This is a genomic window from Salinicola corii (assembly GCF_008298015.1).
Classification (GTDB): Bacteria; Pseudomonadota; Gammaproteobacteria; order Pseudomonadales; family Halomonadaceae; genus Salinicola; species Salinicola corii.
In genome coordinates, this window is record NZ_VTPX01000006.1 from 1 (window position 1) to 57,671 (window position 57,671).

General features: G+C 63.4%; 45 protein-coding genes and 1 rRNA gene (1 of these 46 running past the window's edge). 17 read left to right on the plus strand and 29 right to left on the minus strand.

The features are described 5' to 3' along the window. The first annotated feature begins 1 nt into the window (after nucleotide 1). The 3 genes from rrf (at nucleotide 2) to tusA (ending at nucleotide 1,547) form a co-directional block, all read left to right on the plus strand. Nucleotides 2–116, plus strand: a 5S ribosomal RNA gene (gene rrf / locus F0A16_RS11640). Nucleotides 117–201: 85 nt separating this feature from the next. Beyond that, complete coding sequence (gene rlmM, locus F0A16_RS11645; protein WP_149435780.1) at nucleotides 202–1,278, plus strand: 23S rRNA (cytidine(2498)-2'-O)-methyltransferase RlmM; 1,077 nt, start codon at nucleotides 202–204, stop codon at nucleotides 1,276–1,278. A gap of 26 nt (nucleotides 1,279–1,304) precedes the next feature. Next, nucleotides 1,305–1,547 (plus strand): sulfurtransferase TusA, encoded by a 243-nt coding sequence (gene tusA, locus F0A16_RS11650; RefSeq protein WP_149435781.1) that lies wholly within the window; start codon nucleotides 1,305–1,307, stop codon nucleotides 1,545–1,547. 46 nt (nucleotides 1,548–1,593) lie between these two features. On the opposite strand, the gene F0A16_RS11655 is transcribed toward tusA, so the two are convergent. Both F0A16_RS11655 and F0A16_RS11660 read right to left on the minus strand, forming a co-directional pair. After that, nucleotides 1,594–2,289, minus strand: coding sequence for a hypothetical protein (locus tag F0A16_RS11655; RefSeq protein WP_149435580.1), 696 nt, complete (start codon nucleotides 2,287–2,289; stop codon nucleotides 1,594–1,596). 105 nt (nucleotides 2,290–2,394) lie between these two features. Next, nucleotides 2,395–3,819 (minus strand): MATE family efflux transporter, encoded by a 1,425-nt coding sequence (locus F0A16_RS11660; RefSeq protein WP_239023805.1) that lies wholly within the window; start codon nucleotides 3,817–3,819, stop codon nucleotides 2,395–2,397. A 111-nt stretch (nucleotides 3,820–3,930) separates the two neighbouring features. Between F0A16_RS11660 and F0A16_RS11665 the strand changes: the two genes are divergently transcribed. After that, entirely contained in the window at nucleotides 3,931–4,521 is a 591-nt protein-coding gene (locus F0A16_RS11665; RefSeq protein ID WP_149435582.1) for an elongation factor P hydroxylase, read from the plus strand. Here the strand turns inward: F0A16_RS11665 and F0A16_RS11670 are convergent. Together F0A16_RS11670 and F0A16_RS11675 are read right to left on the minus strand one after the other, a co-directional pair. Then, nucleotides 4,478–4,960, minus strand: coding sequence for a hypothetical protein (locus F0A16_RS11670; RefSeq protein ID WP_149435583.1), 483 nt, complete (start codon nucleotides 4,958–4,960; stop codon nucleotides 4,478–4,480). The two genes, F0A16_RS11665 and F0A16_RS11670, sit on opposite strands and share 44 nt — an antisense overlap. Continuing rightward, entirely contained in the window at nucleotides 4,957–5,832 is an 876-nt protein-coding gene (locus F0A16_RS11675; RefSeq protein ID WP_149435584.1) for a TatD family hydrolase, read from the minus strand. The genes F0A16_RS11670 and F0A16_RS11675 overlap by 4 nt, the downstream gene beginning before the upstream one ends. A 203-nt stretch (nucleotides 5,833–6,035) precedes the next feature. Here F0A16_RS11675 and F0A16_RS11680 point away from each other — a divergent pair, with 203 nt between their 5' ends. Continuing rightward, the gene (locus tag F0A16_RS11680; RefSeq protein WP_149435585.1) at nucleotides 6,036–7,967 is read left to right on the plus strand and encodes an ATP-binding cassette domain-containing protein; all 1,932 of its coding nucleotides are present in this window, start codon (nucleotides 6,036–6,038) and stop codon (nucleotides 7,965–7,967) included. A 65-nt stretch (nucleotides 7,968–8,032) separates the two neighbouring features. On the opposite strand, the gene F0A16_RS11685 is transcribed toward F0A16_RS11680, so the two are convergent. Further along, nucleotides 8,033–8,488 (minus strand): universal stress protein, encoded by a 456-nt coding sequence (locus F0A16_RS11685; RefSeq protein ID WP_071230430.1) that lies wholly within the window; start codon nucleotides 8,486–8,488, stop codon nucleotides 8,033–8,035. A 355-nt stretch (nucleotides 8,489–8,843) separates the two neighbouring features. Between F0A16_RS11685 and F0A16_RS11690 the strand changes: the two genes are divergently transcribed. Beyond that, nucleotides 8,844–9,236, plus strand: a complete 393-nt coding sequence (locus F0A16_RS11690; protein WP_149435586.1) for a hypothetical protein — start codon at nucleotides 8,844–8,846, stop codon at nucleotides 9,234–9,236. A gap of 60 nt (nucleotides 9,237–9,296) precedes the next feature. On the opposite strand, the gene slyA is transcribed toward F0A16_RS11690, so the two are convergent. Beyond that, on the minus strand, nucleotides 9,297–9,749 hold the full coding sequence (slyA, locus tag F0A16_RS11695) for a transcriptional regulator SlyA (RefSeq protein WP_149435587.1): 453 nt from the start codon (nucleotides 9,747–9,749) through the stop codon (nucleotides 9,297–9,299). A 77-nt stretch (nucleotides 9,750–9,826) separates the two neighbouring features. Continuing rightward, nucleotides 9,827–10,963, minus strand: coding sequence for a DUF5924 family protein (locus tag F0A16_RS11700; protein WP_239023806.1), 1,137 nt, complete (start codon nucleotides 10,961–10,963; stop codon nucleotides 9,827–9,829). Nucleotides 10,964–11,272: 309 nt separating this feature from the next. Between F0A16_RS11700 and fadB the strand changes: the two genes are divergently transcribed. Together fadB and fadA are read left to right on the plus strand one after the other, a co-directional pair. Then, nucleotides 11,273–13,450 (plus strand): fatty acid oxidation complex subunit alpha FadB, encoded by a 2,178-nt coding sequence (fadB, locus tag F0A16_RS11705; RefSeq protein ID WP_149435588.1) that lies wholly within the window; start codon nucleotides 11,273–11,275, stop codon nucleotides 13,448–13,450. A 41-nt stretch (nucleotides 13,451–13,491) separates the two neighbouring features. Next, on the plus strand, nucleotides 13,492–14,667 hold the full coding sequence (gene fadA, locus F0A16_RS11710; RefSeq protein WP_149435589.1) for an acetyl-CoA C-acyltransferase FadA: 1,176 nt from the start codon (nucleotides 13,492–13,494) through the stop codon (nucleotides 14,665–14,667). A gap of 104 nt (nucleotides 14,668–14,771) precedes the next feature. Here fadA and F0A16_RS11715 read toward each other — a convergent pair whose 3' ends face one another. From F0A16_RS11715 to F0A16_RS11730, 4 genes are all read right to left on the minus strand, one after another. Beyond that, entirely contained in the window at nucleotides 14,772–15,656 is an 885-nt protein-coding gene (locus F0A16_RS11715) for a S66 peptidase family protein (protein WP_149435590.1), read from the minus strand. Between the two features lie 693 nt (nucleotides 15,657–16,349). Further along, nucleotides 16,350–17,798: a TolC family protein gene (locus F0A16_RS11720; protein ID WP_149435591.1), complete on the minus strand. Its 1,449-nt coding sequence runs from the start codon at nucleotides 17,796–17,798 to the stop codon at nucleotides 16,350–16,352. Continuing rightward, nucleotides 17,798–19,135 (minus strand): HlyD family type I secretion periplasmic adaptor subunit, encoded by a 1,338-nt coding sequence (locus F0A16_RS11725; protein ID WP_149435592.1) that lies wholly within the window; start codon nucleotides 19,133–19,135, stop codon nucleotides 17,798–17,800. The genes F0A16_RS11720 and F0A16_RS11725 overlap by 1 nt, the downstream gene beginning before the upstream one ends. Next, nucleotides 19,132–20,916, minus strand: coding sequence for a type I secretion system permease/ATPase (locus F0A16_RS11730; protein ID WP_149435593.1), 1,785 nt, complete (start codon nucleotides 20,914–20,916; stop codon nucleotides 19,132–19,134). The genes F0A16_RS11725 and F0A16_RS11730 overlap by 4 nt, the downstream gene beginning before the upstream one ends. Before the next feature lie 657 nt (nucleotides 20,917–21,573). Here F0A16_RS11730 and F0A16_RS11735 point away from each other — a divergent pair. Next, nucleotides 21,574–29,046 carry a carbohydrate-binding protein gene (locus F0A16_RS11735; RefSeq protein ID WP_149435594.1) on the plus strand — a complete coding sequence of 2,491 codons (7,473 nt, stop codon included), beginning with the start codon at nucleotides 21,574–21,576 and terminating at the stop codon, nucleotides 29,044–29,046. 67 nt (nucleotides 29,047–29,113) lie between these two features. Here the strand turns inward: F0A16_RS11735 and holA are convergent, their stop codons facing one another. From holA to leuS, 3 genes are all read right to left on the minus strand, one after another. After that, nucleotides 29,114–30,172 (minus strand): DNA polymerase III subunit delta, encoded by a 1,059-nt coding sequence (holA, locus tag F0A16_RS11740; RefSeq protein ID WP_149435595.1) that lies wholly within the window; start codon nucleotides 30,170–30,172, stop codon nucleotides 29,114–29,116. Further along, nucleotides 30,169–30,657 (minus strand): LPS-assembly lipoprotein LptE, encoded by a 489-nt coding sequence (locus tag F0A16_RS11745; protein ID WP_149435596.1) that lies wholly within the window; start codon nucleotides 30,655–30,657, stop codon nucleotides 30,169–30,171. The genes holA and F0A16_RS11745 overlap by 4 nt, the downstream gene beginning before the upstream one ends. 111 nt (nucleotides 30,658–30,768) lie before the next feature. Further along, nucleotides 30,769–33,342 (minus strand): leucine--tRNA ligase, encoded by a 2,574-nt coding sequence (gene leuS / locus F0A16_RS11750; protein WP_149435597.1) that lies wholly within the window; start codon nucleotides 33,340–33,342, stop codon nucleotides 30,769–30,771. Between the two features lie 239 nt (nucleotides 33,343–33,581). Between leuS and F0A16_RS11755 the strand changes: the two genes are divergently transcribed. Further along, nucleotides 33,582–34,133, plus strand: coding sequence for a zinc ribbon-containing protein (locus tag F0A16_RS11755; RefSeq protein ID WP_149435598.1), 552 nt, complete (start codon nucleotides 33,582–33,584; stop codon nucleotides 34,131–34,133). 117 nt (nucleotides 34,134–34,250) lie between these two features. Beyond that, nucleotides 34,251–35,615 (plus strand): alpha/beta hydrolase family protein, encoded by a 1,365-nt coding sequence (locus tag F0A16_RS11760; RefSeq protein WP_149435599.1) that lies wholly within the window; start codon nucleotides 34,251–34,253, stop codon nucleotides 35,613–35,615. 24 nt (nucleotides 35,616–35,639) lie between these two features. On the opposite strand, the gene F0A16_RS11765 is transcribed toward F0A16_RS11760, so the two are convergent. From F0A16_RS11765 to miaB, 7 genes are all read right to left on the minus strand, one after another. Then, nucleotides 35,640–37,010, minus strand: coding sequence for an MFS transporter (locus tag F0A16_RS11765; protein WP_149435600.1), 1,371 nt, complete (start codon nucleotides 37,008–37,010; stop codon nucleotides 35,640–35,642). Between the two features lie 115 nt (nucleotides 37,011–37,125). Further along, nucleotides 37,126–38,502 carry a 2-oxoadipate dioxygenase/decarboxylase HglS gene (hglS, locus tag F0A16_RS11770; RefSeq protein WP_149435601.1) on the minus strand — a complete coding sequence of 459 codons (1,377 nt, stop codon included), beginning with the start codon at nucleotides 38,500–38,502 and terminating at the stop codon, nucleotides 37,126–37,128. A gap of 261 nt (nucleotides 38,503–38,763) precedes the next feature. Further along, nucleotides 38,764–40,251, minus strand: a complete 1,488-nt coding sequence (gene lnt, locus F0A16_RS11775; protein ID WP_149435602.1) for an apolipoprotein N-acyltransferase — start codon at nucleotides 40,249–40,251, stop codon at nucleotides 38,764–38,766. A gap of 90 nt (nucleotides 40,252–40,341) precedes the next feature. Next, nucleotides 40,342–41,235, minus strand: coding sequence for an HlyC/CorC family transporter (locus F0A16_RS11780; RefSeq protein WP_149435603.1), 894 nt, complete (start codon nucleotides 41,233–41,235; stop codon nucleotides 40,342–40,344). A gap of 291 nt (nucleotides 41,236–41,526) precedes the next feature. Continuing rightward, a complete protein-coding gene (ybeY, locus tag F0A16_RS11785) occupies nucleotides 41,527–42,012 on the minus strand; it encodes an rRNA maturation RNase YbeY (protein WP_149435604.1) in 486 nt (161 codons plus the stop codon). Continuing rightward, nucleotides 42,009–43,013: a PhoH family protein gene (locus tag F0A16_RS11790; protein WP_149435783.1), complete on the minus strand. Its 1,005-nt coding sequence runs from the start codon at nucleotides 43,011–43,013 to the stop codon at nucleotides 42,009–42,011. Before F0A16_RS11790 ends, ybeY begins: the two co-directional genes overlap by 4 nt. Before the next feature lie 248 nt (nucleotides 43,014–43,261). Next, complete coding sequence (miaB, locus tag F0A16_RS11795) at nucleotides 43,262–44,611, minus strand: tRNA (N6-isopentenyl adenosine(37)-C2)-methylthiotransferase MiaB (protein ID WP_149435605.1); 1,350 nt, start codon at nucleotides 44,609–44,611, stop codon at nucleotides 43,262–43,264. Nucleotides 44,612–44,877: 266 nt separating this feature from the next. Between miaB and F0A16_RS11800 the strand changes: the two genes are divergently transcribed. From F0A16_RS11800 to F0A16_RS11810, 3 genes are all read left to right on the plus strand, one after another. Next, entirely contained in the window at nucleotides 44,878–45,207 is a 330-nt protein-coding gene (locus F0A16_RS11800; RefSeq protein ID WP_149435606.1) for a DUF1820 family protein, read from the plus strand. 242 nt (nucleotides 45,208–45,449) lie between these two features. Further along, on the plus strand, nucleotides 45,450–46,067 hold the full coding sequence (locus F0A16_RS11805; protein WP_149435607.1) for a TIGR04211 family SH3 domain-containing protein: 618 nt from the start codon (nucleotides 45,450–45,452) through the stop codon (nucleotides 46,065–46,067). Between the two features lie 19 nt (nucleotides 46,068–46,086). Next, the gene (locus tag F0A16_RS11810) at nucleotides 46,087–46,803 is read left to right on the plus strand and encodes a class I SAM-dependent methyltransferase (RefSeq protein ID WP_149435608.1); all 717 of its coding nucleotides are present in this window, start codon (nucleotides 46,087–46,089) and stop codon (nucleotides 46,801–46,803) included. A gap of 53 nt (nucleotides 46,804–46,856) precedes the next feature. On the opposite strand, the gene F0A16_RS11815 is transcribed toward F0A16_RS11810, so the two are convergent. The 8 genes from F0A16_RS11815 to ggt all read right to left on the minus strand — a co-directional run bounded on the left by F0A16_RS11815 (nucleotide 46,857) and on the right by ggt (nucleotide 55,695). Beyond that, on the minus strand, nucleotides 46,857–47,450 hold the full coding sequence (locus tag F0A16_RS11815; RefSeq protein ID WP_149435609.1) for a YajG family lipoprotein: 594 nt from the start codon (nucleotides 47,448–47,450) through the stop codon (nucleotides 46,857–46,859). A gap of 110 nt (nucleotides 47,451–47,560) precedes the next feature. Further along, entirely contained in the window at nucleotides 47,561–48,646 is a 1,086-nt protein-coding gene (locus tag F0A16_RS11820; protein WP_149435610.1) for a sulfate/molybdate ABC transporter ATP-binding protein, read from the minus strand. Then, on the minus strand, nucleotides 48,643–49,470 hold the full coding sequence (cysW, locus tag F0A16_RS11825; protein WP_149435611.1) for a sulfate ABC transporter permease subunit CysW: 828 nt from the start codon (nucleotides 49,468–49,470) through the stop codon (nucleotides 48,643–48,645). Before cysW ends, F0A16_RS11820 begins: the two co-directional genes overlap by 4 nt. Beyond that, nucleotides 49,470–50,324, minus strand: coding sequence for a sulfate/thiosulfate ABC transporter permease CysT (cysT, locus tag F0A16_RS11830; RefSeq protein ID WP_149435612.1), 855 nt, complete (start codon nucleotides 50,322–50,324; stop codon nucleotides 49,470–49,472). Before cysT ends, cysW begins: the two co-directional genes overlap by 1 nt. Next, a complete protein-coding gene (cysP, locus tag F0A16_RS11835) occupies nucleotides 50,321–51,349 on the minus strand; it encodes a thiosulfate ABC transporter substrate-binding protein CysP (RefSeq protein WP_149435613.1) in 1,029 nt (342 codons plus the stop codon). The genes cysT and cysP overlap by 4 nt, the downstream gene beginning before the upstream one ends. A gap of 147 nt (nucleotides 51,350–51,496) precedes the next feature. Next, nucleotides 51,497–52,666: an MFS transporter gene (locus F0A16_RS11840; protein ID WP_149435614.1), complete on the minus strand. Its 1,170-nt coding sequence runs from the start codon at nucleotides 52,664–52,666 to the stop codon at nucleotides 51,497–51,499. 21 nt (nucleotides 52,667–52,687) lie between these two features. Continuing rightward, nucleotides 52,688–53,878, minus strand: a complete 1,191-nt coding sequence (locus F0A16_RS11845) for an SH3 domain-containing protein (RefSeq protein ID WP_149435615.1) — start codon at nucleotides 53,876–53,878, stop codon at nucleotides 52,688–52,690. Between the two features lie 68 nt (nucleotides 53,879–53,946). Next, nucleotides 53,947–55,695: a gamma-glutamyltransferase gene (ggt, locus tag F0A16_RS11850; protein ID WP_149435616.1), complete on the minus strand. Its 1,749-nt coding sequence runs from the start codon at nucleotides 55,693–55,695 to the stop codon at nucleotides 53,947–53,949. A gap of 271 nt (nucleotides 55,696–55,966) precedes the next feature. Between ggt and rpe the strand changes: the two genes are divergently transcribed. The 3 genes in view from rpe to F0A16_RS11865 are tightly spaced (at most 43 nt apart) and all read left to right on the plus strand, a layout consistent with a single transcriptional unit that may run on beyond the window. Then, the gene (rpe, locus tag F0A16_RS11855; protein ID WP_149435617.1) at nucleotides 55,967–56,653 is read left to right on the plus strand and encodes a ribulose-phosphate 3-epimerase; all 687 of its coding nucleotides are present in this window, start codon (nucleotides 55,967–55,969) and stop codon (nucleotides 56,651–56,653) included. Nucleotides 56,654–56,659: 6 nt separating this feature from the next. Next, complete coding sequence (locus tag F0A16_RS11860; RefSeq protein WP_149435618.1) at nucleotides 56,660–56,998, plus strand: GIY-YIG nuclease family protein; 339 nt, start codon at nucleotides 56,660–56,662, stop codon at nucleotides 56,996–56,998. Between the two features lie 43 nt (nucleotides 56,999–57,041). Continuing rightward, nucleotides 57,042–57,671: the 5' portion of a ParA family protein gene (locus tag F0A16_RS11865; protein WP_149435619.1), read on the plus strand. 117 nt of this gene lie beyond the right edge of the window; only the first 630 of its 747 coding nucleotides appear in the window; the start codon lies at nucleotides 57,042–57,044; the stop codon falls past the right edge of the window.

The window sequence follows — 57,671 nt, forward strand, 5'->3', positions numbered from 1 at the left end:
GCCTGACGACCATAGCGAGTGGGAACCACCTGATCCATGCCGAACTCAGCAGTGAAACCGCTTAGCGCCGATGGTAGTGTGGGGTCTCCCCATGTGAGAGTAGGTCATCGTCAGGCTTCTATCCCAACCCCCAGCTTCGTGAGAAGCTGGGGGTTTTTCTTTGCCGGACTGATGTCGAGTAAGTGTTAGCGTAGCGAGGTGATTGTGAATCGAGTTCCCAACGAGTGGCTGCTGTATTGCCGGGCCGGTTTCGAGCCGGATCTGGCGGCGGAAATCACCTCGCGTGCTATCGACTCGGGGCAATCCGGCCAGGTCGTCATGGCCGAGGCCAACAGTGGATTCGTGCGTTGGCAGAGCCAGAACGATCAACCCGTCAATGCGATTCACCGTGAACTGCCACTGGCATCATTGGTCTTCGCGCGTCAATCATTGGTCGCTTTCGAGCCATTGACGCTGTCACGTGAGGACCGAATCTCACCCATCGCGAATCTGGTCAAGGAGAGTGGCTGGAATTTCGAGTCGATTTGGCACGAGACCCCGGATACCAATGACGGCAAGAGTCTTGGGCGCTTGGCCAAGTCTCTGAGCCGGCCTCTGGAAAGTGCGCTGAAGCGCGGTGGCGGGCTGCGGCGCAAGGCTGGGGGACGGAGGCTACATCTGTTCTGGCTAGCCGGCGATTCGATACAGGTTGGCATGAGCTTTCCGGGCAATCGCAGCGATCATCCGGGCGGGATTCTGCGACTCCGCCATCCTGCCGATGCTCCGAGCCGTTCGACTCTCAAACTCGAGGAAGCCTGGCATACCTTCGTGCCGAAAGAGACCTGGGAAACGCGTCTCCACGAAGGCATGCAAGCCGTGGACCTGGGCGCAGCGCCGGGTGGCTGGACCTACCAACTGGTGCGTCGTGGAATGTTCGTCTATGCCATCGACAACGGGCCCATGGCGCCAGGATTGATGGCGACGGGGCAGGTCGAGCACTTGCGTGAAGACGGTTTTGTCTGGGAACCGCCGTACCGGCTCGACTGGCTGGTGTGCGATATCGTCGACAAGCCGATGCGAGTGATCGATATGGTCGAACGCTGGCTGATCAAACGCTGGTGCCGCGAGGCGATTTTCAACCTGAAACTGCCGATGAAAAAAAGGTGGGAGGAAGTTCGGCGTTGCCTGATACGGCTCGAGGGTTCGTTGAAGACTGCAGGCGTGAGCGCTAGCATCGCCTGTCGCCACCTGTATCATGACCGTGAAGAGGTCACCGTCCACGTGAGACTGGATGAATGAACGACGATAGCTTGCGCGAGGCAACCATGAACGACGCTCGGCTTCATCAAGGGGAGAGACTGGATACACGGGGACTCTACTGTCCGGAGCCGATCATGCTGATGCACAACAAGGTGCGAGACATGGCAACCGGTGACATCCTGGAAGTGCTCGCCACCGATCCGGCGACGACCCGCGACATCCCCAAGTTCTGCAATTTCCTGGGACATCGGCTCATCGAACAGAGCCAGGATGGGGAAGAATACCGCTATCGCATCCTGTTGGGATGAGATAGCGGCGAAGCGGGCCGGTTGGCCACTCTTTTCAGCTGACGGGTCAGTTCCCCGGCATGACCATCAGTGCCAGCGCCTCCAGAGTATCCGGATCTTCGTTCCGGATGCGGTTGGCGATATTGCGCTGGAAAAAATAGAGCGTGTGGTGGCGACTTCGACCGGGATAGAGGCAGTCGTCCCCCAGCAGAACGGGAAGTGGCGTCGCCCGTGTGTCATCGACCAGCATCGCATCGACGGCCCCATTGCTGTAGAGGTGCCAACCGAAGATCTGCTTGAGTTGCCAGGGCTTGCCATCCTCGTCCATGCACAGTGCGTGCGTGCCCTGGGTTTCCGGCAGTTGCTGGGTCAACGAGACGTCTTGGGTTTCTTCATAATCGAAATAGGCTGCCGCGTGCGCCAGCTCGGCAATCTTGTGCTCGGGAGCGTCGTGGAATATCTCGTGCGTCTCGGGATCGCGATAGCCCACGAAGTGGCCATATTCGGGATCGTCCAGCTCGTGGCAAGGTGCCAACGACTCCATCCAGGGCACCAGGCCGACGACTTCGTCGTCTTCGCGCAGTCCCCATGCCAGCAGTGGCATGCCGTACAGCGTGTCGGGATCGGAGGCGAGGTAGTAGAGCATTTCCAGGCCGTCGAGTTCGGGCGATAGCCGGACCAACCGCTTCCTGGCTCTCAGCCGATGCCTCATGGTTTCCAGATCAATGATCTGCGCGGATCGAGGGGAAAGTGGGACACCCATGGCTACCCTCCTGGTCGGCAATGTCTCGGCGTGAGGCCTGATGCCAGTATTAGCACAGCCAGGAAGGGCATGTTAAGCCCCGCGGTAGACTCAATGACGATAATTTCAGCTTTTCGCCAACCGACGGCTACCGACCTGCCATAAACGCCAGGCGAGTAGCCCCGCTGCCGTCGTCAAGCCCGCATTGAGCCCGATCCAGTAACCATAGATGCCCAGTGCGTCGAATAGGTTCTCCAGGCCGCGCCCCAGCAAGTGGCCGCATCCCAGGCCGACGAACCAGTAGGAAAACAGGGTGATGCCCATGACGACCCTGGTGTCCTTGTAGCCACGCAGGGCGCCGGCCAGGTTGACCTGGAGCGAGTCCGAAATCTGAAACAGCATGGCCAGCAGAATCAGTGACATGGCCAGGGTGCGCACATCGACGTTGCTGGTGTAGAGCGACACCACCGGAGCCGCCAGTAGCCAGATCAGCGTGCTGTTGAGTAGCGCCAAGGCAAAGCCGACGCCGATACCGTTCCAGGCCACGAAGCGTGCCTCGGCAGCATTGCCCGCCCCGAGTCGGTTGCTGACCCTGACGGTCAGGGCCATGCTCAACGACAGCGGCAGCATGAACAGTATCGACGTGACATTGAGGGCGATCTGGTGCGCAGCCACGGTGATCTCGCCGAGGTAGGCGACCAGAAGCGTGATCACGGTAAACAGCGTGACCTCGAAGAAGATGGCCAGACCAATCGGGAGGCCGATATACAGAAGCTCCGCGATATCCTGCCAGCGCGGCGGGGTCGGGGAGGCCCACAGGACTACCGGGGCATAGGCACGACTGCGAGTGGTGTACCAGATCATACCCAGGCACATGGCCCACATCGATACGGCGGTCGCGATACCACATCCGAATGCACCCAGCGCGGGTAGCTGCTGCAGAAAAAGGGGTATCCCGTCGCCGAATAGCCCGACCAGTCCCTGGCCGCCATAGATCAATAGAAAATTGCCGGGGATATTGACCGCGAGACCGAGGAGGCTGATCCACAGCGCAGGGCGCGTATGATGCATGCCGTCAGAGAAGGCGCGTAGCGCTTGATATATCGCCACGGCGGGAATGCCGAAAGCAGCGGCGTTCAAATAAGCGGTTGCCAGGCTGGCGACATCGGCGGGAATCTGCATCAGGTGGAAAATGACGCTGGCACCCAGCGTCATGGCCAGCGCGCTGATAATTCCCAGGATCAGTGCCACCCAAAGCGCTTGATGAACCTTGCCGCGGACCTGATCGTGACACCCGGCGCCCATTCGATGTGCCACGATAGGAGTGAGGCCCATCAAGGTTCCGGTCATCAGCAGCATCAGCGGCACCCACAGACTGGCACCGACGGAAACCGCCGCCAGATCGATGGCGCTGGCCCGGCCCGACATGATGACGTCCGACGCGCTCATGCCGGCCTGGGCCAATTGCGCGCCGCAGATCGGCAGGCTCAGACGCAAAAGACTGCCGGTTTCTTGGCGGCAGCGCTGGAAACGGCTGACGGTCGACGACACGGGTGCTCCTTGACCGAACGGACAGGCCGGTGATTCTAGCAGGAGTCGCGGGGCAGCGCTCGGCGGAAGGTGTGAACTTACGTATACTCCGGCGCAGTTCCGGAGGCCCTGATGACACACGACATCGAAGACCTGATTGCCCTGTTCGACGGCATCTTTGCCGACAGTCACCGCACGCGACTGGTGCGCGGGGAAGACGAACCCATCTATCTGCCGTCCGACGCGCATCACGATCATCATCGGATCGTATTCGCTCATGGCTTTTTCGCCAGCGCGCTGCATGAAATCAGCCACTGGTGCATCGCCGGCGAGGCACGTCGACAACTCGAAGATTACGGCTATTGGTATGAGCCCGACGGACGGGATGCTGAACGGCAGGTCCACTTCGAGTGTGTCGAGGCTGCGCCACAAGCGCTGGAGGCGCTATTCAGCGAAGCGTGTCGCAAGCCGTTCGAGGTCAGCATCGACAATCTCGACGGCGTCGAGGTGGATCGAGGCGCGTTCAGTGCGAAGGTGGCGGCGCGGGCGGCGCAATATCGGCGCGAAGGGGTCCCCATGCGGGCGCAGGCGCTCATCGATGCGCTCGCCGTCTACTCCGGAGGAGGTGGAATTCAGGCAGCCGTCGCCGCGGGGCGGCAACGGCTGGTGGCGCGTGGCGCTACTCGTCCCGTTGAAGGAGACGCTGATGGAGGTAGAGCATGACCTGGACCTCGTGCTCCGGGCGCAGGGGCTCCAGTCCCATCTCTCCGAACAGCTCGCTGCGGGCGCGTGACCAGTCGCCGGCATCGAGTTCCGGGTAGAGATTCGCCGCCGGGGCAAGCTCGACGAACGGATCGACACCGAAGTCGTCGAACATTAGCGACAGGGCGGCTTCATCGTCCTGAACGCCCGCCGTGTAGAGCGTCTCGCTGAAATGGTCGTTCTCCAGCTCCCTGAGCACGTCCAACGGACTGATGCCGAGATGTCGCAGTTCGTCGAGATCGTAGCCACCGAGGGACAACAGCTCGTCGTCCAGCCATTCATCGTCCGGTTGAATCAGGGTGTGCTTGATCTGACCGTCGGGTAGTGCCCAGGCAATGGCCAGTGGCAGCGAATTGTCGTCTCCGGTCTCGACGGCGATGAATCCTGGATAGTCGGTCATTTGCCAGCGTCCTCGTTCAGCCGAAAGAAGCGCTTGGCCGTCAGCGTGGTTTGATGCGCCAACTCGGCTTCGCTCTCGCCGCGCCAGTGAGCCAGTTCTCTCACTATCCAAGGTAGCAGAGCCGGCTCGTGGCGGCGCCCTTTTATCTTCGCCGGCAGATTGCGCGGCAGCAGGTAGGGGCAGTCGGTTTCCACCATCAAACGCTCGGCGGGGATGTCGGCGACGAACTCGCGGAGATGATGACCACGGCGTTCGTCGCTGAGCCAGCCGGTCTGGCCAATGTGAAGGTCCAGGTCGAGATAGCCGTGGAGTGTCTCCCGATCTCCGGTGAAGCAGTGTACGACGGCGTCGCTGAGGCGATCCCGCCATTCGCCCAGGATCTCCCGCATGCGCCGCCCGGCATCTCGCTCGTGAAGGAACAGCGGCAAGCCAGACTCCGCCGCCAGCGCGAGTTGCGCTTCCAGGGCGCGCTCCTGGTCCGCGGGGGAGGAAAAGTTGCGGTGGAAATCGAGACCGCACTCTCCCACGGCGACGACCGATTTTTGTCGATGAAGTTCGCGCATTGCCTGCTCCAGCTCCGGGCACCACTCGGAGGCATGATGAGGATGCAGACCGGCCGTCGCATGAAGGCTGGGAAATTGAGTCGCCAGTCGAGCCGCCCTGGTGGCGCCTTCGAGATCCGCGCCAGTCACCACCAGCGTCGTGACATTGGCGTCGGCCGCCCGAGCCAGGGTCGCCTCGAGATCCCGCTCGAAGCTGTCGTGGGTCAGATTGGCGCCGATATCGACTAACGGTGACGGCGAAGTGATTCGTAGCGCTTCCGGCAGGGGGGATTCTTGGCCGGAAGCCTGATGCTGCGGCGTGTCGCTCACGCGGCACTCCTTTCAGTCGAGGGAAAGATTGTCGGCATGCATTGTAAAGGGCCCAAGGCCAAGGGCGAAGTGTAGGCCAATCCATTTCGGCGAGTGTGGACGAGCAAGGTACAATGCGGCTCGAAAATACGTTCGGCCAGACAAAATAGCCACCAAGCTACCAACTTCAGTCATTTCGAAGACTCACGATCGCGAGGTCCTACGTGGCTCTGCTACGCCTTGAACAACTGCAACTGGCCTACGGCCACCATACGCTTCTCGATGGCGCGGATCTGGAGATCGAGAAAGGAGAACGTCTGGCGCTGGTGGGACGAAACGGCACCGGCAAGTCGACCCTCCTGAAACTGATCTCGGGCGACAACCAGGCTGACGATGGCCATATCTGGCGTGCGCCGGGACTCAAGATCGGTGTTCTCGAGCAGACCCTGCCGGATGCCGACCAGGCGACGATCTTCGAAGTTGTCGCCCAGGGGTTGCCCGAGACCGGAGAGCTGCTAGCCGAATACCACCGCCTGGTGGCGATGACCGAACCGGACATGCGACGTCTGGAGACGCTGCAGACACGGCTGGAGGCGCAGGATGGCTGGTCCTTTCACCAGCGTATCGATACCGTGCTGACGCGTCTTGGCCTGCCTGCCGAGGCCATGATGAGCGGTTTGTCGGGGGGCTGGCGTCGACGGGTGGCGTTGGCGCGGGCGATGGTTTCGGGTCCTGACCTGCTGCTGCTCGACGAGCCGACCAACCATCTCGATATCGATACCATTACCTGGCTGGAGGAACAGCTGCTGGCATTCGAGGGAGCGGTGCTGTTCATCACCCACGACCGCGCTTTCCTGTCGAAGCTGGCGACCACCATCCTGGAGCTCGATCGCGGGCGGCTGGGACGTTATCCCGGTGACTACGCCACCTACCAAGCGCAGAAGGCGCACGAGCTGGAAGTCGAGGCCCGCGAGCGCGCCGAGTTCGACAAGAAACTGGCACAGGAAGAGACCTGGATTCGCCAAGGCATCAAGGCACGCCGCACCCGCAACGAGGGCCGTGTGCGAGCGCTCGAGAAGATGCGCAACGAGCGTTCCCAGCGTCGTGAGCGCCAAGGCAAGGCGTCGTTCCAGGTGGATAGCGGCGAACGTAGCGGCAAGCGGGTCGTCGAGCTGCAGAATGTCACGCAGTACTACGCCGATGCCTGCATTATCCGCGATCTCTCTCTGGAGATTCAGCGCGGCGATCGTATCGGGCTGATCGGGCGCAACGGCGCCGGCAAGACGACGCTGCTCAAGATCCTGCTGGGCGAACTCGAGCCGAGCGAGGGTAGCGTGAGAATGGGAACCAACCTTTCGGTTGCCTACTTCGACCAGTTGCGCGCCGGGCTCGAGCCGAACAAGAGCGTCTACGACAACGTCGCCCAGGGCAGCGACAAGGTGACGGTGGCGGGCAAGGACAAGCACGTCATCAGCTACCTGCAGGATTTCCTGTTCACGCCCGAGCGCGCAAGACAGCCGGTCAAGGCGCTGTCCGGCGGAGAGTCCAACCGGCTGCTGCTGGCCAAGCTCTTCACCCAGCCGGCCAACGTGCTGGTGCTCGACGAACCGACCAACGACCTGGATGTGGAGACGCTGGAACTGCTGGAGGAGTTGCTACTCGATTTCGAGGGTACGCTATTGCTCGTCTCCCATGACCGCGCCTTCATGGACAACGTGGTCACCGACGTACTGGCCTTCGAAGGCGACGGCGTTGTGCGCAGCTACGTGGGCGGGTATAGCGACTGGGTGCGGCAGGGCGGTCGTCTCCCGCCGGCGCCCTGGGAGCTGGCCGAAGCCCGCAAGGCCCAGCAGAAACTGGCCGAGCGGCAGACGGCCCCGAACAGTCAGTCGGCGGAGAAGGCAGACGGCGACAAGCGCCGCCAGAAGCTCTCCTACAAGCTGCAGCGCGAGCTGGATACACTGCCGGCCACGATCGAGACGCTGGAGACGCGGATCGCCGACTTCGAGGCCAGGATGGGGGCGCCGGATTTCTACCAGCAGGATAGCGAGACCGTGAGTACTGCCATCGAAGCGTTGTCGGACACCCAGGCGGAGCTGGATCGGGCCATGGAGCGGTGGATGGAGCTGGAGGCGATGGCTGAAGGAAGCGGCTGACGGCCTCGCAGCGCATCTACTCTCACTGCCCGCCGTGGGCGGGCAGTGAGTAAGGGGCGCCAGCATCACTCTTCGGTTTCACCGTCCTTGCCGACGCGGACTGCCAGTACGTCGCACTCGGCGCCATGCAGCACGCCAGTCGATGTCGAGCCCAGCAGCAGGGCGAAGCCGTGGCGGCCGTGGGACCCCACGACGATCAGGTCCACGTCGTGTTCCTTGGCGAAGCGCTGGATCTCCGTGTCCGGCATCCCGACCACGATATGCTGATCTTCCCGTGGGATGTCGTAAGGGTCCGAGATATCGGCCAGGCGCTGCGTCGCATGTTCGTCGAGCTGGTCCTGAATGCTCGTCAAGTCCATGGGGATGTCGCCACCATAGGCGAACCCCAAAGGCTCCAGCGTGTGGATGATCGAGAGCTTGGCCTGGTTGCGGCGCGCGATGGGAATCGCTCGCTCCAGGACCTTGTGCGAATCCTTGGTCAGGTCCACGGCAACCAGCACGTGATGGTATTCGTTGCTCATCGGGTAATCCCCCGTCCGGCGAATGAACATGGATAACTGTAAGCGCGGCCCATGAACGGCACAATGCTATTTTCGGCAACGGCCTGCGGTCAGGCGCCGCAGCCGATCATCAGGCATGTGTTCACGCGACGCAACGCGATGTCATCGCCAAAGTGCGATGTATCGTTTCATACTTTAGTTTAAAGCGGTCACCGAAAAGCCGAATGACGGGAATATAGGAGAGTTTATGGCGGTACTGGGTTTTTTGTTGATCGCGATATTACTGATGCTTTCGCCAATGGTATGGCTGAGGCCCAGTCGGGGCGAGACGCTGCGTGGGCAATTACGACGATATGTCAAAGCCAATGGCGGAGAATTGAACTTTACCAAGGCTCCGCTGGCACTACCGAACGTCGCCCTGACGGGGTATCGACTGCGCTACCCGGGTACGGCGTCGGGTAGTGACTTTACGGTGATACGCAATGACGTCGCCAGTGACGCGCTGGAGGCGGCAACGGGTCAGTGGCGGTGGCGTCAGGCACCGCTACCGCCATTGAGCGCCGAACGATTGCGGTCCCTCGAGCAGTGGCTGGATGCCCTGCCGAAGGATGCGCTGATCGTCGAATCCGGTAAGCACACGATGTGTGTCTGGTGGCAGGAGGCGATGAGCCTCGAGAATTTTCAGCAGAATTGGGCAAACTGGTTGGCCATGCGAGACATACTGGCCGGGAGTGGGAAGAGGGCCGGGGAGGGCATCGGACCGCTTTGAAGGGCACGTCCCCCGTCCCTGGTGTGCGGCGGCGCGAGGGTCAGCGTGGTGCCATCAGCATCAACTGGCTTTGGCCTGCTCGGACTGACGTTGCAACTCCAGGCCATTTTTCTCGATGCGGTCCAGCATGCTTTCGAAGGTGTCGATCTCATCCGAGGTGAAGCCACCCAGCATCTCGTCTCGTACCTCGTTGACGATCTTCTCGATCTCTTCCAGCAGCGGTGTTGCGTCGTTGGTCAGATGCAGCCTTTTGGTGCGTCGGTCCTCGGCGCATGGGCGGCGCTCGATCAGGTTCTGCTCCGCGAGCTGGTCCAAGGTCCGTACCAGCGAGGGGGCTTCCACGCCGATGGCTCGTGCCAGATCGCACTGGGCCTGGCCTCCACCCATGTTGCGCAGATTCCAGAGTGTCACCCAGCGTGTCTGAGTCAAGCCCAGCGGTGCCAGGCGTTCATCGATGACGGCGCGCCAGAGTCGCGGCAAACGTGCCAATTTAAAGCCGATATGCTGTGCCATAGCGGATTACCTGAATCGTGAACGTCCTAACATTCTCCAAAGCACCGCAGGATAATGCAAGCCACAATGATTGGCGATTAGTCGCCCTGCGTACCGTTATTGCCTAATACATGGCGGATATTCCACCCGGGGATACCTGGCGGGCGCTGAATCCTGCCATCGGCGATCGTTGCTTCGCCATTCGCAGCCACTGTGAATCGTACGCTGCCGATACGCTGTCCCGTCTGCGTGATGACGTCCACCTGCCAGCGTCCTTCCGGTTCGCTGGAGAAATTCTGCTTGTGAGTCCAGGCTCGGTAGCCCTGATCACGTCCGCCATGAATGACCAGCGCAATGCGCTCCACGACGTTACCGTCGTGACGCCAGACATGATAGATCTTCTCGCGCAGCCCACGAGGAGCCCGAATCGCCGTATAAACGTAAAGTCCTCGCGACTGAAGCGCCTGAGGCGTCAGTGCCATGCTTCCGCTGGGCTGTCGGGCCGCTGTATCGAAGCCGGGAGAGAGCGCGCTGCCGGATAGCCACAACGTTGCCGGTGGTATCCAGGTGCGCCCGGTCCAGGCGATGCCTCCCAGAATGATCAGCAACCCCGCCATGGCAAGCCAGCGAGTGATGCCGCCGGATCCGAGGAGCCCAAGGACACTGGGCAAGCTGAAGAACATCATTGCCAGGATCGACAGTATCAGGCTCTCGCCGGTGGTCAGACTTAGCATGATCGGGAGCGTGACCAGCATCACCACGAATACGCACAATGAGTGGAGCAGGAAGTAGAGCCATCGGTGCCGATTGGAGAGTCCAAAGTACAGCGGATCCAGGATGGCGAGAATCGAACAAGCGATCAGTAGCCCGGTGAACACCGCCTGACCGCTGGTCCAGATGGTCGTGGCGAGGAAAAACGGCAGGCAGAAAAAAAGTGTCTCCTGATGCACCATTTGCGCGATGAAGGTCGCCGCCGCGCGAGGCAGCGCGGCGTTGCGTCCTCGCCGCGACAGCCATTTGCTGGTAATGCTCTCGATGATCAACAGAGCCCAGGTCAGCACCAGGCCCAACGCCAGCACGCCGCCCAGCCACTGTTGTCGATTGACCAGGAAAAAGCCGAGCAGCCCCAGCACGAACGCAATGGGAGGCCAGGCCCAGTGATAACGGCGTAAACGAGTGACAAGCGGTTCCAGCCGAGCCAGTATCGGGGGCGTCACGGTCTCTTTCACGGCCACGGTCCAGGCTCCTTCTGAATCGACTCACGGGGAGGCACGGTCGGTGATCCGGATGAGAAGCACCGACCGGTCGACGGGCGGGACATTCTAGCGGTTGGGGATCCATTTTGCGCGGACGCGGCGAACGTAGACCTCTAGTCGCCGAAAGACCTGCGCTATCGTCAAAGGGCGAAGACGCGGTGCGAGACTTTGGTTGATCTTGACGAGCCCCGGCATGCGGCTCAAGCTCTCGATATTCAAACAGTCGTATGATTCGTCCCGTCGATGCCAATGCGGGACGCTTTTGTAGCCATGGCACGGAGACCACCCATGCTCTATCAAGGCGATGCCATCCGGGTCGAGCGTCAGGACGGCGATGTTGCGCTACTGACACTGGATCTCAAGGACGAGGCGATCAACAAGCTGTCGTCCTCGGTCATCGGTCAGTTGCTCGAAGCCGTCGAGGCGCTGGAAAACGAAGCGGGCCTCAAGGGCCTGATCGTCGCCAGTGCCAAGGACGTTTTTGTCGTCGGCGCCGACATCACCGAATTTCACGCCATGTTCGCCAGGGACGAGTCGTTCCTGGTCGACATGAATACTCGGATACACTCGCTGTTCAACCGCATCGAGGATCTGCCGTTCCCGACCGTTACCGCGCTCAACGGCCTGGCACTGGGCGGTGGCTGCGAGCTCAGCCTGACCACCGACTTCCGCGTCATGGCGGAAACCGCGCAGATCGGGCTGCCCGAGACCAAGCTGGGCATCGTGCCGGGGTGGGGTGGCTGCGTCCGCCTACCACGGCTGATCGGTGCCGATAACGCCATCGAATGGATTGCCGGCGGGACGCAGAACGATGCCGCGACGGCCTTCAAGGTGGGTGCCGTCGACGCGGTGGTGCCGCAGGCGCAACTGATGGACGCCGCGCGAGACCTCATCGACAAGGCCAATGCCGGCGATTTCGACTATCGCGCCCGACGCGTCGAGAAGGATTCACCGCTGAAGCTCAATGCGGTCGAGCAGATGATGTCTTTCGAGACCGCCAAGGGATACGTGGCCGGCAAGGCGGGCCCGCACTATCCGGCGCCGATCGAGTCGATCCGCGTGATCCAGAAGGGCGCGGGAGAAGGCCGCGAGCGAGCGCAGGCGATCGAGGCCCAGGCGTTTGCGAAGCTCGCCAAGACTGACGTCTGCTACAATCTGGTCGGCCTGTTCATGAACGACCAGGCGGTCAAGAAGAAGGCCAAGCGGTACGAGAAAGCGGCGAAGGCGGTCGAGCAGACGGCCGTGCTCGGGGCGGGAATAATGGGCGGCGGCATCGCCTATCAAAGCGCCTACAAGGGCGTGCCGATCCTGATGAAGGACATCAAGCCGGAAGCGATCGAGCTCGGCTTGAACGAGGCGCGCAAGTTGCTCACCAAGCAGCTCGAACGTGGCAAGCTCAGCCAGACCAAGCTGGCGGAAGTGCTCGGCAACATTCGTCCGACGCTCTCCTACGGTGATTTCGGCAACGTCGATCTAGTGGTCGAGGCGGTGGTCGAGAATCCCAGGATCAAGTCCGCCGTATTGACCGAAGTCGAGGCCAACGTCGCAGAAGACACCATCCTGGCATCCAACACGTCGACGATCTCCATCGATCGCCTAGCAGCCGACCTCAAGCGGCCGGAGAACTTCTGCGGCATGCACTTCTTCAATCCGGTGCACCGGATGCCGCTGGTCGAAGTCATTCGTGGCGCCAAGACCTCTGACGCCGCGGTCGCCGCCACGGTGGCGTATGCGCGCCAGATGGGCAAGACGCCGATCGTGGTCAACGACTGCCCCGGCTTCCTGGTCAACCGCGTGCTGTTCCCTTATTTCGGCGGCTTCAGTGCGCTGGTCGAGCATGGGGTCGACTTCGAGCGTGCCGACAAGATCATGGAGCTCTTCGGCTGGCCGATGGGGCCTGCCTATCTGCTCGATGTCGTCGGGATCGACACTGCCGTGCACGCCAGTGAGGTGATGGCCGAAGGCTTTCCCGACCGCATGGCCCACGACGGCAAGTCCGCGATCCAGGTCATGATGGACAACCAGCGCCTGGGCCAGAAGAACGGCAAGGGGTTTTACGTCTACGAGGAAGACAAGAAGGGCAAGCCGAAGAAGGTTCACGACGACGAGGCGCATCGGCTGGTCGCCGAGGTCGTCAAGGAGAACCGTGAACTCTCCGACGACGAGATCATCGCGCGGATGATGGTGCCGCTGTGCATGGAAACCGTGCGCTGCCTCGAGGACGGTATCGTGGGTTCACCCGCCGAGGCCGACATGGCGCTGATCTACGGTATCGGCTTCCCGCCGTTCCGTGGCGGTGCGTTGCGCTACATCGACGCGATGGGCGTGGCCGAGTTCGTCGCCCTGGCCGATCGGCTCGCCGGCGAACTGGGCGCGCTCTATGCGCCGACTCCGCGTCTCAAGGAGATGGCGGACAACGGCGAGCACTTCTATGCCGCCCCCGAGCCGGCGTCTAGCGCCAGCTGAATCCACCACCCGTTCATATCCAGGTCAGCGGAGTCACACTCATGAGTTTGAATGCCCGAGATGCCGTGGTGGTCGATGCCGTCCGCTCCCCCATGGCCAAAGCCAAGCACGGTGCCTTTCGCAACGTGCGCGCCGAGAATCTTTCCGCCGCGATGATGCAGGCGTTGTTCACGCGCAACGACAAGCTCGATCCCGCCGCGGTCGATGACATCATCTGGGGCTGTGTGAATCAGACCCTCGAACAGTCGATGAACATCGCCCGCAATGCCGCCATCCTGACCGGCATCCCGCGCTCCGTGCCGGCGCAGACCGTCAATCGGCTGTGCGGCTCGTCGATGAGCGCGCTGCACATCGCCGTTGCCAATATTCGCGCCGACATGGGCGACTGTTACCTGATCGGCGGGGTCGAGCACATGGAGCACGTGCCGATGACGCATGGCGTCGACGTCAATCCGGCCGCCAGCAAGCACGCGGCCAAGGCGGCGATGATGATGGGATTGACCGCGGAACTGCTGGGCAAGATGCACGGCGTGACCCGCGAACAGCAGGATCAGTTCGGGCTGCGCTCCCACCAGCGCGCCAGCGAAGCCAACCGGTTGGGTTATTTCGACAACGAGATCGTGCCGATCGAAGGCCACGATCCGCAGGGCTATCGTAGTCTGATCAAGCACGACGAAGTCGTGCGAGAGGACGCCACGCTCGAGCAGATGGCGTCGCTCAAACCGGCTTTCGATCCCAAGAACGGAACCGTCACCGCGGGCACCTCGTCGGCGCTCTCGGTCGGTGCATCCGCGCTGATGGTGATGAGCTACGAACGTGCCAGGTCACTGGGGCTGAAGCCCCTCGCGAAAGTGGTGTCGACCGGCGTGGCCGGATGCGATGCCTCGATCATGGGCTACGGTCCGGTGCCGGCGTCACAGAAGGCGCTCAAGGCCGCCGGGCTCCAGATCGGTGATATTCAGACGGTCGAGCTCAACGAGGCCTTTGCCGCCCAGTCTATCCCGGTACTCAAGGATCTCGAACTGCTCGACCGGCTCGACGACGCCGTCAACCTGCACGGTGGCGCGATTGCCCTCGGCCATCCGCTGGGCTGTTCGGGAGCGCGTATCTGTACCACGTTGCTCAATGTGATGCGTCAGCAGGACACCACGCTGGGTCTGGCCACCATGTGCATCGGCATGGGACAGGGCGTCGCCACGGTATTCGAACGCGTGTAGGGTTCGAATCCGCAGTTAGGGTGTCAATCGAAGTAGGTCGTCAATCGACGCTCGCCGTCTCGCCTATGCGAGGCGGCTTTTTTTCGTCGGCTTCATCCAGAGACTCAGTCGCGGAACTGCAGTCGGCCGTCGGCGATCCGTCCCATGGCGCCATAGCGCCAGGGCAGGTTGTCACGACCGTGCCCGACGGGGAGGTCGGCGTACAGCGGTAGGCCCCGAGGCATCAGCCACGTTTCGAATAGCGTCTCTATTCTGAGATCCCCATAGGGCACGCAACTGTCAAAAGTGCCGATACATACGGCAGCCGCCTCATCCAGTGCGCCGGAATAGGCCAGTTGCCAGAGGTCGCGCTCGAGCCGGTAATAAGGTTCGCCGACGTCTTCCAGAATCACGATGGCGCCTGGCGGTGCCCGGAACGCCAAGGGCGTGCCGGCAACGCTGGCCAGCGTCGAGAGATTACCTCCGACCAGAGGACCTTCGATGGTGGCGGAGGTGGTTGCCGTAATGGGGGTCAACGTCACACTTTCGGGATTTCGCCCCACCAGGAGCCCCATCAGAGCGCCGAGGTCGCGTTGGCTCGCAGCGCGCAGGGCCTCGTCATCCGCGATGAGCTTCACGCCTTCCTTCATTACCGGGCCGTGGATCGCCGGCAGCCCATGGCGGTGGCATTGATCCAGCAGCACGCTGAGGTCGGAATAACCGATCAGCGGTTTGGGCGACAGCCGATGCCAGTCGATCTCGGTGGCCAGGTGCGCGCAGCCGTAGCCGCCGCGAACGGCCCATACGGCATCAGTATGGGGGTCGGCATAGGCCTCGTAGAGCGTCTCGAGGCGGTGGCCGACATCGCCGGCCAGGTAGCGGTGCCGCTTCTGCAGTTGGGCGGGAAAACGCACCTCGATGCCGAACCGCTGCAAGGCTTCTGCGGCCTGGTCCAGTATCTCGGGACGGGTGAACGATGCAGGGGCTATCAGGCTGAACGTCGTTGACATGGGAAGCGTCGTCGCAAGCTCGTCGAGAGGAGAAATGGAATTCGACACGTTACGTCAGTGCTGCCTGTGGCGCTACCGGCTCGAGCTCCTGAATCGCGTCCGCCTGAGTCACGATGCCGGTCAGGGCGAGGCAGAACGCCTTGCTGAGCTCCCCGGCGACCGGTATGGCTCGATTTCGACATGACCCAGCTCGGGCGACCCGCAATCCGCAGGCACTTCGCGGCAACCCGGCGATATGCTGCGGGGCATCTTCACCGTCAACGCCAGGGTGGGTTTAACCGCGACCTTGATACCGGTGGGTGATGGGCTGGCATAGCGCACTTTCCACTAGATATCGTTTCTGCCCCGGGCGGCGAAAGCGTGAGCACGACAGATGTGGCCTTCGGGATTGGGCGCGAGCGGCAGTACGCCCCAGGCACTCAAACTGCGCTGTTCGGCAACGGCCCACACCATCCGATCGCGGTCCAGTGGATGCCCCGCCTGCATGGGGTCGTGACGACGGCAAGGATCACGTCGGCAGGCCTTCCTGGAACCGTTGAACGAGATTGCCACGGATATCGCAGACGACTTCGATAAGGACATGGGAAAAATTCAGGGGTGTCACTGGTTTGCATTATTTCAATTCATTCTATCATTCATGTTTAATGAGCCTGGTTCATGGAAAGTATTGCCAAATGACATTGATAGCCGAGATCAACCACTGGCCGGCACCACGGTGGCCGGTGTGCCGCTCTGCTCGATGCGGGCGAGGATGCTGGCGACATCCGTCAGGGTCGATGTGTCGAGTTGGCCGACGGCCGCGTCGAGATAGGTGCGATCCTTGAGATAGAGACACAGCGTCTCGACGAAGCGGATGCGCAGGTCGTAGAGCGAAGAGCGGGCGTCGAGCACGTCGACCAGATCCCTCAAGCCCAGCGACTCACCCCGAATCGCCGCCTGCAGGAACAGGCTTCCTGACTCCACCGAGCGCTGCAGGGCTTCGATCTGCCGCAGGTCGCCCTGCATGCTTCTCAAGCGTTTGCGGACTTCCTGCTTGGCCAGACGACTCTCGTTCTCCATCGATGCCGTGCCGGCAAGCGCCGTCAGTTGCCCCTGGCGGATGCTGGCGGTCGTGTATCCGCCCTGGTAGAGCGACAGGTTCATCTCCATGCTGGCGGTCAGGTCGCTGCTGGTGCGCAGCGCATCATTACTGTCGGCATCGCTGTAGCCGACGACCAGGTTGAGTTCGGGATAGCGGGAGGCGCGACGCACGTCGGTGTCGATCCTGGCGACACGCTGACGTTCGGCGGCCAGTTGGACCTGGACGTTATCGCCGGTCAGCGCCAGCCAGCTCTCCAGCGGCATGGATTCCGGGAGGATGGCGAGATTTTCCGGCGTATCGATCAGCACCGGATCGAATACCAGTGGCGTACCGGTCAGTCGCTCGAGATCGCTCGACGCGTTGGCCAGGTCGTTTTCCGCCGAGGTCTGGTCGGCAATCGCCTGATCCAGGCGAGACTGGGACTCCAGCAGGTTGATGCGATCGCCGATACCCAGATCGTAGGCGCGCTGCGCCTGACGCTGCTGGAGCACCAGTGATTCCCGCTGCGCGATCAGCAGGCCCAGTTTGCGCGACGCCTGGTAGGCATCGAGGTAGGTCTCGACGACCTTGATCGCCAGGTCCCGCTCGGCGACGGCGACCTGTAGTGTCGCGGCGTCCAGCTGTGCCTGGGCCTTGCCGATTCGACGCCAGCGCTCGAGGCTGAACAGCGGCTGCGTCATGCGCAGCTCCCAACGGGTATCCCGGGTCTTGCCGGCAACGCGGTCGTCGTAGACTTCGTCCGGATAGTCGTCGGGATTGTCGGTGTAGACGTTGTCGGCATCCGTGTATCGATAAGCGGCGTTTGCGTCGAGTCGCGGGCGTAGCCCGGCCTCTGCCATCGGAACTTCCTGGGCCACCGACTGGCTGTCGAGGCGCTGGCTCTGCAGGCCGCTGTCGTAGGTCAGCGCCAGGGCGACGAGTCGCGGCAGAGACGGCAGCGGGGCCGGAGAGCCGACGAGCGATGAGTTTGTCGGCGGCGTGATCTCCAGCGGCTGGGCATATGTCGGCGTGGCCAGAGCCGCCAGGCAGCCGGTCAGGATCCAGGGTCGAATGGACAGCATCACTCTTCTCGCATCGCTCGTGCCAGCATGTCGCTGAACGGTTTGAACACGTAGCTGGCAAAGGTGCGATTCCCTGTCTTCAGCATCACTTCTGCCGGCATGCCGGCCAGCAGTTGCATCGACGAGGTCATCTTGGCATGTCCCTCGTCGGTCACCCGAATGCGTGCCTTGTAGTAGTGCGTCCGCGTCGCCTCGTCTTCGAAGCTATCCGCCGAGACATGGGTAACCTCGCCCTCGATGATGTTGGAGAGACGCTGGTTGAAGGCGCTGAAGCGAATTTCGGCGAGCTGGCCAGCGTGGACGTTGTCGATGTCGCGATCGGGAATTCTCGCTTCGACGACGAATGCCTCGTTCGCCGGGACGACTTCCATGATTGTGTCGCCGGAACGGATGACCGCTCCCAGGGTGTGGACCTGCAACCCGACGACGGTGCCCGAGACGGGCGCCACGATGGCGGTCCGCTGCACCTGGTCGCGCAGGGCGGTTACCCGCTCCTCGGTATCCGTGACCTGGGACTGAACGTCCTTGAGGTCCTCGCCCACGCCCTGATGATATTCCTGCAGACGAATCTCCTTCTGGAAACCGTTCTCGCTGATCTGTGAGCGCAATTGCGCGATCTCGGCAGCGTGCTGCGCGTTCTCCCCCTGGTACTGGAGCACCTGCCGCTCGAGCTCGCGCAGGCGCTGATTGTCCCCCAGCCCCTCCTTGAACAGCGTGCGGTAGTCGGCGGCTTCTCCGGACAGCGAATGGATCTTGGACTGATTCACCTGCCGCAGTCGCTCGAGCCCGGTGATCTGCTCCTGCATCTGATGGGCCTTCTCGTCGAGTGCGGAGAGCGCATCCTTGAGCGACTGGCGACGAACCTGGAACAGCCGCTTCTGGACATCGACCACGGCCTCCACCCGGGGAGAGACGTCGCTCAGCAGGATATCGGGGAATGTCAGTGAATCGCGGTCGCTCTGTTCGGCCAGCAGTCGAACCTCGCTGGCCAGCGCGATGCGGTATTCCGATTCGGTGATGGAGAGCTTGGCCAGCGGCTGGGTATCGTCGAGCACGATCAAGGGATCGCCCGCGTCGACTCGATCACCATCTTCGACCAGGATGCGTTTGACGATACCGCCTTCGAAGTGCTGGACCTTCTTGGTCGAGGTCTCGACGGCGACCGACCCTAGCGCCACGACAGCGACCGCGAGGTCGGCCGTCAGCGACCAGAGCACGAAGCCGCCAAGCGCGAACACCAGGATTCCCAGGCCCCAGCGACGGCTGGCGTCGTCTCTGGTCGGCAACTGGGGTTTGGGGGCGCCGAGTGTCATCGGTGCGGGAGAGGCAGTCGTCATGGCGTCGGCGGCTCCAGTGCCAGGGGTGGGTAGGAGTGTGAGTCGGCGGCCTTGCCGCGGGCGCGCATCCGGATCGAGTGAACGGGGGCGTCACTCTGTCGTGAAGCGTCCGAAGCTGGCGTCGCCGGCTTTCGCGGCGGGGCGCAGGAGATCATGCGGCCCTCCTGCAGCACGAGTACACGATCGACATGGTCGAGAATGGCGGGCGCATGGCTGATGATGAATACCGTGGTGCCCTGGTCCTTGAGCTGCCGCAGACAGTGCAACAGCGCGCGCTCTCCGATGGCATCGAGGTTGGCGTCCGGCTCGTCGAGGACGACCAGAACGGGATTGCCATACAGGGCTCGGGCCAGACCGAGGCGTTGGCGTTGCCCGCCGGAGAGCACGCCGCCGGTGCCGCTGATCCGGGTGTCGTAGCCAGCGGACTGGCGAAGGATCATGTCGTGTACGCCAGCCTTCTGTGCGGCCTCGATGACGCGGGCCGGGTCGATGTCACCGAAACGTGCGATATTCTCGCTGATGCTGCCGTCGAACAGCTCGACGTCCTGCGGTAGATAACCGATGAAAGGGCCCAGTCGTTCTCGTGGCCACTGTCCGATATCGGTCCCTCCGATCCTGATGCAGCCGCTCTGGGCGGGCCAAACGCCCAGCATGACGCGGGCGAGCGTCGATTTCCCCGCGGCACTGGGGCCGACGATGGCGATGTGTTCGCCAGGGTTGGCTGTCAGGCTGAGCTCCCACAGTGTCGGTTGCGTGTCGCCGGGCGGGGTCGCCGTGACCGTTTCGAGCGCCAGCCGCCCGACTGGCGGTGGCAGTGGCATGCGCTGGGGTTCGCCTGGCACCGCGACGAGTAGCGCCTGGAGTCTGGCGTGCGCCGTGCGTGCCGCGACGAAGCCTTTCCAGCCACTGATCATCTGGTCGATGGGCGCCAGGGCACGACCCATCAGGATGGAGCCGGCGATCATCATGCCGCCCGTCAGGCTGCCCTCGATCACCAGATAGGCGCCGAGCCCCAGAATCAGCGATTGGAACATGACCCTTAGCGTTTTCGACACGTTGCTGAGGACACCGGCCCGGTCGCTGGCGCGGGACTGGTTGACGAGATAGTCGTGGTGCTTGTCCCGCCAGCGGGCGAGCAGATGGGGCAGCATCCCCATGGCCTGGAGCACTTCGGCATTGCGCAGGTTGCTCTGGGCCAGGTCCTGGGACTGGACGTGCTCCCGGTTGGCCTCGTTCAGCAGCGACTGGGTGCTCTTCTCGTTGATCCAGGCCAGCATCAGCAGCACGCAGGCGGCGACGGTGGCGAAGCCCCCGAACCAGGGATGGAACAGCGCCAGAATGGCGATGTAGACCGGTATCCAGGGCGCGTCGAAGAAGGCGAACAAACCGTTTCCGCTCAGAAACTGGCGTAACGTCGTCAAGTCGTTGAAGGGCTGGGCCGAGGGCTTGCCTGGAACTAGCAAGGCCCGCTTGAACGTGGCCTGATAGAGGCGCTCGTTGATCTGCATGTCGAGCCGGTTGCCGACCCGGACCAGGATTCGCGAGCGCACCAGCTCCAGCGAGCCCATCACGACAAACAGAAACATCACCACCAGTGTCAACATCATCAGGGTTTCGGGGCTGCGCGTCGTGATGACTCGATCATAAACCTGCAGCATATAAATCGATGGCGCGAGCATCATCAAGTTGATGAACATGCTGAACAGCAAGATGAAAAGAAAAGCACGGCGACTATTGGAAAGCGCCTTCTGCAGATCGGACTTGTCGTCGGTTTTGGCCACGGTTCTGTCTCTTGTGACATCATTTCGGAAAGTGGCGTCGAACACTGTTGGTACTTTCAGCATGCGGAAATTGTGAGGAAGTTTACAAGCGCGTTTTTGGCCGGTTTCTTTTTCTACGGTTTGACGTCATGATCGCCGTTTTGCATATTGTATTTTGTTTTTTAATCGCTTTTTTTGAGACATGCTATTTTTAATGATGGAGATGAAAAACGTGGTTCAGTAAAAATGGAGAGGTGTATTAAAGACAGTGTGCGCGTTTTTCATGATTTTTTGATATGACAATTTAATGCTGCTGTCTGATATTTTTCATTGTTGAATTTTTTTGTAAACCTGCCTTTTGTGGTGCAGGAGAAAAGATGTTGGCAAGTCGGTGAAAGCGCATCGGAAATAGACTGATATCAGATCGGTCGTGAATTTTTTCTCGTCAAATTCGTTTTCGAAGTTTTAGAAGTTTCAACTTTGCGTCGACAGCTAGAAGCGATAGCTTGCGACCGATAAGACTTTGGTCCTGAGTTTCGTTGTTCATACCCACTACGACAGGAGTTTCCCGCCAGTACCCATACGGGGTGCCGGCATCGTGTCTGCACGCGCCTGGCGAGCTTCTGTCATCCCTGGCTCGTCACATAACCACCATCACAATGCGTAGGGGCTCTATACATGTTCACGTTATCCGTCATCGATGCCCAGACCGGAGCCGTCGTCGAGTCGTTGGCACAGGGGTCTGCCATCACTCGTGCCCTCCTTGGCGAGAATCACCGGCTCGAGGTGACGCCCGTCGACAGTGGCGGTTTCGTCGCCAGCGACGTTGCCGCGATCTCCCTGACGGTAACCCACGCCACGGGTGGCCCACTGGAGTTGATGGCCACCGAGAGCCCCTATCGGTTCCTCCTGCCTTCGGACCTGGACCGAGGGTTGACCAATCTGATGCTGGATGCACAGGACGCCAACGGCCAACTGCTGGCCGGGAGCGAGCAATCGACCGACATCGAGATCGTCAACGAGCAGGGGTGGTCGGGCGACGGTTTTACCTTGCAGGGTGAATCGCTGATACCGGACGATGGCGCCTCGATCGCCGATACCGTGGTTCGTGACCCTTCCAACCCTGAAACCACGGCGGCCGCCGGGGCCGATGGGTTGTGGAACGGCTCGAGCGGCCCGGGCTATCTCGACATGGGGGGGCAGATCGGGGATGCGGCCTATTTCGAGGTGCAGGTCGAGACGGCCGGCACCTACGAACTGGATGTCCGGTATGCCGGAAGCAGCGCGAGCGGCGCCTCGCGCCCGATGTCGGTGCTCGTCGATGGCGTGGCACAGGGGAGCCTGGATTTTCCGTCGACCGGCTCGGGTACCGCGGGATGGGAGACCTGGCAGCACGCCAAGCTGACGTTGACCCTGGACAGCGGCGCCAATGTCATCCGCCTCCAGAACCTGGTGGGTGGCGGCCCCAATATCGATGTCCTGACGCTGACGGCGATAGCCGTGGACGAGGTGCCGACGTCGCTGGTGATCCAGGCGGAAGACCCCGGCCAGGTCTCCATCGTCGACAGCGGCGCCACCAGCAGCGGCTCACTGACACGAGTGGTGGATAGCGAGCATCCCGATGCGCTCGGCAACGTGGGGGCGGGGGCCCTGGGCGGGGGCTATGTCGATTTCGGTACCGACGCGGGGGACGCGGTCACTTTTCATGTCGCACCGGATGACGTCGGCATCTATACCGCTACCATTCGTTACGTCAACGGTGGTACGGGCGATCGCCCACTGCTGGTGTCGGTCAACGGTTCGGAGCCGACCCTGGTGTCGTTTCCGCCGACTGGTTCCTGGACCAATTGGAGCGAGGTCAGCATATCGGTACCGCTCTCCCAGGCAGACAACACGCTGACCCTGACACTGCCGTCGACGGCGCAGGGCGGCGTGCCCAACGGCCCCAACATCGATCAGATCAGCTTCGACTATGTCGAGGCGCTCCCGGCGGATCCCACGCTGGTGTTCTCGATCGAAGGGGAGGCGCTGGCGATCGACGATGGCTCCTCCGCCGCCGATACCGTGGTACGCGATGCCAGCAACCCCGAGCCGACTGGTGGCGGGGCCGATCGTCTGTGGGGGGAGTTTACCGGTACCGGTTATCTGGACATGGGCTCGCAGGTGGGGGACGCGGGCTCGTTCACGGTCAACGTCGCCGAGGCGGGCACTTATCTGCTGACGATTCGCTATGCGGCAAGCGGCGTGAACGCCCGCCCGATGGCGCTATCGGTGGACGGCGAGCCCCAGGGGACGATCGCTTTCGCTTCGACGGGGCTCAGTAGCGCGGGGTGGGAAAACTGGACGGAGACCACGGTCGAGATCGATCTCGGCGCCGGCGACAACGTGGTCAGACTCGCCAACATCGGCAATCTCGGGCCCAATATCGACAACCTGTCGATTCATACGCTGCCGGACGGCGGCGGTGACCCGGCCCCGGAGCCGGGAGATCGCTTCGAGGTCAAGATCAACTTCCAGCCCAGTGGGACGTCGACGCCGGATGGCTACATCGCCGATACGGGACAGGCATTTGGGCAGCAGTCACTGCAGGTCAATGGACAGACGTTCCAGTACGGTTGGGTAACCGCGGCATCGATTGCCGACGGAACCGCCAACGGCACGACGCCGATGGCGATCGCAGGGCAGGACGGCGATGCCCTCGGCAATCGCGGCGGCTCGCTGCCCGATGTCGATCCGCTGCAGGCGACCTATGCCGGCTTCGACAAACCCGGTTACAGCCAGGCCGCCGGCTGGGAAATCGAACTGGAAGATGGCTACTACGAGGTCACGATCTCCATCGGCGACAGCGGTGGCGCCTACGACAGCGTCAACCTCATCAACGCCGAGGGAGAAGCGTTCAACACGCCCTTCGCCTCGATGCGGCCGGACGGTTTCCCGGCGGACGGCGATCCGACCAACGATAGCGACGGTTACCGCTCCAGCCTGGTCACGCGGATCGTTCAGGTGACCGATGGCCGTCTGACCCTGGATTCGATCGGCGTCGGCAGCGACAACACCGAGATCCAGTACATCGAGATCCAGTCGCTGCCGGATCTGACCCCCGAGGACGATCGTGAAGCGCCGGCGGACTACGCGTTCTTCACCGACCCCAGAGCGGTGGCCGGGGTCGGGCAGCAGCAGGTGGAGGTTCATCTCCAGGCCGACGATGGCACCCTGCCGGTGGGCATCGACCCCACCTCCGACTTCTTCATCGGTATCTCGGTCGTCGAGGGGCGCGGCGGGGCGTTGCTGGAGAGTCTCAACGACGGTTCGGTGAAGCTCTTCAACACCGTGACCGGTGAAGCGGTGGCCTTCAACATCAATACCACTGGCGGTTTCGATTCTCTGACCATCTCACCGGTGGAGGAACTCGACGAGTACACCAGCTACACGCTGGTGATCGATGGCTTCAAGGATCGCGGCGACAATAACGATCCCAGCGCGCCCACCCGGGAATTCCAGAAGTTCACCACGACGTTCGTCACAGGAGGCGAACCCGCCGTCCAGGATAGTGAGGTGGCCTTCGACACCAGCGTGGAGTTGAACGGGGCCGAAGATGGCGCCTACCTGTTCAGCTCCATCACCATGTCTCCCGATTACTCCAAGATCTACGTCTCGACGCTGGGCGGCGAGATCAAGCGGTTCGACGTCGATCCGATGACCGGTGGGCTCTCCAACGAGCAGACCCTGGCGCTGGACTATTTCCAGACCGACGCCGGAGCCCGGGGCATCGTCAGTCTGACCTTCGACCCCACCGATCCCAATGTGTTGTGGGTGACCGACAACTACCCCATCCCGTTGACCGGGCGCGACAACGGCGTGCCGGATTTCAGCGGGCAGGTCAGCAAGATCACGATCGACGACACCGATGCGACGTTCTCCGGCGTGGCGGAAACCTACATCACCGGTCTGCCGCGCTCCAACGGGGATCATGTCACCAATAGCTTGGTGTTCCATGCCAATCCGGCATTCGACGCCGAGACCAATCCCGACGTGCCGCCTTACCTGCTGTATGTCTCCCAAGGCGCCAATACCGCCATGGGCGGCGATGACAGCGCCTGGGGCAACCGGCCCGAGCGGCTGCTGAACGCCGGCGTACTCGAGATCGATCCCTACCGGGATGCGCCGGCGGGCGGCTTCGACGTGTCGACCGAGCCGTTGCCGACGGACGGCTCCAACACCCGCTACGAAGACGACGACGGCGACCTCAAGAACGGTCCCATCGATATGGGGGGCGGCCAGTATCTGGTCTTTGCCGAGAACGGTACCGCGACGATGCAGGACGCCAACGGCAACGTACTGATCGACTATTACGACCCGTTCGCCCCGGACGCGGTGCTCAAGGTCTATGCGACCGGCATCCGCAACGCCTACGACCTGGTCTGGCACTCCAATGGCAACCTGTATGCGCCGACCAACGGCTCCGCGGCCGGGGGTACCACGCCGGACGATCCGTCGACCGCCTATAACGAGGGGTTGATCAACGTGGGTATCGAGGACGATTGGCTGTTCCGGGTGGAGCAGGGCGGATACTACGGGCACCCCAACCCGCTGCACGATGAGTACATCCTCAACGGCGGTAACCCGACCACTGGCACCGATCCCAACGAGACGGACGAGTATGCCGTCGGCACCAATCCCGATAGCAACTACCGAATCGACGACGCCTACTCCTTGGGGACCAATCGCTCGCCCAACGGGGCGATCGAGTACACCAGCAATGTGTTTGGCGCAACGCTGGATGGCAGTCTGCTCTTCGTCGAGTACTCCGGGGGCGACGATATTCGATGGATCTCGCTGGATGAGAACGGCAACGTGTCGAGCGACAACGTGCTACGGGACGTGAACGGCAATGTCATCAAGTATGTCGATCCGCTGGACATCATCGAGAACCCGCTGACCGGCCAGCTCTACCTCATGACCCTCAATCGCAGCACGGGTGAGAGCCAGGTCGTGCGCCTGGATCCCGTGCCTGGCGATATCATTGATCCCGGTGAAGGAGATGTCGAATTGACTACTATTGCCACCATCCAGGCCGAGGACGAGTCCCTGGCCGTCATCGCCTCCGGCGCCGGTGCCCAGATCGTGATTCGTGATGGAGACACGCCGGAACCCACCCCCACCAACCCACCCTACGGCATCCGACCGGGCGCCTTCGGAATGGACGGCAACACCGACTATAGTGACGGCACCGTGGGCGGCTACGCCGATTTCGGTTCGACCACGGCCGATTTCATCACCTTCAACGTCGATGTGAGCGCCGCCGATGCCGGCGATGCGGTGCTCAGGGTGCGCTACGCCAACGGCGGAACGGCAAACCGGCCACTGGAAGTCTTCGTCAATGACGAGAGCGTAGGCATCTTCGCCTTTGCACCTCCGGTCGGCGTCAGCGGTAACGCGGCCTGGAATACCTGGCAGACGCTGGACATTCCGGCCGAACTGCTGGCTGGCGCCAACTCGGTCCGCTTGCAGGCGATCACCAATACCGGCCCCAACATCGATCAGTTGGAAGTCCTGATCGAGGACACGACCCCGGGGTACGCGGTTTACGAGGCCGAGACGGCAGTGCTGCAGGGCGGCGCCATCGTCGTGCCCGCGACGCAGAGTGATCGTGACGCCTCGGGAACCGGTTTCGTGGACTTCGTCGGCAGCGGCGATCAGAGCATCACCTGGAACGTGGAGGTCGACCAGAGCGGTGTCTACGAGGTGGCTTTCCGATACTCGCTGACCACGGGGAAAGCCGACCGTCCCTTGGGGTTGACGGTCAATGGCGTCAACTATCCGACCGTCAACTTCCCCGCGGAGAGCCAGACGGTGAGCGACTGGGTCTATCAGACCGTCGAGATGAACCTGATCCAGGGCAGCAACTCGATCACGGTGACCGCGCCCAACGGAGTCGGGCCGGACATCGACTCGCTGGAAGTGCCCGACGAACCGTCGGCCGTTCCCAGCAATGGCGAGATCAGCGTGGTCAGCACCGACCCGGCCTTCTTCAGCGATCGTCTCGCCTTCAATTACCTCGAGGACAATGACGCCACCAGCTCTTCTCCGGTACCCCGCGAATACAAGGACAGCGGTTCGGTCGTCATCACCAACAACGGCACCGGCGAGCTGTCGGTGAGCAGCATCACGTTGAGCGGTCCCTTCAGGCTGGCGGACGCGGATGCGCTGAACGATCTCCGACTGGCACCAGGGCAGTCCGTCGAGGTGGGCGTGCTCTTCGATCGTGCCGCCTACACGCCACCGACCAGCAACGCTGCCGATGGCGTGTTCGAAGGGGTGATGACCGTCATCTCGGACGACGTCGACCAGCCGGTGACCGAGATCCAACTGGCCGGGTTCTGGCAGGCGCGTGACGAAGGCGGCTGGGAGCCCAACCTCAACGAGATCTGGCGAGTGTTCGGTTTCGGCAACCACATCGATGGGCTCTCGACGCTGGACGGCGGCGGCCAGTCGGTGTTGCAGAACTTCGATCTCTACCAGGCGGTCAACGATCAGGAGGTGCTGTCGCGCTACTGGCAGATCGCCGACGGTGTCGAATCGGCGACCGTCACCCAGTTGGCGGCGCTGCACGGCTACAGCGGGGCACTGCTGGCGCTTCACGCGCCGGGCGACAAGTCGGCCCGGACCGCGCTGAGCAACCACGATAGCCTCTACAGCCAGTCGTTCCTGCCGCAGATCGCCAACGGCGACTACGCGACAGCGACCTTCGATCGGGGTCGGATTCCCGATGGCTGGGCCGGCGACGACATCTTCGGCATCTCGGTCGCCAACCTCTCGACCGATCCGTCGCTCAACCCGTCCGGGGGCGGCACGCCGCCGGCGGAGGATGCGGGCATCGAACGTGGCTACACCGTGCGCGTGTTCCAGGCCTACGACACGGTCGGTAACGCCATCTCCAACACCTATTTCGTGGTCATGGATTACACCGGCATCAACTACGACTACAACGACAACGTCTTCTTGATCGAGGGCATCCAGCCGGCGACGCGGACGCCCTTCAACGAGACCGGCACGCCCTGGACCGTCGACAACGAAGGTCTGACGCTGGACGCGGCGCTGTTCGACGAGGGGGCGCCGCACCTGACCTACGAGGATTCCAGCGAGACCCAGTTGGGTACCCACTTCCGCGAGGGCGGGGTGGACGTTCAGGGTAACGGCGATGCCATCGGCTGGATCGAGAACGGCGAGTGGGTCGAGTACACGCTGGAGGTGAACCAGGCCGGCGTCTTCGATCTCTCCTTCCTCTCGGCGCTGGGTGCGCAGAGCGGCGCGGCACGCTCCATCACCGCCACCTTCGACGACGGCGGAGGGGTCTACGAGGTCGCCACCGTGGGTGTCGATTTCACCGGCGGCTGGAATACCTTCGCGCCCACCGCCAGCCAGCAGGTCACGCTGGAGGCAGGCGTGCAAACCCTGCGGCTGACCTTCAGCGGTGGGGCGCAGAATCTGGAGTCCTTCAGCCTGGCGCCTGCCGCCCAGTTGGCATTCAATGCTTCGGGGACGCCGTGGGTCGTCGACGACGGGCTGACGTTGAACGCCGGGTTCTACGATGAAGGCGGTCCTGAAGTTGCCTACCACGATAGCAGTGAAGCGCAGTTGGGTGACAACACCAGAAACGAGGGGGTCGATCTGCGCGACAACGGCAATTCGATCGGCTCGATCGCCAACGGCGAGTGGGTGGAGTACACCATCGACGTCGCCACGGCCGGAACCTACCAACTCTCGTTTGCCGCGGCCACGATGTCCAACGGTCGCACCGTCACCGCCAGCGTCGAGCAGGACGGCGCGACCTATACCAGCGCTGCCCCTCATGCCGTGATCAACACCGGTGGGTGGAACAACTATCAGGCCAACGACGGCATCGAGCTGGATCTGGTGGCTGGCGAGCAGACGCTCCGGCTGACCTTCAACGGCGGCGCGATGAACCTGCAATCGTTCACGCTGACCCCGGAGAACACTGCGGCGACTACCTCTCCAATGGCATCGACAATGGTGGCGAGCGAGGGCGATTCGAGCCTGATGCAGACCATGGAGCCCGAAGGGACTATACCCAGCGACGATGTCGCCGTGGCAGGTGTCGATCATCCGGATACGGTAGGCGTGGCCTGAGGCCTTTCCCGGTCCGCCGATCGGCCGGATATTTGCCCGGCCTGAAAACCAGATACCGGGCAGGCGACTAGCCGGACCGGTAGGCGTGGGGCATTTCGGCCAGAATACCGCGACCGCCGGACAGGGTGAGGGCAAGATCCTGGAGACAGTCCCAGATGGGAAGCGCGATGGCGCCCTTGATGGCCAGGTCGATACGCTGGGAGAACAGCAGCAGTTTGTGCAAGCGTCGCTGCGGCAGCCGTTTGAGTGCCTGCTGATAGCCGGGGCGGCGCTTCTCGGGAATTATCGGCCGCTGCGCCTTGCAGGCGTGTTCCAGACTCTGGCCCTGATCCAGGTGCTGGAAGATCGACAGCAGAATTCGCAGCTCTCGTGTCAACGCCCACAAGATGACGGGCGCTTCGATGCCTTCCTGGCGTAGGCCGCGGACGATTCGCACCACCCGGTCGCGATCGCCTTTCAGGCAGGCATCGGAAAGCGTGAAGACGTCATAACGCGCGCTACTCTCGACCCCGTTGGCGATGGCGGCTGCATCGAGACGTGCATTCGGGGGCAGCAGCAAGGCCAGCTTCTGCAGTTCCTGGTCGGCGGCGAGCAGATTGCCCTCGGTGCGCTCGCCGAGAAGGCGGGCCGCCTCCATGTCCATCGTGAAGCCATAGCGGTTGGCACGGTCGCGCATCCAGAACCCCAGGCGCTGATGATCCACAGGCCACACCGGAACGAATAGTCCCAGTTTGTCGAGCGTCTTGAACCACTTGCTCGACTGTGCCTTGCGATCGAGTCGCTGACTGGACAGCAGCAGCACATTGTCGCTGCCACTGGCCTGTTCGGCGTAGGCTTCCAGGGCCTTGCCGCCTTCCTGGCCCGGGGACTGTCCTCCGAGCCGCAGTTCGATTAGCTTGCTCGAGGCGAAGAGCGAGAGGCTGGAGGCCGACTCCAGCAATTGCGTCCACTGAAAGCCCGACTCGACGTGCATGACTTCCCGCTCCTCGACACCTCGCTCGCGCGCGACACGACGAACGGCGTCACAAGCCTCGAGGTGTATCAGCGGCTCGTCTCCAGCGATCATTATCACTGGCGGCAGGCGCTTTTTGAGCGACTCTTCCAGCTTGTCGGGAAAGACCTTCATGGTGTCTCGAGTGCGTCCAGCCGATCGATCAACTGAGTGGCCGCGTCGCGTCGCAATTGCTTGATGGCATCGGTGCGCGCCTCTTCGCCGGAATAGATATCATCGGTGGAGAGCAGCACCGTCGTCGACACCTCGAGCTGCTGCTGGTTGAGCAGGTAGGCGCTGTCCGAGACGCGCTGGACCGAGAACGGGGCGGTCAGGGTGATCGATGTCTCCCGGCTGCCGGAATCGGATCGCGTCAGCCGATTCTCGCCAATCCTCTCATCGCCGAGGTTGACGCGCAGGTCGGCATTCTCCACGACCCGCGTGCCAGCGCTCTCGAGCGAGCGGCGGACTTCCTCGCTGAACGGGGAGACGTTGGCGTTGAGGCTGAGCTCCGAAATGCCCAGGGCCGGCTGATGCAATCCACGGAGCTGGAAGCCGCAGCCGGCCAGCACGGTCAGCGATACGGCCATCAGGCCGGCCAGAGCGGTGCGACGCATCATGAAAAGCTCCTATTCACATGACGGCACTGCTTCCGCAGTGCCAGGTGGGATTCAGTGCCGACCCGTGGGGTAGCCGATATCCCGGACATCGGTATACCGGTAGACGACCCTTCAGTTGGCAACGACATTGACCAGTTTACCGGGGACGACGATCACTTTGCGCACGTTCTTGCCTTCGATATGACGCTGGACGTTCTCCTCCGCCAGAGCGAGGGACTCCACCGTGGCCTTGTCGGCCTCTGCCGGCACGTCCAGTCGGGCGCGCAGCTTGCCGTTGACCTGCACCACCAGCTCCACGCTGGCCTTGACCAGGGCATCCGCGTCCACCGTCGGCCAGGCAGCGTCGATGACCGGTTCCTGATGCCCCAGCGACTGCCACAGTGCATGGCAGGCATGCGGCGTGATCGGTGCCAGCAGCAGAACACAGGCTTCGATGGCTTCGCGGCTGACGGCGAGACCCTGCGGTGTTGTGGTGTCGTCGAAACGCCCCAGCGCGTTGGTCAGTTCCATCACCGCGGCAATGGCGGTATTGAAGGTGGTCCGACGGCCAATGTCGTCTCCGGCCTTGGCGATGGTCTCGTGGGTCTTGCGACGCAGATCCTTCTGGATATCGCTCAGCGCGCCAACTTCCAGGGGCGCCGGCGTTCCCGTCGAGACGTGATCGGCGACTAGTTTCCACAGCCGCTTGAGGAAACGATGCGCTCCCTCGACGCCGGAATCCGACCACTCGAGAGACTGTTCCGGCGGTGCGGCAAACATCATGAACAGTCGAACGGTGTCGGCGCCGAAGCGATCGATCATCGCCTGCGGATCGACGCCGTTGTTCTTCGACTTGGACATCTTCTCGATGCCGCCCATCTCGACCGGCTGGCCGTCGCTGGACAACCTGGCACGGATCGGACGGCCCTTGTCGTCGCGCTCGACTTCGACGTCGGCGGGATTGAACCACTCCTTGCCGCCATTCGCGGTGTCGCGATAGAAGGTCTCGGCGATCACCATGCCCTGGGTCAGCAGACGCTGGAAAGGCTCGTCGCTGTGAACCAGTCCCTCGTCGCGCATCAGCTTGTGGAAGAAGCGGGCGTAGAGCAGGTGCAGGATCGCGTGCTCGATACCGCCGATGTAGAGATCCACCGGCAGCCAGTAGTCGGCACGCTCGTCGAGCATCGCTGCCGGATTGTCGGCGCAGCAAAAGCGGGCGTAATACCAGGAGGACTCCATGAAGGTGTCGAAGGTATCGGTTTCGCGGGTCCAGCCGTCGCCGAGGTCGTAGAATGCTGGCATCTTCTTCAGCGGCGAGCCGGAGGCATCGACCTCGACTTCCATCGGCAGCGCCACCGGCAACTCGTCGTCGGTCAGCGGTACGGTCTGACCTTCGGGGCCATACTTGATCGGGATCGGTGCCCCCCAGTAACGCTGGCGGGCGACGCCCCAGTCGCGCAAGCGGTAGTTGATCTTGACCTTGCCACGTCCCAGCGATTCCAGCCTGGCGGCGATGGCATCGAACGCGGCTTCGAAGTCGAGCCCGTCGAACTCGCCGGAGTTGATCAGGTTGCCGTGCTCGACGAAGGCGGCGGCGGACAGGTCCGGCGCCTGCCCGTTTTCATCGGCGATGACGGGTGCGATCGGCAGCGCGTACTTGGTCGCGAACTCCCAGTCGCGCTGATCGTGGGCGGGAACGGCCATGACCGCGCCGGTGCCGTACTCCATCAGCACGAAATTGGCGACGAAGATCGGCACGTTGTGGCCGGTCAACGGATGGATGGCGTGGAAACCGGTGTCGCGGCCACGCTTCTCCATGGTCGCCAGCTCGGCTTCGGAGTTACCGCCCTGCTGGCACTCGAGCAGGAACTCGGCCATGGCTGGATCGCGTTCAGCGGCGCGCTTGGCCAGCGGATGGCCGGCGGCGACGGCGACGTAGGTCACACCGAAGAGGGTGTCGGGGCGCGTGGTGTAGACATCGAGGCGCTGATCGAGGCCGTCGACGTCGAAGGAGAGTTCGACGCCGCGGGATCTGCCGATCCAGTTGCGCTGCATGGTCTTGACCTGCTCGGGCCACTCGACCTCGTCGAGATCGGCCAGCAGTTCATCGGCGTAGTCGGTGATCTTGAGGAACCATAGCGGGATCTCCTTGCGCTCGACCCGAGCGCCGGAACGCCAGCCGCGACCGTCGATTACTTGCTCGTTGGCGAGCACGGTCTGGTCGACCGGATCCCAGTTGACCGTGGACATCTTCTTGTAGACGACGCCTTTCTCGACCAGCTTGGCGAAAAACCACTGCTCCCAGCGGTAGTAGTCGACGTCGCAGGTGGCGAACTCGCGGTTCCAGTCGTAGGCGAAGCCGAGCGCCTTGAGCTGGCCGCGCATGTAGTCGATGTTCTCGTAGGTCCACTTGCCCGGTGCGACGCGGTTCTTGATCGCCGCATTCTCGGCGGGCATGCCGAAAGCGTCCCAGCCCATCGGCTGCAGCACGTTCTTGCCCTGCATGCGCTGGAAGCGCGTCACCACGTCGCCGATGGTGTAGTTGCGCACATGGCCCATGTGTAGCTTGCCGCTGGGATAGGGGAACATCGACAGGCAGTAGAACTTCTCGCGCGTCGATTCCTCGACGGCCTTGAAGCTCTGATGCTGGTTCCAGTATTGCTGGGCGGCGTTTTCGATCGCTTGCGGGTTGTACTGTGCGTCCATCGGTTCGGTCAGGCACCTTGCGTTCGGCGTGTGGGAGCGCCAGAGTCCCCGCGAAAAGCTATACTCATCGCAGACGAAAAGAGCGGGGTCGGCTTGATTTTTCAGGCCCACAAGCATACCCCAGACCCGCTGTTGCAGGTAGGGCCTGGGGGCGAGGCTCGCGCAACGAGGTTCTGCGATGAGCTGCACGGAATTCGACTGGCATCGAATTCCGCCAACGCCAGATAAAGGGGATAGCCATGGATGAGCAACAGCCACGACCCGAATCGCGTTCGCGTCTCAGTGAGGCCTACGAACGCATCCTGACTCGCCTCAAGGACGGCGGAGGAGAGCTCTCCTGGGAGAGCTTCCAGCACGAACTCGACGAGGCAGTGGCGTTCGAGTCCGAATTCGAGGAGTTCACCAAGGACGAAATGGCACTGCTTCGGGCCTGGGTCGAGCGTGACATGCGCGACTTCCGCCAGTTTCTCGCCAAGGGCGGCGAAGGTGTCGCGACCTGGCTGGGCATCGATCTCGGCGTGCTGTCGCGTCGGGTCAGCGAGGCGCTGTTCTCGATTGCCGATCGCACCACCATCGATCGTGAGCGTTTCGATGACGACCTTGAGGCGGCCCGTGCCGACTATACGGCCGGCGAGGTGGCGCTGCCGGGACGCATGAGCTGCGTGCACTGTGGCGCGGTCGTCCTGCTCGACCAGGTGTCGCGGCTGGATGCCTGTCACGCCTGCGGCCACCGCTACTTCCAGCGTGATTCAGGCGTCGCCCAGGCCGATCCTGACCACGGGCAGCCGTAGCGTGCGAGCGGGGATGCCGTCGTACGGCCCCCCGCGAGACCGGAGACTCCTGGGAACATTCGGCATCGACATAAGTCGTAACGGCATTCCACGCTGAAATCGACGAGGGACCAGATCGTGCCGAAGTCAATCCTCCCGTGGCGACGGGGTCTGCTGGCCATCGGCCTGTTGGCCGGGTTTTGCGACCCGCTTCGGGCCGATGCGCTCACCCGCGACGCCGAGTCCATGGCGAGGGCCGGATGCCCTGACTGGTTACCGCGCGCTACCCGATGTTATAGCGGCCAGGATACTCATGGCGCCTATTACTGGATCGCGATCCCCGACGGCTGGAACCATAAGCTGGTGCTCCACAGCCACGGCGGTCCACGCCCCAACGCCCCTCGGCCCGACGATCCGCTCGATATCGATCTGCGTCAGTACGACGTGATGGTCCGGGAGGGTTATGCCTGGGCCGGGTCCAGCTACCGGCGCGGCGGCTACGGCGTGCGAATGGCGGCCGAGGATACCGATTATCTGCGGCGGCTTTTCGTCGAACGCTTCGGCCAGCCCGATCGCATCTACCTCCATGGGCAGTCGTGGGGAGGCAATGTGGCGGCCAAGGCCATGGAGCTCTACGGCACGGATGCGGAGGGTCGGCACCGGTACGATGGGGCGTTGCTGACCAGCGGCGTACTGGGGGGTGGCACTCAAGCCTATCAGTTTCGCGCCGATCTGCGGGCGGTCTATCAGTACTACTGTGCCAACCATCCCTACCCCGGCGAACGGCAATACCCCTTGTGGGAGGGGTTGCCGAAGGGAAGCGACATGACCCCGGAAGCGCTCAACGCGCGGGTCGACGCGTGCACGGGCGCCGGGCTGCCGGCCGAGCAGCGCACGCTCGTTCAGCAGCGGACGCTGAACAATATCGTCGATGTCGTGCGGATTCCGCCCGGCACGCTGAAGGCACACATGCGCTGGTCGACGTTCCTGTTCCAGGACATGGTCGAGCAGCAGCTCGACGGCGCAAGCCCGTTTTCGAATCGCGGCGTGCGCTACCGTGGCTCGAGCAACGACGACGCACTCAACAAGGGGATCTCGCGATTCGACGGGGATGCCCGGGCGGTCGAGAAACTAGGCGAGGATGCCGGGCTCACCGGCATGACCGATATTCCCACGGTGACCATGCACGCGATCGACGATCCGATCATCTTCGTGGAGAACGAGTGGCTCTATCGGCGGGCACGCGAAGATAGCGGGACCGCCGACAGCCTGGTCCAGATCTATACCGACGAAGCGGTGCACAGCAAGCTCTCCACGCCGCAGTATGCCGCTGCACTGGAGGCGCTGGACCGCTGGGTGGAGCGCGACCGCAAGCCCACCCCGGAGGCGATCGCCCGCTACTGCGAGACGCGGGAAGCCAGTGTCTACGATGGGGGCTGCCATTTCGACACGGATTACGAGGTGGCCGACTGGCGCGCCAGGGTCTATGCCCGCCAGCCTTGAGCGCGCGTTTCGCGATCTAGAGGTCTAGAGTGCGGGTTGCACGTCTGGCTTGGATGGTCGCTGCCACTCGGCCTCGTCGGCGTCCAGCGCCCGGTGCGACGACTCCGGCAGGCGCAGCCCACCCCACATCGCCAGTAGCGTGATCGCGATCAGGTAGATCGCGGGCGACAGGTTGTTGCCAGTGCGGTCGATCAGCCAGGTCGCGACCAACGGCGCCGTGCCGCCGAAGATCGTGTAGGAGACGTTGTAGCAGAGCGCCGAGGCGGTATATCGAACGCGCGTCGGGAACTGCTCCGACAGCAGCACCGCCGTCACCACGCCGCAGATTACCGCGCCCACCGCCATCAGCATCGCCCCGATCAGCGATGCCCACCACTCGCCACTGCCGGCCAGCGTATAGGCGGGGAAGACCGCCCCGATGAGGCACGCCCCGGCGGTCAGTATCGTCTTGCGGCGCCCGACTCGGTCGGCATAGCGTCCGATGAATGGACACAGCGCCGCGGCAAAGAGCAGCGCGACGAGGCTGGCCAGCAGCGCCGTGGTGCGAGAGGCGTCGCCGACCACCTGCATGTAGGTCGTGAAGTAGGTCGTGAACATGTAGAACGACAGCGCCGTTACTGAGATGAAGGCGCTGAGGCTGACGATGGTGGCGCCGTGGGTGCGGACGGTCTCCTTCAGCGGTGCCTGCGGCACGGCATGCTGGGCTTTCAGGGCCTGGAAGGCGGGGGATTCGTCCAGGCGCAGGCGCATGTAGAGCCCGACCAACCCCAGCGGGGCGGCAATCAGGAACGGCACGCGCCAGCCCCAGGCGTTTAAGGCCTGTTCGGACAGCAGGGCGCTGATGGAGAAGGTCAGCGCCGCCGCGGTGGCGAAGGCCAGAAAGGTCGAGACCGGAACGAAGCTGCCGTAACGGGCCTTGCGGTGGGTCGGCGCGTGTTCCATCACGAAAGCGCAGGCTCCGGCATATTCGCCGCCGGCGGAGAAGCCCTGGACGCAGCGGGCCAGCGCCAGTGCCAGCGGCGCGAACAGGCCGACGCTGGCGTAGGTCGGCAGCACACCGATCAGGGTGGTGGCGCCGGCCATCAGCAGCACGGTGACGGACAGTATGCGCTTGCGTCCGATCCTGTCGCCGAGCATGCCGAAGAAGATGCCGCCCAGCGGACGTAGCGCAAACGAGACCGCGAATACCGCGAATGTCTGCAACAGTGCCAGTGAATCGTCGCCGGGGGGGAAGAAATGCTGTGCGATGATCACGGCCAGAAAGCCGTAGACGGCGAAATCGAACCACTCGACGAAATTGCCGATCGCCGATGCCGCGATCACCTTGCGTAGTGTGGCCAGATCGATATCGGCCGGGGCCAAAGCGGTCGCGTTGTTATTGTTGACCGTTGCCATTGCCAGTCTCCATGGGTTTCGAGCGAAGCTCTCAGCCTAGGGCGACCGGCGAATGACTATCGCCATTCAGGCGACGAGAAGTGTTCTGGCCACGACGCCTCCTGGGCGACAGCCCTCACGCCTGGATACCCAGCTGTTGCCTTGCCCGCTCCAACGAATCTGCCTGTAGCCGAGCGTAGAGTTCGAACTGGTCGTGGACCGGTCGGCCAAGGGCGAGTTCGAAGGCGCTCTGGTTGGATTCGCTGGCATAGGCCTGATGCGGTGCATCGCCCAGGTTCGACTGAAAGATGCCGGCAGCGCTCACCGGCAGGAAATCCTCGTAGGTGATCGGTATGGCTTCGATCCAGTCGGCCGCCATGGCAGCGTCGAGCGAGGATGGCGCCGGCTCTCCCTTGGCCAGCCGCTGGCGGCCGCTCTCGCTGACGCGGTATCGAAAGTAGGCGAGGGCGTCGCGCCGCAGCGTCTGCGGATCGTCGGGAAACGCCGAGAAGCATTCGCTCAACTGACGTTGATGCGCCGTATTGTCGGCAGCGCCCGGTGCCTGACGCGAGCGGGTCAGCAACTCGTCGTAAAGCGCCCGGCCCTTGGGCGTCAGCGCCGCGCCGCGCTGCTCGATTTCGCCGAAGCGGGCGGTATGGGTGCCGCTCTCGTCGCTGGCAGCGAAACGGACCGGCTCTTCCAGTGCCTTGAAGCTGGTCTGGCGCAGCAGGATGGGGCGCTGGCGCCGAGGCGGGCCCTCGATGACCGCCTTGGGCGTGATGCCGTAGCCCGGCATGGCGGCCTGGGCGGCGTCGATATCCAGCGTTCGCGGGGTGAGGTGATTGATGTGTGGCCCGCGGAAGCAGACCACGTCGGCCACGAGACGATGCGCGTCGTGCAGCGCCCGGTAAGTGCCGTGATCGACGGTCGCGTCGCGATGCCAGCGGAAGGTCTCGAGGATTTCGCTCACGAAGCGTTCGGCCTGATCGCTGTCGAATCCGCCCTGGCGTTCGCCGATCGCGACCAGCTCCCTGGCACCGGGCGTGAAGATGTCGCGCTCGGCCAGAATCGCGGCGGCCTGGCGGCGAAGCTCGTCCTCTTCGATCAGTTCCAGGCGCAGCAGCGAAGTGAAGACCCGGAACGGGTTGCGCTTGAGCGATGCCTCATCGATGGGCCGGAATGCGGTGGAGTGAACCGGCACGCCGGCTGCCGACAGGTCGTAGTAGCTCACCGGGAACATGCCCATCAGCGCAAAGACGCGCCTGAGCATCGACAGTTCGTCGGCGGTGCCTACCCGAATCGCACCGTGGCGCTCGACGTCCAGGCGTGACGTTTCGTCGTGGGCGCCAAACTGGGCGGCCAGCGCCGGGTCCGCCTCGAGGGTCCTACGGTTGATGTCGGCGACCAGTTTCAGCAGATCGCCATACTGCGGCACCTCCTGGCGATACATGTCGGACATGGCTTGCGAAAAGGCGCTGCGGATATCGTCGGGGGAGACCAGTGGCAGTGTCATGGCAGACTCGATGACCGGAAATGAAGACCTTCATCCAACGCTATCGGTGCTCTGGAGGCAAGCGACAGGAGTCGGCCTGGAACCAATCGATAAACACGCGTCGCATATTGGAAAAGCGGAAGAAAGTGTAGGGGCAGGAGGGAAGAAGGAAGCGCGGGGTGGCTGACGCTGGGCGGGGGATCGTTTCGAAAAGACGGCGCCGCCACCCACCGGGTTCGAGAAGGAATCCCGGCGGCGTGGCGGCGTCGTCGATGGGTCGTTTCAGGACGACTGGCGCGTCTTCCAGACCAGCGCCGGAGCCAGCAGCAGCAACGAGAGTAGCCAGGTCGGCCAGCTACCGGTGCGAGTGAACGGCGTCAGCCCGGTCATCGGAACGATATCGCCGACGACGCTGGCGGTCGCGAACTGCGGCGCGCGCTCCCGCAGACGGCCCTGATCGTCGATGATCGCGGTCACGCCGTTGCTGGTGGCGCGGACGACGTAGCGACCGTTCTCGAGCGCTCGCAGGCGTGCCATCTGCAGGTGCTGCAACGGACCGATCGAGCGGCCGAACCAGGTATCGTTGGAAACCGTCAGCAGGACGTTGGCGTCTCGCGCCCGCTCGGCGACCAGATCGGGATAGACGATCTCGTAGCAGATGGCGCTGCCGATGGCGACACCGTGGGTCAGGATCGGCGGCTGAGAATCCGCCCCGGCGGTGAAGTCCGACATCGGCAGGTCGAAGAAATCGATGATCCCGCGCAGCAGGAAATCGAGCGGCAGGAATTCGCCGAACGGCACCAGATGGCTCTTGCGATACTCGCCGCGGACATCGCCGACACCGGTAATCGCATTGTAGTAGCGCCCCGCTTCGTCACGCTGGACGATACCCGTCAGCAGCGAGGTCTCCGGCGGCAGCGTCGACTGCAGGCGGGCCATGAACGGGCGGGCCTGGCGCTCGAACATCGGCAGCGCGGTCTCCGGCCACACGATGATGTCGACATCGTCGGGTTGTTCGCGGGTCATTCGGCTATAGGTATTGACGGCGTTGCGCTGTCCCTCGGGACTCCACTTGGAGAGCTGAGGGAGATTACCCTGCAGCAGCGCGACCCGCAGCGGGTCCGCCGCCGGCGTGGTCCAGTGGCTGGGCAGCACCAGCGGCGCCAGCCAGAGCAGAGCGACCGGGGCTGCCGCCCACCAGCGCCGACGGCAGAATTCGACCAGTAGCGTTCCCGTGAGGGCGACGATCAACGACAGCAGATAGACGCCGCCGACAGGCGCCCATGGCGCCAGCGGGGAATCGACCTGGGCACTGCCCAGCAGCAGCCAGGGAAAGCCGGTGAAGGCCCAGCTGCGGAAGGCCTCTCCCAGCACCCAGATACCGGCAAAGCTGAGAAAGGCGAGCCGGGACGAGGTGAAGCGGCGGTAGAGACCGAAGACGAAGGCGTGGAACAGCGCCAGCGTGCCGACGAACAGCGCTGTCAGGAACAGCGCCAGCGGTACGCCGGTGTAGCCGTAGTCGTGGATCGAGACGTAGACCCAGGAAGTACCGGTACCGAATAGCCCGACCCCGAACAGCCAGCCGCGGAGCGCTGCCTGGCCGACGCTCAAGCGGTGCTGGCCGAGATACATTAGGGCCACCGCCACCGGCCCCAGCCACCACAGGTGGAAGGGCGCGAAGGAGAGCGTGGAGAACCCGCCGGCGACCAGCGCAGCGAGATAGCCAGGCCATGGGCGGCGGGCGGAAATCAACGGCTTGGCTTGCGGCATGTCGGGAGCTCTCCTAGCGAAAAGTGCCCCTTATATCAAAGTTGCCGGTCAAATGCGCCAAGTGGTTGCGACCCGTTCAGGCGGGATCGTTCAGCTCTCGATCCGGCGCGGGGATTCGCTCTCGATTTCGACCGGTACGGGCTTGGCCTGCAGCAGACGAATGCGGCGGTTGTCCGCGTTGAGAACCGTGAATCGCCACTCGCCGAGATCGGTATGCTCGTTGCGGCCGGGTAGATGGCCGAAACGCTGCATGATCAGGCCACCGACAGTATCGAATTCGTCATCGGAAAATGCGGTATCGAAGTGTTCGTTGAAGTCCTCGATCGGCGTCAACGCGCGTACGGCGTAGGTGCCGTCGCCCATATCGCGGATGTCCTCTTCCTCGTCGGTATCGTGCTCATCCTCGATATCGCCGACGATCTGCTCGAGGATGTCCTCGATGGTGACGATGCCGGCGGTGCCGCCGTACTCGTCGACCACGATCGCCATGTGATTGTGGGTGTCGCGGAACTCCTTGAGCAGGCTGTTGAGTCGCTTGGACTCGGGCACGAACATCGCCGGACGCAGCACATCGCGCAGCTCGAAGGCTTCGCGTTCCTGGCTGTTGCCCTTGAGCAGCGGCAGCAGGTCCTTGACCAGCAGGATGCCGAGGACGTCATCGAGGTTGTCGTCGATCACCGGATAGCGGGAATGGGCGGTCTCCAGGATGATCGGCAGGCAATCCTCCGGTCGTTGGGTCACGCTGATCGCAGTGACTTGGGAGCGGGGGATCATGACTTCGCGAACCTGCTGGTCGCTGATCTGGAAGGCGCCCTCGATGATGGTCAGGGCGTCCTGATCCAGGTTCAACCGGGGGCCGGCCTCGCGCAGGAAGGTGAGTAGCTCCTCGCGGGAGCTGGGTTCATCGAAATCGCTAGAGAAGGTACTGATGAGTTTTTCAAGCCAGGATCGACTGCCCTGGCTACTCGATCGGTCTTCGCTCATGACTGTGGTCTCTTGTCCTCGGATGACGCACGGAAGGGGGAAGTGATATCGCTCCGGGGCGTCGAGCTGGGTGATGAAGACGCCGTGGCACCCACGCGCCCGATGACGGGGCGTGTCGAATCGATGATCGATATCCAGAGAGGGCCGTCCGCGATCCGGAGGCGGCCAGGCGGAGGCTCGTCGGGCTGTTCGGCCGTCGGGGCCGGGGTCTCGCTTGATCGTTCCCAGTGATGGCAGGAAGATCTCGTCGGTGTCGGCATGGCACTGAGTGTCGGGGTTGTGAGTCGAAGTCTAGGCATCGGGTGTCGGATCGGTGTCGCGATAGGGGTCCGCGATGCCGAACCGGGCGAGCAACGCACGTTCCAGCGTCTCCATTCGCTCGGCTTCCTCGTCATCTATATGGTCATAGCCGAGCAAATGCAAGCCGCCATGTATTACCAGATGGGCGTAGTGGTCGTGGGTCGACTTGCCCTGTTCCCGCGCTTCGCGCACCACGATCTCGTGGCAGATGACCAGATCGCCGAGCAGCGGCAGCTCGAGCCCGGGGGGCGCCTCGAACGGGAAGGAGAGCACGTTGGTCGGGCTGTCCTTTCCCCGGTAGTCGCGATTGAGCTGCCGGCTCTCGTCGCATTGGACGAAACGGATGGTCAATTCGCTGCGCGGATCCGCCTCGTTCTCGAGCACCGCCGTCATCCAGCGTTCGAGGTCGGCTGCCTCGGGCAGTTCGGCTTCGGCCTGTTCGCCGACGGCGACCTGGCGATCGATTTCGAGGCTCATGAGTCGTCTTGATCCCGCTGGGTTTCGGCATCGAGACGTGCCTGGCGGCGATCCTCGCGGCGCTGGCGCTGTGCCGCCTCCTCCGTCGCCTCGTGGATGTCGTAGGCCTCGATGATGCGTTGCACCAGCGGATGGCGGACGACGTCCTTGGGAGCGAACTGGGTGATGCCGATACCCGCGGTGTCGCGCAGCACCTCGAGGACATGGATCAGCCCCGAGCTCGAGCCCCGCGGCAGATCGACCTGCGTCGCATCGCCGGTAATGACGGCGGTCGAGCCGAAGCCGATGCGGGTCAGGAACATCTTCATCTGCTCGCGGGTCGTGTTCTGGCTCTCGTCGAGGATGATGAAGGCGTTGTTGAGCGTTCGTCCGCGCATGTAGGCCAACGGTGCGATCTCGATGATCTGGCGCTCGATCAGCTTGTTGACGTGCTCGAAGCCCAGCATTTCGTAAAGCGCATCGTAGAGCGGACGCAGGTAGGGATCGATCTTCTGGGCCAGGTCGCCGGGCAGGAAGCCGAGCTTCTCGCCGGCCTCGACGGCCGGGCGCACCAGCAGGATGCGTCTGACTTCCTGACGGTTCAGCGCTTCGACTGCCGCCGCGACCGCGAGATAGGTCTTGCCGGTACCTGCGGGGCCGACGCCGAAGTTGATGTCATGGCGGCGTATGCTGGCGACATACCCCTGCTGGTTGAAGCCACGCGGTTTGATCAGTGTCCGTGGCGTACGAATCAGCAGGCCGCCGGCTTCGATATCGCCGGTCTCTTCTTCCATTGCCTCGACGCCCGACTCCTGCAGGTAGAGGTGCACGGTGTCCGGCGTCAGTTCGTCGGCTTCGGTCTCGCGATAGAGGTGCTCGAGCACGTTCGCCGCCGCCTTGACACCGGCATCCGGACCGGCGAGCTGGAAGACGTTGCCGCGATTGCGCAGGGTCACGCCCATGCGCGCCTCGACGAGCTTCAGGTGTTCATCGCGCTGGCCACAGAGATTGGCCAGGCGCATGGGGTCGTTGGGTTCGAGTGTCAGGGACACGACGCGGTTGTCGGACTGTTGGTCTTGGGTCAACGCAAAGAGATCCGTTGGAGTGGAAAAGTATCGTCAGCTTACTGCGCCGCTTCCGGTCGGAGCAATGATCGTGATCAACTCCGGCCGGCATCGCTCGCGTGGGGGGCGAACGGCGGGCTGCGGGAGTGCGGTGGCTGGACGCGGGGGCGGAGAGGTGGAGCAGGCGCGCCTCTCCATGCGCCGCGTCAATGGCGCTCGGGAGAGGCCAGCTCGCCGCGCAACGAATTGGGAAGCGCTTCGGTGATGGTGACATCGACGAAGTAGCCGATGAGCGATGTCGGATCCTCGGCCCGGAAGTTGACGACACGGTTGTTCTCGGTCCGGCCCGACAGCTGCCCGGGGTCCTTGGGCGAGAAGCCGGTCACCAGGATGCGCTCGCGGTTGCCGACCATGCGGCGGCTGATCTGCTGGGTCTGCTGGTTGAGTCGGTCCTGCAGGATCGCCAGCCGCTGCTTCTTGGTCTCCACCGATGTCTCGTCCGGCAGGCTGGAAGCGGGCGTGCCGGGGCGCTTGGAATAGATGAAGCTGAACGACGCATCGAAGCCGATGCGGTGGATCAGGTCCATGGTGTCCTCGAAGTCGGCGTCGGTCTCGCCGGGGAAGCCGATGATGAAGTCCGAGGAGAAGCTGATGTCCGGGCGCAGGGCGCGAATGCGCTCGAGCTTGTCGATATACATGTCGCGCCCGTGTCCCCGTTTCATGGCCGCCAGGATGCGGTCCGAGCCCGACTGGACCGGCAGATGCAGATGGCTGACCAGTTCCGGGATCTCGCCGTAGGCTTCGATCAGGCTGTCGGAAAATTCGACCGGGTGCGAGGTGGTGAAGCGAATGCGGTCGATGCCGTCCACCGCCGCCACGCAGGCGATCAGTTCCGCCAGGTCGATCTCGTCGCCGCCCGCGTCGAGCCCGCGGTAGGCGTTGACGTTCTGGCCCAGCAGATTGATCTCGCGAACGCCCTGGTCGGCCAGATGCACGACCTCCTCCATCACCGACTCGAAGGGCCTGGACACCTCTTCGCCGCGGGTATAGGGGACGACACAGAAAGTGCAGTACTTGGAGCAGCCTTCCATGATCGAGACGAACGCCGTGGCGCCGTCGGATTTCGGCTTGGGCAGATGGTCGAACTTCTCGATCTCGGGGAAGGTGACGTCCACCGTCTGGATCGGCGTCGCGCTCTTGCTGCGCGCGTCGAGCATGGTCGGCAGCCGGTGCAGCGTCTGCGGGCCGAACACCATGTCGACATGCGGTGCGCGCTTGCGGATGTTCTCGCCTTCCTGGCTGGCCACGCAGCCACCCACCCCGATGACCAGATCCGGATTTGCGGCCTTCAGCTTTTTCCAGCGCCCGAGCTGGTGGAACACCTTTTCCTGCGCCTTTTCGCGAATCGAACACGTGTTGAGCAGGATGACGTCGGCCTCACCCTCCTTGTCGGTGAGTTCCAGACGATGAGATTCGCCGAGCAGGTCCGCGATGCGGGCGGAGTCGTACTCGTTCATCTGACAGCCGTGGGTCTTGATGAACAGCTTCTTCGTCATAGGTTGCGTTGCTGCGGCCATGCGCGCGTCACCGATGCCCCGTGGAGGATGAGAAAAATAGCCGGAACCGGCTGCCGGCGTGGAGTCGCTGGCGGGCCGTGCTTCCTCGAGAACGCGGCATTATACGGGCGATGGAGCGATACAGCCAACCCGTGTCGCTCGCATGGCGTGGCGGCTGTGGTACCCTTGCGCCTATTTGCGACGCCATGGTTCCGGGATCGAGTGCCCGTGAGCCTGGCAGATGTTATCGAGAGAGCCGTTAGTCTATGCCCAGTAAGCCGATCTATCGGGTAGTGTTTCACAATCAGGGTGAGGTGTGGGAACTCTACGCCAGGGAGATCTTCCAAAGCGATCTGTGGGGCTTCATCGAGATCGAGTCCTTCGTGTTCGAGGACCAGACCAAAGTGGTCGTCGACCCCGGCGCCGAGAAACTGCGCCGGACCTTCGATGGCGTCAATCGCAGCTATATCCCCTACAGTGCGATCGTGCGTATCGACGAGGTGGAGCGAGGCGGCGCGGCCAAGGCGGTCAAGGCCGAAGGCAACGTCACCGAGTTCCCGCGGCCCATGGCCTGGCCGCCCAGGGATGACGGCTGAGACGACAGCTGGAAACGCCACGGGTTGGTCAGTTTTTCACCAGTTTGTCGCGAATGCCTAGGCAGCCGGTGAATGGCGTCACTGTTACGCAAGTTGTCCAAATGGTTATCCACAAAAGGTGTGGATGATTGGTTCATCGCTCTCGCAGGAGGCGAGGCGCGGTCTCATCGTCGCCCGATTCATCGTTGCGTGAATACGAGATGCCCAACCGTTATCGATTAGCCACTTAAGATCACGACGATATGTTGAAAATTCGAAATCTAGTCATGGGATGTGCCTTGAGCGCAGCTCTGTTCTCCGCTTCCGCCCTGGCGCAGGATGGCCACTGGGTCAGCGACTCCCTGACCACGTTCGTGCGCAGCGGGCCGACCGACGGCTATCGCATCGTGGGAACGCTCACCAGTGGCGATCCGGTCACGGTGCTGCAGACCCAGGGCGACTACACCCAGGTCCGTGGCCCGGATGGCGACGAAGTGTGGGTGCAGTCCCAGTTCATCCAGGACCAGCCCAGCGCCCAGCAGCAGCTGCCGGCGCTGCAGAAGAAGGTCGACCAGCTGACCACGCGCCTCGATGGCATCGACGACGAGTGGAACCAGCGGGTTGCCGACATGCGCAACGAACTGAAGGACCGCCAGGCTCAGGTCGATGAGCTCCAGGCCACCAACAATCAGCTCAACCAGGCCTACTCCCAGTCCGAAAGCAAGATGCGCGAGATGCAGGCGCGTCTGGACACCCAGGAGGAGGACCTGCTGATGCGCTACTTCATGTATGGCGGCGGTGTCGCTGGGGCGGGCCTGATTCTGGGGCTGATCGTTCCGCACCTGCCTCGCCGCCGTCGCAAGCGCGACCGCTGGTTCTGAGCCTGCGGATGCAGCGGGCATGAGCGGGACGGACTGGTTGCAGCGCTGGCGGCAGGGGCGCATCGGGTTTCACCGCGAGTTGCCGCATCCGGCACTGGAGACTTTCTGGCACCGGCTCGAGTTGGGTGCCGGCGCCAAGGTTCTGGTGCCTCTCTGCGGCAAGAGCCGCGACATGCGCTGGCTGGTCGAGCGCGGCAACCCGGTGCTGGGAATCGAGCTGTCGCCACTGGCCATCGAACAGTTCATCTCGGAGGAGCAGCTTGTCGCGGAGAAGAGGCGGGCGGCGCTGCGTTATCGCCAGTCCGGCTTCGAGTGCACCCGCCTGGGGCGTGTCGAGCTGTGGTGTGGCGATTTCTTTCACTTCCAGGTGGAGCAGGCTGCCGAACTGGCGGGCTTCTACGACCGTGCCGCACTGATCGCGCTGCCGCCCGCCACGCGTCAACGCTACGCCCACCATCTGGCTCAGCTGTTGCTGCCCGGCACGCGCGGCCTGCTGATTACCCTGACCCACGACGACCCCGACCTGGGCCCGCCGTTCAGCGTGACCCACGCCGAGGTCGAGGCGCTGATGGCGCCGAATTTCGAGCTGGTGCTGTGCGACGTCACCGCGGCCGCCGATGGCATGGTCGAGAGCGTCTGGCAACTGACCCGGCGCGGTCCCGCCCGCCAGGCGAGGCCTGGCCCCGTCCAGAGAGGGACACCGGCAAACGACGAACCGCCTGTCACGTCACCGTGACAGGCGGTTCGTCGTTGCGGCATGCCGATGATGGCACGCGCGCTCCCCGGCGGTCAGCGGGCCAGCAGGTTGGCCAGCTGCTGGTCGCGGAACGTCCGGTCGAGGGCATTGCTCAACAGTTCACTCACCATGCGGTTGTTGGTATCCCAGTCCGGCTTGAGTGCGTAGCTCTGTGAGCGTTTGGCGGTGTAGCGGCCGGTATAGGTGTTGCCGCCGTTGTCGACTTCCGCCTGGATGACCGCCTGCAGCTGCGAGGCGCCCAGTAGCGGCTGCTCGGCCGTGCCGCGCGCGTAGTTCAGCTCCGACAGGGTCAGGGTCAGGGCGGGGCCGCCATCGTTCTGGCTGGTCGGATTGAAGCCCATGCTCCGCAGGGCGTTCTCCGCCTGAGCGCGAATCTTGGGAATCACGTCGTGGGCTTCGACGGTAATCGTCGATGTCGCCGAGGCCGTTCCCGAACGGGTGCCGATGACGCTGCTGTCCCGTCCATCGACCACTTCGAGGGCGACCGACTGCCCGTTGCCGGTGTGCGGGAAGTCGCCGCTCACCTTGGGACTCACGGACAGGATCTGTGGACTCTGCGCACACGCCGTCAGCAGGCCGAGCAGCAGCATTGTGGCCGTGCACTTGAGTGCAAACCATTGACGCATAACAGTGAACCTCTCGAATCATGGGAACGGACAAGGCTCATTATAGACACCGCTTGTCCGTTTCCGGAACGTCAATGGGCGCATCGCCCAGCTCGCCGGCGCGGTCCGGTTCAGGAGGTCGCCAGCGGTGCCAGTGTCTGCGGTCGTGGCGTGTCGAAGCGATGCAGGCGGCTGGGCTTTGCGAAAAGGCGCCTGCCTCGTTTCAAGTCCAGACGCTCGAACTCGGCGTGACCGATGGTGGCCAGCCAAGGTTCGCCGAGCCAGTCAGCCTCCAGCTCGAGACGGACTTCCGCGCCGACCGGGACCACGGCCGTGACGCTGACCGGAAGATGCGCGCGGGTATCGGGCTGTTCTTCCAGCCGGGTCTCGTGAGGTCGCAGCAACAGCTCCTGGCGGCCATTCTCGACGCCGGGTACCGCAACGCGTGCGTCGCCGCAGGTCAGGACTTCGTCTTCGACATCGCCCTCGAGCCGGTTGACGTCTCCCAGGAACTCGAACACGAACTGGTTGGCGGGTTGGCGATAGAGGGTGTCCGGCGTGGCGATCTGCTCGACCCGGCCGTTGCTCATCACCACCACCCGATCCGACAGCTCCAGCGCCTCTTCCTGATCGTGGGTCACGAACAGGCTGGTGAAGTGGAGTTCTTCATGGAGATGACGCAGCCACCGGCGTAGCTCCTGGCGGACCTTGGCGTCCAGTGCGCCGAACGGCTCGTCGAGCAGCAGCACGTCGGGCTTCAGGGCCAGGGCGCGGGCCAGCGAGACGCGCTGTTGCTGGCCGCCGGAGAGCTGAGCCGGGAAGCGCTGGGCGAAATCCTGCAGCCGGACCATCTCCAGCAGTTGCATGACCCGCGAACGGATCTCGCCGCTGGACGGCCGCGTGGCCCTCGGCATGGCGGTGAGACCGAAGGCGACGTTGTCGAATACGCTCATGTGGCGAAACAGCGCGTAGTGCTGGAACACGAAGCCGATGCGCCGGTCGCGCACGTGCACCCGGGTCACGTCGCGGTCGCCGAAGTGGATCGAGCCGCCGTCGGCCTGTTCGAGGCCCGCGACGATGCGCAGCAGCGTGGTCTTGCCGGAACCGGAAGGGCCGAGTAGCCCGATCAACTCGCCATCGTGGATATCGAGATCGATGGGCTCCAGGGCGCGGGTGCGCCCATAGCGCTTGTCGATCTGCGAGATGCGAATACTCATGTCGCGGTCTCCCGGCGCGTGGCGCGCCATTCGAGTGCGGCCTTGGCGGCCAACGTCAGCAGTGCCAGCAATGCCAGCAGCGAGGCACTGGTGAAGGCACCGACGGTGTTGTAGTCCTGGTAGAGCTGTTCGACCTGTAACGGCAGGGTGTTGGTCTGGCCACGAATCGCCCCGGCGACCACCGATACCGCGCCGAATTCGCCGACGGCACGGGCATTGGTCAGGATCACGCCGTAGAGCAGGGCGTGGCGGATGTTCGGCAGCGTGACGCGACGGAAGATCGTCCAGCCGGAAGCGCCGAGGGTGACGGCGGCTTCTTCCTCGCGCGAGCCCTGCGCCTGCATCAGCGGAATCAGTTCGCGCGCGACGAACGGACAGGTCACGAACAGCGTCACCAGCACGATGCCGGGCCAGGCGAACATGATCTGAATATCGTGGGCGTCGAGCCAGCCGCCGAGCCAGCCATTGCGGCCGTAGAGCAGCAGGTAGACGAGGCCCGCGACCACCGGCGAGACCGCGAACGGAATATCGATCAGCGTCTGCAGCAGGCGCCGGCCGGGAAAGTCGAAACGCGTCACCAGCCAGGCCAGGAACACCCCGAAGATCAGGTTGACCGGCACCGTGATCGCCGCCACCAGCAGGGTCAGGCCGATGGCGGAGAGGGTGTAGGCATTGCTGAGGTTTTGCCAATAGACGTCGATGCCGCTCATCAGTGCCTGGGCGAAGATCGCCACCAGTGGCAGCAGCAGGAACAGCGTCGTCAGTGCCAGCGCCGTGCCGATCAGCAGGCGGCGGACACGCGGTGCGTCACCGATGCGAACCATCAGCCGCGTCCTCCATGCAACCGCTTGATGAAGCGGCCCTGCCACAGGTTGATCGCCAGCAGCAGCGCCAGCGAGGTCGCGAGAACGATCGACGCCACGGCCGAGGCCCCGGCGTAGTCGTACTCCTGCAGCTTGACGAAGACCATCAGCGACGTGATCTCGGTCTCGTAAGGCTTGCCGCCGGCAATGAAGATCACCGCGCCGAATTCGCCCAGTGAACGTACGAAGGCGAGCCCGGTGCCGGTAACCAGCGCCGGCCACAGATAGGGCAGGATAACGCGCCGAAAGGCGTGGCCGTCGCTGGCGCCGAGCGTCATCGCGGCCTCGTCCACCTCGGCGGGCAGGTCCTCCAGTACCGGCTGCACGGTGCGCACCACGAAGGGGATGCTGGTAAAGGCCATCGCCAGGGCGATGCCGATCCAGGTGTAGGAGACCGAGATTCCCAACGGTTCCAGCAACCGTCCGATCCAGCCGTTACTGGAGTAGAGGGTTGCCAGGGTGATGCCGGCAACAGCGGTGGGCAGCGCAAAGGGCAGGTCCATCAGCGCGTCGACCAGGCGTTTACCGGGGAATTCGTAGCGCACCAGCACCCATGCCATCAGCAAGCCGAACGCGGCGTTGAACAGCGCCGCGACCCCGGCGCCGAATAGCGTGACGGCGTAGCTCGCCAGCAGGCGGGGATCGGTGATCAGAAACCAGTACTGCGACCAGCTCAACTGCGACAGCTGCCCCACCAGACTGGTCAGGGGCAGCAGCAGGACCAGCGAGACGAAGGTCAGCGAGATGCCGAGGGAGAGGCCGAAGCCTGGCAGCACTCGGCGTTCGCGGCTCCGCGAGAGGGCCTGGGCGATCATCGGCGCTGTAGTTGATCCAGTTCACCGCCGCTGGCGAAGTGCGTCTTCATCGCTTCCGGCCAGCTGCCGAAGACGTCTTCGACGCGCAGCAGTTCGGTTTCCGGGAACTGGTCGCTGAACTCGGCGGCGACCTTCTCGTCGTTGACGCGATAGTTGAAGCCCGCCAGCAGGCGTTGCGCTTCCTCGGTGTAGAGATAGTCGAGATAGCCCTTGGCCAGGTCTTCATTGCCGTTGCGCTGGGCGTACTCGTCGACCACCGCCACCGGGAACTCGGCCAGGATGCTGACCGGCGGCACCACCACCTCGTAGTCGTCCTTGCCGTACTCGTTGCGGATGTTGTTGACCTCGGATTCGAAGGTGATCAGGACGTCGCCGATCCCGCGCTCGACGAAGGTCGTCGTCGCGCCGCGGCCGCCGGTGTCGAACACTTCGACGTTGCCGAGGAACGTCTTCATGTAGTCCTCGATCTTCGTCTCGTCGCCATCGAAGGCCTGATCGGCGTAACCCCAGGCCGCCAGATAGGTGTAGCGTCCGTTGCCCGAGGTCTTGGGGTTGGGGAACACCAGCGAGACGTCATCGCGGGCCAGATCGTCCCAGTTCTCGATCTGCTTGGGGTTGCCCTTGCGCACCAGGAACGCGGTGGTGGAGTAGTAGGGCGAAGCGTTGTTCGGGTATCGATCCTGCCAATCCTCGGCGACCAGCCCGGCGTCGGCGAGCACGTTGACATCGGTGACCTGGTTGAACGTCACCACGTCGGCGCGCAGTCCCTGCATGATCGAGCGCGCCTGGGTCGAGGAGCCGCCATGGGACTGCTTCACGCTGACGCTCTCGTCGTGCTGCGCCTGCCACCAGTCGATGAACTTCGGATTGACCGCGGCGAACAGTTCGCGGGCGATGTCATAGGAGGAGTTGAGCAGCTCCCGCGGTTCGTCCTGGGCCTGCGCAGGCGACAGGGCGCCTAGAGCGAGGGTCAGTCCGAAGGCGGAGGCGGCGAATAGCGAGCGAGGTCTGGAAAGCCCGAGCATGAGTCTGTTCCCTACGGATTATTAGCGATGCCGGCAAGGCTAGATAAATCCTAATGGAATGACAATTCGTTTACTTAGAACAAATTTATATAACCTTGCGCGGTAACTCTATAAGCTCCCACGACCGCAAGTCGGACGATTCGCTGGTCACCGTGGTCGTCCCTGGCCCGATGGCTTCGCCAGACGCTTCAGGCCGACCAGACCCAGCAGCGGGCCGGGTAGCAGCCACCACGCAATCGTCGCTTCCAGCGCGGAAAGCCACGGCACCAGCAGGCCGATCGAGACGGCGGAGATGGCGAAGCCGATGGCATTCTGGAGCGTCAATGCGCTACCGACCAGGGCGGCGGGGCAGGCATTGGCGGAGAGGGCGGAAAACTGTGGGGAGTCGATCACCGCGAGCAGGCTCCACGCCGCCAGGTATGCCACCAGCGCGACGAAACCGAGATGGGGCGCGAGCCAGGGGTATAGCGCGCAGCCCACCGCCGAGCCGGCCAGCCCCAGGGTCGCGACCCGACGGCTCCCGAGGCGCTGGCTCAACCAGCCGCCGAGCCAGCAACCGGGGGCGCCGACGGCGATCAGGGCGAACACCAACAGCGACAGCGCCCGTGGGGAGAGTTCGGGATTCGCCGTCACCAGCAGCAGCGGAATCAGCGTCCAGAGCGTGTATAGCTCCCACATGTGCCCGAAGTAGGCGCTGGCGGCGCGGCGAAAATCGGCGATGTCGAAGGCGGCCAGTCCGGCCAGGCGTGATCTTGGGGGTGGGGAATTGGGTCCGTGGGGAGGCGCGTCGCCCAAGCGCCAGACGATGGCCGCCGCCAGCAGCGCGAGCAGGGAGGCAAACCACAGCGTCGTCTGCCAGTTGCCTCCCCAGTCGATCCCGGCCAGCAGATGGGGCATCGCGGTGCCCAGCACCAGCATGCCGACCAGCCACGCCAGCCCGAGCCCGGCTCGTCCTGGTGCCCAACCCACCATCAGTTTCATCCCGATGGGGTAGATGCCAGCCAGCGACAGCCCTGTCATCACGCGCAACCCCACGGCTGGCCATAGCCCGCCCGCGAAGGGCAACAGCGCGTTGGAGAGCGCGCCGATCAGGCACGACAGCGCGAACAGGCGGCTGGCGGGGGCGCGATCGGCGAGTCCGCTCAGGCCGATTCCGAGCGTACCGGCCAGAAAGCCGATCTGAACCGCTCCGGTCAGCCAGCCCAGGTCGGCCGGCGCGAGATCCCATGTGGTCTGGAGGTCGCCGATCACGGCGTTGGGCGTGAACCACAGCGCGGTACCGAACCACTCGGCAATGGCGATCAGGACGATGGGCATCTGGGACGCCTGCCGAAGCGGCTAGTCGCCGCCTCGAGTATCATTGGCGGCCTGGTCATCTCCGGCACTGTCATCAATCGAGTCGCCATCAACCGCATCTTCGTCAACCGTGTCGTCATTGGCTTTGGCCTTCTGGCCGTAGACGACGGCCTCGGGAATCACGAATTGGCGCATGCCCGTATCGATCTGGTAGTGATCGCCGATTTTTCTGGCGATGTAATCCGCGCTGCCATTACCGCCATTATTGATTGCGGTCACCATGCCGGTCTCGAACAGGATATGCAGCGAGTCTTTCGAATCCTGGCCTGGAGGCATTGGAGGCATGGCGATCCAAATGCCCGCATTGCCGGGCCCGTCGCGAATCACGCCGAAAGGGCAGAGCTGTGCGGGTTGGCCCGGTTCCAGTACGCAGTCGACCGTACCCGTGGCATCGAAGTCGTGGTCGCTGCTGTTCAGGCCTTGAAGTTCGGTTTTGCCTTTCGAGGGGCTCGATGCCGGCGGCTGGCTTCCCTCGACCAGGAATCGCCCGGCGACCCAGCCGCGGAGCCCCGAGTCCGCGGCGCGAACGTGGCACCAGCGGTCGGCGTCGCTCAGGCGGCAGCCAAGATTCTCGAGCGTTTCGCCATTGGCCAGCTGGCCGGCAATGGCGTACTGCTGGCCAGGACCCGACCGCACGTTGAGCCTGGTCGTCGCGTCGTCCAGCTCGACCTGCCAGTATCTCGGCCCGTCCATCTCATCGGGCCGGTTGGCTTTTGCCGGCGCGGCGCTGCCCCTGTTTGCATCGGCCGTCGGGGCATCGCGCGGTTCGCCGACAGCGATGGTCAGCGTATAGCTCGCCTGTTCGTCACGCCGTGCGGCCGCGCGGGCCAGAAACACCTGAACGAGATAGTCGCCGGATGCTGGCAGGGCGACATCCGCCACGTTGCCCGCCATCATCCCCGCAAACAGGAACTCGCCGCCGTCGGCCGACTTGATATTGAAGTAGACGCTGTCGCGGGAGGCGTTCAGATCCACGGACAGGATCTGACCCTGCTGCGCGGCGACGCGGTACTCGGCGGTCTGGTCGCCGCTTAGCCGAGCCTCGATCACGCGCTCGGGTTCGCTGGCGGCGAGCGTGATGCGCTCGCCGCCCGTCAATTGGGCGACGGCGCCGAGTGGCATGCCGGCGATCGCCAGCAGGCAGAGGATGTGCCGAACGGGTGCGGTCAGCATGGCCACCGCCCGGCGTCGTCCGCGCGATGCTGCACGGAGCCGATCCGAGGCCTGGCATCTCTCATGGCTCAAATGCCCATCGCCGAAGAGGTCGAGCGTCGCGGGTCGGCACCGCCGGTGAAGGTGCCGTCGTCCTCGATCAGGATCGACTGCGCCGCGCCCATCGCCTCCTGCTGGCTGATCTTGTGGCCCATGGCTTCGAGCAGGGCGATGGTATCCGGGCTGATACCGTCCTCGATGCGGATCTCGTCCGGCAACCACTGGTCGTGGATTCGGGGCGCACTGACCGCGCTCTGAATGTTCATGCCGTGGTCGATCACGTTCATCACCACCTGCAGCGTGGTGGTAATGATGCGTGAGCCGCCTGGGCTGCCGGTCACCAGGAAGTTCCTGCCGTCCTTCTTGACGATGGTCGGCGTCATCGAGGAGAGCATGCGCTTCTCGGGCTCGATCTTGTTGGCTTCGCCGCCGATCAGGCCGTAGGCGTTGGGGGTGCCGGGCTTGGCGGAGAAGTCGTCCATCTCGTTGTTGAGCAGGAAACCGGCGCCGTCGACGACGATGCCCGAGCCGTAGCTGAAGTTGATGGTGTAGGTGTTGGAAACTGCCAGGCCGCTGTCGTCGGCGATCGAGAAATGGGTGGTCTCGTTGGATTCGTACGGCAGCGGGTCGCCAGCGGCGATCTCGCTGCTGGGCGTGGCCCGGTCGAGGTCGATCTGGCCGCGCAGCTCCTCGGCGTAGGCCTTGGACGTGATGCCTTCGAGGGGCACATCGACGAAATCGGTGTCACCCAGGTATTCGGCGCGATCGGCGTAGGCGCGTTTCATCGCCTCGCTCATGACGTGGATCGTCCGCGCCGAGTTGAAGCCCATGGTGTGGATATCATAGCCCTCGAGAATGTTGAGCATCTGCACGATGTGCGCGCCACCGGAAGAGGGCGGGCTCATCGCATAGACATCGTAGCCACGGTAGTTGCCGTGGACCGGCTCGCGAATCGTCGGCTGGTAGTTGGCCAGGTCCATCGCCGTCATCATGCCACCGTGGTCTTTCATCTCGGCCGCGATCAGGCTGGCGGTCTTGCCCTCGTAGAATTCGCGCGGTCCGTTCTCGGCGATGCGCTCGAGCGTCGCGGCCAGGTCGGGCTGGCGAAACCGCTCGCCGGCACGATAGAGCGAGCCGTCCGGCTTGTAGAACACCTTGCGCGTCGAATCCCACTGTTTTAGCCGATCCTGGGACTGCTCGAGTCCTTCCGCGAAGCGCGGCGGGATGATGAACCCCTCGTCCGCCAGCTTGATCGCGGGCGCCAGCGCCTCGGCCAGCGTCATCGTGCCGTACTGGTCCAGCGCCAGCGCCAGGCCGGCCACGGTACCGGGCACGCCGGAGGCGTTGTGGGTATAGCGCGAGAGTTCGGAGACCGCCTCGCCCTGTTCGTTCTGGAACATGGTCTCGTAAGCCGCGGCGGGCGCCTTCTCGCGGTAGTCGATGGCGATGACCTTGTCGCTTTTTTCGTCGGAGATCAGCATGAAGCCGCCGCCACCGATATTGCCCGATCGGGGTTGGGTCACTGCCAGCGCGAAACCGGCGGTGACGGCGGCATCGACCGCGTTGCCACCGTCTTCGAGAACGTCGTGGGCGATCTGCGAGGCGAGGTAATGGCTGGTGGCGACCATGCCGTGCTCGCCGACCTGGGGATGAAAACGTTCGCCTTCCAGAATGGCGGACTGACCCATCGAGGACACCGAGTACGCGAATGTCAGACAGAAGGCACAGAGTCCGGCGATCCGGCGAGGAGTGTGCTTGGCAGGGGTGAGTCTCGGCATGCGGTTACCCTCGAAATCCGATTGTTGTCGTGGCTGAGCTGAATCATGAAGCCTGTTTGGCGGGATGATTAACCCCGTGTGCAGTATAGGAATTATTCGTCACGAATGTCGTCCTCGGCCATTTGGTTTCCGCACCAGATCATTCTGGGTGACGAGCTGGACGCCATGCTTGGGCCTGGCTGTGAAAGAGATCGTCCCCAGACACGCCAAAGGTGGCGGTGCGTACGCTAGAATGAGCGCCAGAAGCCAGCCAGCACAAGGACCCCCGTTCATGCGCGATTTCAAGATTGCTCCCTCGATTCTCTCTGCCAACTTCGCCTGCCTGGGGCAGGAGGTCGAAGACGTGCTCGCATCGGGAGCCGACATCATTCATTTCGATGTGATGGACAACCATTACGTGCCCAACCTGACGATGGGGCCGATGGTTTGCGAGGCGTTGCGCAAGCACGGCGTGACCGCGCCCATCGACTGCCACCTGATGGTCAAGCCGGTGGATCGGCTGATCGGCGATTTCATCGATGCTGGCGCCAGCTACGTGACATTCCATCCCGAGGCTTCCGAGCATATCGACCGTTCGCTGCAGCTCATCCGTAGCCACGGCTGCAAGGCGGGACTGGTGTTCAATCCCGCGACGCCGCTCTCCTACCTGGACTACGTGATGGACAAGGTCGACATGATCCTCATCATGAGCGTCAACCCCGGCTTCGGCGGCCAGTCCTTCATTCCCGCCGCGCTGGACAAGCTACGGGAAGCGCGCCGACGTATCGACGCCAGTGGATTGTCGATCCGGCTGGAGGTCGACGGGGGGGTCGGCCCGGACAATATCGCCGACATCGCCAAAGCGGGCGCGGATACCTTCGTTGCCGGCTCGGCGATCTTCAAGGCCCGCAGCCTCGACGATGCCCATCGCTACGACGGCGTGATCGGCAGGATGCGTGCGGCACTGGCCGGGAGCTGACCCCGAGTGTCGAAGCCAGTCGACCCGGCTACCAAAGCGCAATCACGATGGTGGTATCTCTATCTTATCGAGACCGCGAACGGTGCGCTCTACACCGGCATCACCACCGATATCGAGCGGCGTTTCGCCCAGCACGCCAGCGGCAAGGGCGCGCGGGCGCTGCGCGGCAAGGGGCCGCTGACCTTGCGACACGTCCAGGCGGTCGGCAGTCACGGCGACGCGCTCCGACTCGAGGCCGCGATCAAGCGACTCAGCGCGGCCGGCAAACGGCGCTGGATCGAGCGTCAGGTGTTGTCATCATATTGTCACCGAAACGTCATCTTGGCGGAGCCCCCCACGCCGTAGAATCCGAGACACTATCCGACGACTCAGTGGAAATGTCTCGATCATGAAAGTGGTGGCCCTGCACAACCTCAAAGGCGGCGTCGGCAAGAGTTCGGCCGCCGTCAATATGGCCCGAGAGGCCAATCGCGATGGCCTGCCGGTTCTGCTGTGGGATCTCGATGCGCAGGGTGCCTCCACCTGGATTCTCGGTGGGGAAGACGGTATGAGTCGCAAGGTCGGCAAGCTGTTGGCGGGCAAGTCGCCACTGGGCGAGCAGGTCCAGCACACGCCCTGGGAGCGTTTCGATCTGCTGCCAGCAGACATGCGACTGCGCGAACTCGACCGTATTCTCGGCGACAAGGCCGATGGCGACAAGCACCTGAAGCGGCTGATCGCACCGTTCAGCGAGGAGTACGCGCTGATGATCCTGGACTGTCCGCCTGGGCTCTCCACACTGGCCGACCAGTTGATCCGTGCCGCCGATCGCATTCTGGTGCCGACCATCCCCAGCCCGCTATCGGTCCAGGCCTTCTCGCGCATGCTTGAACATCTTGACCTCAAGAAACGCCAGCGCCAGCGGCTGACGCCGTTCTTCAACCTGGTCGACCGGCGGCGGACGCTACACCGCGAATGGCTCGAGGCGCCGCCGGCTGCCATCGGGGCGCCGATGCAGACCTGGATTCCCTACGCCAGC

What these genes read in the sequence shown, in the direction of transcription:
- rpe (WP_149435617.1), top strand. Translation starts at nt 55,967, where the DNA reads ATGCGCGATTTCAAGATTGCTCCCTCGATTCTCTCTGCCAACTTCGCC.
- F0A16_RS11840 (WP_149435614.1), bottom strand. Translation starts at nt 52,666, where the DNA reads ATGCCCATCGTCCTGATCGCCATTGCCGAGTGGTTCGGTACCGCGCTG.
- F0A16_RS11685 (WP_071230430.1), bottom strand. Translation starts at nt 8,488, where the DNA reads ATGAGCAACGAATACCATCACGTGCTGGTTGCCGTGGACCTGACCAAG.
- F0A16_RS11765 (WP_149435600.1), bottom strand. Translation starts at nt 37,010, where the DNA reads ATGGCAACGGTCAACAATAACAACGCGACCGCTTTGGCCCCGGCCGAT.
- F0A16_RS11790 (WP_149435783.1), bottom strand. Translation starts at nt 43,013, where the DNA reads ATGCGCCTGGCCAATCTCTGTGGCCAGCGCGATGAACACCTGAAGCTC.
- slyA (WP_149435587.1), bottom strand. Translation starts at nt 9,749, where the DNA reads ATGGCACAGCATATCGGCTTTAAATTGGCACGTTTGCCGCGACTCTGG.
- fadA (WP_149435589.1), top strand. Translation starts at nt 13,492, where the DNA reads ATGAGTTTGAATGCCCGAGATGCCGTGGTGGTCGATGCCGTCCGCTCC.
- cysP (WP_149435613.1), bottom strand. Translation starts at nt 51,349, where the DNA reads ATGCTCGGGCTTTCCAGACCTCGCTCGCTATTCGCCGCCTCCGCCTTC.
- F0A16_RS11800 (WP_149435606.1), top strand. Translation starts at nt 44,878, where the DNA reads ATGCCCAGTAAGCCGATCTATCGGGTAGTGTTTCACAATCAGGGTGAG.
- F0A16_RS11780 (WP_149435603.1), bottom strand. Translation starts at nt 41,235, where the DNA reads ATGAGCGAAGACCGATCGAGTAGCCAGGGCAGTCGATCCTGGCTTGAA.
- F0A16_RS11735 (WP_149435594.1), top strand. Translation starts at nt 21,574, where the DNA reads ATGTTCACGTTATCCGTCATCGATGCCCAGACCGGAGCCGTCGTCGAG.
- F0A16_RS11745 (WP_149435596.1), bottom strand. Translation starts at nt 30,657, where the DNA reads ATGATGCGTCGCACCGCTCTGGCCGGCCTGATGGCCGTATCGCTGACC.
- miaB (WP_149435605.1), bottom strand. Translation starts at nt 44,611, where the DNA reads ATGACGAAGAAGCTGTTCATCAAGACCCACGGCTGTCAGATGAACGAG.
- ggt (WP_149435616.1), bottom strand. Translation starts at nt 55,695, where the DNA reads ATGCCGAGACTCACCCCTGCCAAGCACACTCCTCGCCGGATCGCCGGA.
- holA (WP_149435595.1), bottom strand. Translation starts at nt 30,172, where the DNA reads ATGAAGGTCTTTCCCGACAAGCTGGAAGAGTCGCTCAAAAAGCGCCTG.
- tusA (WP_149435781.1), top strand. Translation starts at nt 1,305, where the DNA reads ATGAACGACGCTCGGCTTCATCAAGGGGAGAGACTGGATACACGGGGA.
- F0A16_RS11805 (WP_149435607.1), top strand. Translation starts at nt 45,450, where the DNA reads ATGTTGAAAATTCGAAATCTAGTCATGGGATGTGCCTTGAGCGCAGCT.
- F0A16_RS11665 (WP_149435582.1), top strand. Translation starts at nt 3,931, where the DNA reads ATGACACACGACATCGAAGACCTGATTGCCCTGTTCGACGGCATCTTT.
- F0A16_RS11715 (WP_149435590.1), bottom strand. Translation starts at nt 15,656, where the DNA reads ATGTCAACGACGTTCAGCCTGATAGCCCCTGCATCGTTCACCCGTCCC.
- F0A16_RS11820 (WP_149435610.1), bottom strand. Translation starts at nt 48,646, where the DNA reads ATGAGTATTCGCATCTCGCAGATCGACAAGCGCTATGGGCGCACCCGC.
- cysW (WP_149435611.1), bottom strand. Translation starts at nt 49,470, where the DNA reads ATGGTTCGCATCGGTGACGCACCGCGTGTCCGCCGCCTGCTGATCGGC.
- hglS (WP_149435601.1), bottom strand. Translation starts at nt 38,502, where the DNA reads ATGACACTGCCACTGGTCTCCCCCGACGATATCCGCAGCGCCTTTTCG.
- F0A16_RS11845 (WP_149435615.1), bottom strand. Translation starts at nt 53,878, where the DNA reads ATGCTGACCGCACCCGTTCGGCACATCCTCTGCCTGCTGGCGATCGCC.
- cysT (WP_149435612.1), bottom strand. Translation starts at nt 50,324, where the DNA reads ATGATCGCCCAGGCCCTCTCGCGGAGCCGCGAACGCCGAGTGCTGCCA.
- F0A16_RS11655 (WP_149435580.1), bottom strand. Translation starts at nt 2,289, where the DNA reads ATGGGTGTCCCACTTTCCCCTCGATCCGCGCAGATCATTGATCTGGAA.
- F0A16_RS11810 (WP_149435608.1), top strand. Translation starts at nt 46,087, where the DNA reads ATGAGCGGGACGGACTGGTTGCAGCGCTGGCGGCAGGGGCGCATCGGG.
- leuS (WP_149435597.1), bottom strand. Translation starts at nt 33,342, where the DNA reads ATGGACGCACAGTACAACCCGCAAGCGATCGAAAACGCCGCCCAGCAA.
- lnt (WP_149435602.1), bottom strand. Translation starts at nt 40,251, where the DNA reads ATGCCGCAAGCCAAGCCGTTGATTTCCGCCCGCCGCCCATGGCCTGGC.
- F0A16_RS11670 (WP_149435583.1), bottom strand. Translation starts at nt 4,960, where the DNA reads ATGACCGACTATCCAGGATTCATCGCCGTCGAGACCGGAGACGACAAT.
- ybeY (WP_149435604.1), bottom strand. Translation starts at nt 42,012, where the DNA reads ATGAGCCTCGAAATCGATCGCCAGGTCGCCGTCGGCGAACAGGCCGAA.
- F0A16_RS11725 (WP_149435592.1), bottom strand. Translation starts at nt 19,135, where the DNA reads ATGACGACTGCCTCTCCCGCACCGATGACACTCGGCGCCCCCAAACCC.
- F0A16_RS11720 (WP_149435591.1), bottom strand. Translation starts at nt 17,798, where the DNA reads ATGCTGTCCATTCGACCCTGGATCCTGACCGGCTGCCTGGCGGCTCTG.
- F0A16_RS11755 (WP_149435598.1), top strand. Translation starts at nt 33,582, where the DNA reads ATGGATGAGCAACAGCCACGACCCGAATCGCGTTCGCGTCTCAGTGAG.
- fadB (WP_149435588.1), top strand. Translation starts at nt 11,273, where the DNA reads ATGCTCTATCAAGGCGATGCCATCCGGGTCGAGCGTCAGGACGGCGAT.
- F0A16_RS11815 (WP_149435609.1), bottom strand. Translation starts at nt 47,450, where the DNA reads ATGCGTCAATGGTTTGCACTCAAGTGCACGGCCACAATGCTGCTGCTC.